The organism is Micromonospora sp. NPDC051196, from assembly GCF_040682415.1.
Taxonomy (GTDB): domain Bacteria; phylum Actinomycetota; class Actinomycetes; order Mycobacteriales; family Micromonosporaceae; genus Micromonospora.
In genome coordinates, this window is the sequence record NZ_JBFBAY010000010.1 from 135,973 (window position 1) to 192,622 (window position 56,650).

Annotated in this window: 57 protein-coding genes, 1 tRNA gene and 1 riboswitch (1 of these 59 cut by a window edge); of the genes, 16 read left to right on the forward strand and 42 right to left on the reverse strand. The window is 70.6% G+C overall.

Annotated features, from left to right (window positions below):
* Positions 1-246 precede the first annotated feature (246 nt).
* The 4 genes from AB0M35_RS20035 to AB0M35_RS20050 are packed head-to-tail and all read left to right on the forward strand — an operon-like array spanning position 247 to position 4,407.
* On the forward strand, positions 247-1,662 hold the full coding sequence (locus tag AB0M35_RS20035; protein ID WP_363747053.1) for a cytochrome ubiquinol oxidase subunit I: 1,416 nt from the start codon (positions 247-249) through the stop codon (positions 1,660-1,662).
* Positions 1,663-1,676: 14 nt separating this feature from the next.
* Positions 1,677-2,675, forward strand: a complete 999-nt coding sequence (gene cydB, locus AB0M35_RS20040) for a cytochrome d ubiquinol oxidase subunit II (RefSeq protein ID WP_363747054.1) — start codon at positions 1,677-1,679, stop codon at positions 2,673-2,675.
* Between the two features lie 47 nt (positions 2,676-2,722).
* Positions 2,723-3,208 (forward strand): OsmC family protein, encoded by a 486-nt coding sequence (locus tag AB0M35_RS20045; RefSeq protein ID WP_363747055.1) that lies wholly within the window; start codon positions 2,723-2,725, stop codon positions 3,206-3,208.
* A gap of 23 nt (positions 3,209-3,231) precedes the next feature.
* On the forward strand, positions 3,232-4,407 hold the full coding sequence (locus AB0M35_RS20050; protein WP_363747056.1) for a GNAT family N-acetyltransferase: 1,176 nt from the start codon (positions 3,232-3,234) through the stop codon (positions 4,405-4,407).
* A gap of 51 nt (positions 4,408-4,458) precedes the next feature.
* Here AB0M35_RS20050 and AB0M35_RS20055 read toward each other — a convergent pair whose 3' ends face one another.
* Positions 4,459-5,157: a hypothetical protein gene (locus tag AB0M35_RS20055; protein WP_363747057.1), complete on the reverse strand. Its 699-nt coding sequence runs from the start codon at positions 5,155-5,157 to the stop codon at positions 4,459-4,461.
* A 71-nt stretch (positions 5,158-5,228) separates the two neighbouring features.
* Positions 5,229-5,690 (reverse strand): peroxiredoxin, encoded by a 462-nt coding sequence (locus AB0M35_RS20060; protein ID WP_363747058.1) that lies wholly within the window; start codon positions 5,688-5,690, stop codon positions 5,229-5,231.
* A gap of 118 nt (positions 5,691-5,808) precedes the next feature.
* Between AB0M35_RS20060 and AB0M35_RS20065 the strand changes: the two genes are divergently transcribed.
* From AB0M35_RS20065 to AB0M35_RS20080, 4 genes are all read left to right on the forward strand, one after another.
* Entirely contained in the window at positions 5,809-6,537 is a 729-nt protein-coding gene (locus AB0M35_RS20065) for an SDR family oxidoreductase (RefSeq protein ID WP_363747059.1), read from the forward strand.
* 188 nt (positions 6,538-6,725) lie between these two features.
* On the forward strand, positions 6,726-7,253 hold the full coding sequence (locus AB0M35_RS20070) for a SigE family RNA polymerase sigma factor (protein ID WP_363747060.1): 528 nt from the start codon (positions 6,726-6,728) through the stop codon (positions 7,251-7,253).
* Positions 7,250-8,650, forward strand: a complete 1,401-nt coding sequence (locus tag AB0M35_RS20075; protein ID WP_363747061.1) for a hypothetical protein — start codon at positions 7,250-7,252, stop codon at positions 8,648-8,650. The genes AB0M35_RS20070 and AB0M35_RS20075 overlap by 4 nt, the downstream gene beginning before the upstream one ends.
* A gap of 510 nt (positions 8,651-9,160) precedes the next feature.
* The gene (locus tag AB0M35_RS20080; RefSeq protein WP_363747062.1) at positions 9,161-10,162 is read left to right on the forward strand and encodes a tyrosine-type recombinase/integrase; all 1,002 of its coding nucleotides are present in this window, start codon (positions 9,161-9,163) and stop codon (positions 10,160-10,162) included.
* A 31-nt stretch (positions 10,163-10,193) separates the two neighbouring features.
* Here AB0M35_RS20080 and AB0M35_RS20085 read toward each other — a convergent pair whose 3' ends face one another.
* Positions 10,194-10,946: a hypothetical protein gene (locus AB0M35_RS20085; protein ID WP_363747063.1), complete on the reverse strand. Its 753-nt coding sequence runs from the start codon at positions 10,944-10,946 to the stop codon at positions 10,194-10,196.
* An 88-nt stretch (positions 10,947-11,034) separates the two neighbouring features.
* The gene (locus AB0M35_RS20090) at positions 11,035-11,814 is read right to left on the reverse strand and encodes an endonuclease/exonuclease/phosphatase family protein (RefSeq protein ID WP_363747064.1); all 780 of its coding nucleotides are present in this window, start codon (positions 11,812-11,814) and stop codon (positions 11,035-11,037) included.
* A 169-nt stretch (positions 11,815-11,983) separates the two neighbouring features.
* On the opposite strand from AB0M35_RS20090, the gene AB0M35_RS20095 reads away from it, so the two are divergent.
* The 3 genes from AB0M35_RS20095 to AB0M35_RS20105 are packed head-to-tail and all read left to right on the forward strand — an operon-like array spanning position 11,984 to position 14,196.
* Complete coding sequence (locus tag AB0M35_RS20095; RefSeq protein ID WP_363747065.1) at positions 11,984-12,772, forward strand: TSUP family transporter; 789 nt, start codon at positions 11,984-11,986, stop codon at positions 12,770-12,772.
* A 33-nt stretch (positions 12,773-12,805) separates the two neighbouring features.
* Positions 12,806-13,582: a GNAT family N-acetyltransferase gene (locus AB0M35_RS20100; RefSeq protein ID WP_363747066.1), complete on the forward strand. Its 777-nt coding sequence runs from the start codon at positions 12,806-12,808 to the stop codon at positions 13,580-13,582.
* A gap of 47 nt (positions 13,583-13,629) precedes the next feature.
* Complete coding sequence (locus AB0M35_RS20105; protein ID WP_363747067.1) at positions 13,630-14,196, forward strand: GNAT family N-acetyltransferase; 567 nt, start codon at positions 13,630-13,632, stop codon at positions 14,194-14,196.
* Here the strand turns inward: AB0M35_RS20105 and def are convergent.
* Positions 14,182-14,685, reverse strand: a complete 504-nt coding sequence (gene def, locus AB0M35_RS20110) for a peptide deformylase (RefSeq protein WP_363747068.1) — start codon at positions 14,683-14,685, stop codon at positions 14,182-14,184. The two genes, AB0M35_RS20105 and def, sit on opposite strands and share 15 nt — an antisense overlap.
* A 49-nt stretch (positions 14,686-14,734) precedes the next feature.
* Entirely contained in the window at positions 14,735-15,943 is a 1,209-nt protein-coding gene (locus AB0M35_RS20115; RefSeq protein WP_363747069.1) for a chorismate-binding protein, read from the reverse strand.
* 96 nt (positions 15,944-16,039) lie between these two features.
* Here AB0M35_RS20115 and AB0M35_RS20120 point away from each other — a divergent pair, with 96 nt between their 5' ends.
* On the forward strand, positions 16,040-16,240 hold the full coding sequence (locus tag AB0M35_RS20120) for a DUF5999 family protein (RefSeq protein WP_131299502.1): 201 nt from the start codon (positions 16,040-16,042) through the stop codon (positions 16,238-16,240).
* A gap of 128 nt (positions 16,241-16,368) precedes the next feature.
* Here the strand turns inward: AB0M35_RS20120 and gcvP are convergent, their stop codons facing one another.
* From gcvP to AB0M35_RS20185, 13 genes are all read right to left on the reverse strand, one after another.
* Positions 16,369-19,191, reverse strand: coding sequence for an aminomethyl-transferring glycine dehydrogenase (gcvP, locus tag AB0M35_RS20125; RefSeq protein WP_363747070.1), 2,823 nt, complete (start codon positions 19,189-19,191; stop codon positions 16,369-16,371).
* A 79-nt stretch (positions 19,192-19,270) separates the two neighbouring features.
* A riboswitch (glycine riboswitch) is annotated at positions 19,271-19,370 on the reverse strand.
* 103 nt (positions 19,371-19,473) lie between these two features.
* Positions 19,474-20,358, reverse strand: coding sequence for an NAD-dependent protein deacetylase (locus AB0M35_RS20130; protein WP_363747071.1), 885 nt, complete (start codon positions 20,356-20,358; stop codon positions 19,474-19,476).
* A 67-nt stretch (positions 20,359-20,425) separates the two neighbouring features.
* Positions 20,426-21,022 (reverse strand): MerR family transcriptional regulator, encoded by a 597-nt coding sequence (locus AB0M35_RS20135; RefSeq protein WP_363747072.1) that lies wholly within the window; start codon positions 21,020-21,022, stop codon positions 20,426-20,428.
* Positions 21,023-21,231: 209 nt separating this feature from the next.
* Positions 21,232-21,696: a bifunctional nuclease family protein gene (locus AB0M35_RS20140; protein ID WP_363747073.1), complete on the reverse strand. Its 465-nt coding sequence runs from the start codon at positions 21,694-21,696 to the stop codon at positions 21,232-21,234.
* A 175-nt stretch (positions 21,697-21,871) separates the two neighbouring features.
* Positions 21,872-22,567 (reverse strand): MerR family transcriptional regulator, encoded by a 696-nt coding sequence (locus AB0M35_RS20145; RefSeq protein WP_363747191.1) that lies wholly within the window; start codon positions 22,565-22,567, stop codon positions 21,872-21,874.
* A gap of 50 nt (positions 22,568-22,617) precedes the next feature.
* Complete coding sequence (locus AB0M35_RS20150) at positions 22,618-23,070, reverse strand: FHA domain-containing protein (protein WP_013733916.1); 453 nt, start codon at positions 23,068-23,070, stop codon at positions 22,618-22,620.
* Positions 23,071-23,287: 217 nt separating this feature from the next.
* Positions 23,288-23,668 (reverse strand): glycine cleavage system protein GcvH, encoded by a 381-nt coding sequence (gene gcvH, locus AB0M35_RS20155; protein WP_363747074.1) that lies wholly within the window; start codon positions 23,666-23,668, stop codon positions 23,288-23,290.
* 50 nt (positions 23,669-23,718) lie between these two features.
* A complete protein-coding gene (locus tag AB0M35_RS20160) occupies positions 23,719-24,642 on the reverse strand; it encodes a DUF881 domain-containing protein (protein ID WP_363747075.1) in 924 nt (307 codons plus the stop codon).
* A gap of 9 nt (positions 24,643-24,651) precedes the next feature.
* Positions 24,652-24,984 (reverse strand): small basic family protein, encoded by a 333-nt coding sequence (locus tag AB0M35_RS20165; RefSeq protein ID WP_013733919.1) that lies wholly within the window; start codon positions 24,982-24,984, stop codon positions 24,652-24,654.
* Complete coding sequence (locus tag AB0M35_RS20170; RefSeq protein WP_363747076.1) at positions 24,981-25,907, reverse strand: DUF881 domain-containing protein; 927 nt, start codon at positions 25,905-25,907, stop codon at positions 24,981-24,983. The genes AB0M35_RS20165 and AB0M35_RS20170 overlap by 4 nt, the downstream gene beginning before the upstream one ends.
* A complete protein-coding gene (locus AB0M35_RS20175) occupies positions 25,904-26,530 on the reverse strand; it encodes a CDP-alcohol phosphatidyltransferase family protein (RefSeq protein ID WP_363747077.1) in 627 nt (208 codons plus the stop codon). Before AB0M35_RS20175 ends, AB0M35_RS20170 begins: the two co-directional genes overlap by 4 nt.
* 318 nt (positions 26,531-26,848) lie before the next feature.
* Positions 26,849-28,027, reverse strand: a complete 1,179-nt coding sequence (locus tag AB0M35_RS20180) for a PP2C family protein-serine/threonine phosphatase (protein WP_363747078.1) — start codon at positions 28,025-28,027, stop codon at positions 26,849-26,851.
* A gap of 63 nt (positions 28,028-28,090) precedes the next feature.
* Positions 28,091-28,837, reverse strand: a complete 747-nt coding sequence (locus AB0M35_RS20185) for an SAM-dependent methyltransferase (protein WP_363747079.1) — start codon at positions 28,835-28,837, stop codon at positions 28,091-28,093.
* Between the two features lie 137 nt (positions 28,838-28,974).
* Here AB0M35_RS20185 and AB0M35_RS20190 point away from each other — a divergent pair, with 137 nt between their 5' ends.
* From AB0M35_RS20190 to AB0M35_RS20200, 3 genes are all read left to right on the forward strand, one after another.
* On the forward strand, positions 28,975-29,853 hold the full coding sequence (locus AB0M35_RS20190) for a universal stress protein (protein ID WP_363747192.1): 879 nt from the start codon (positions 28,975-28,977) through the stop codon (positions 29,851-29,853).
* A 78-nt stretch (positions 29,854-29,931) separates the two neighbouring features.
* Positions 29,932-30,144, forward strand: coding sequence for a phosphatidylethanolamine-binding protein (locus AB0M35_RS20195; protein ID WP_363747080.1), 213 nt, complete (start codon positions 29,932-29,934; stop codon positions 30,142-30,144).
* Complete coding sequence (locus AB0M35_RS20200; protein WP_363747081.1) at positions 30,141-30,614, forward strand: hypothetical protein; 474 nt, start codon at positions 30,141-30,143, stop codon at positions 30,612-30,614. Before AB0M35_RS20195 ends, AB0M35_RS20200 begins: the two co-directional genes overlap by 4 nt.
* On the opposite strand, the gene AB0M35_RS20205 is transcribed toward AB0M35_RS20200, so the two are convergent.
* Positions 30,611-30,814, reverse strand: a complete 204-nt coding sequence (locus AB0M35_RS20205) for a hypothetical protein (RefSeq protein ID WP_363747082.1) — start codon at positions 30,812-30,814, stop codon at positions 30,611-30,613. The two genes, AB0M35_RS20200 and AB0M35_RS20205, sit on opposite strands and share 4 nt — an antisense overlap.
* A 140-nt stretch (positions 30,815-30,954) precedes the next feature.
* Between AB0M35_RS20205 and AB0M35_RS20210 the strand changes: the two genes are divergently transcribed.
* Complete coding sequence (locus tag AB0M35_RS20210) at positions 30,955-31,602, forward strand: hypothetical protein (protein ID WP_363747083.1); 648 nt, start codon at positions 30,955-30,957, stop codon at positions 31,600-31,602.
* 34 nt (positions 31,603-31,636) lie between these two features.
* On the opposite strand, the gene AB0M35_RS20215 is transcribed toward AB0M35_RS20210, so the two are convergent.
* The 22 genes from AB0M35_RS20215 to AB0M35_RS20320 form a co-directional block, all read right to left on the reverse strand.
* Positions 31,637-31,822, reverse strand: coding sequence for a hypothetical protein (locus tag AB0M35_RS20215; protein ID WP_363747195.1), 186 nt, complete (start codon positions 31,820-31,822; stop codon positions 31,637-31,639).
* Positions 31,823-31,896: 74 nt separating this feature from the next.
* Positions 31,897-32,094: a hypothetical protein gene (locus tag AB0M35_RS20220; protein ID WP_363747084.1), complete on the reverse strand. Its 198-nt coding sequence runs from the start codon at positions 32,092-32,094 to the stop codon at positions 31,897-31,899.
* A 63-nt stretch (positions 32,095-32,157) separates the two neighbouring features.
* Positions 32,158-33,933 carry a selenocysteine-specific translation elongation factor gene (gene selB / locus AB0M35_RS20225; RefSeq protein ID WP_363747085.1) on the reverse strand — a complete coding sequence of 592 codons (1,776 nt, stop codon included), beginning with the start codon at positions 33,931-33,933 and terminating at the stop codon, positions 32,158-32,160.
* Between the two features lie 2 nt (positions 33,934-33,935).
* Positions 33,936-35,240: an L-seryl-tRNA(Sec) selenium transferase gene (gene selA / locus AB0M35_RS20230; protein WP_363747086.1), complete on the reverse strand. Its 1,305-nt coding sequence runs from the start codon at positions 35,238-35,240 to the stop codon at positions 33,936-33,938.
* 22 nt (positions 35,241-35,262) lie between these two features.
* Positions 35,263-35,358: transfer RNA gene (locus tag AB0M35_RS20235), tRNA-Sec, on the reverse strand.
* A 93-nt stretch (positions 35,359-35,451) separates the two neighbouring features.
* Positions 35,452-36,471, reverse strand: coding sequence for an NrfD/PsrC family molybdoenzyme membrane anchor subunit (gene nrfD, locus AB0M35_RS20240; protein WP_363747087.1), 1,020 nt, complete (start codon positions 36,469-36,471; stop codon positions 35,452-35,454).
* Positions 36,468-37,385, reverse strand: a complete 918-nt coding sequence (locus tag AB0M35_RS20245) for a 4Fe-4S dicluster domain-containing protein (protein ID WP_363747088.1) — start codon at positions 37,383-37,385, stop codon at positions 36,468-36,470. Before AB0M35_RS20245 ends, nrfD begins: the two co-directional genes overlap by 4 nt.
* Positions 37,385-40,669 carry a formate dehydrogenase gene (gene fdh, locus AB0M35_RS20250; RefSeq protein WP_363747089.1) on the reverse strand — a complete coding sequence of 1,095 codons (3,285 nt, stop codon included), beginning with the start codon at positions 40,667-40,669 and terminating at the stop codon, positions 37,385-37,387. Before fdh ends, AB0M35_RS20245 begins: the two co-directional genes overlap by 1 nt.
* A 501-nt stretch (positions 40,670-41,170) precedes the next feature.
* Positions 41,171-41,758 (reverse strand): hypothetical protein, encoded by a 588-nt coding sequence (locus AB0M35_RS20255; RefSeq protein WP_363747090.1) that lies wholly within the window; start codon positions 41,756-41,758, stop codon positions 41,171-41,173.
* 646 nt (positions 41,759-42,404) lie between these two features.
* Entirely contained in the window at positions 42,405-42,677 is a 273-nt protein-coding gene (locus tag AB0M35_RS20260; RefSeq protein ID WP_363747091.1) for a hypothetical protein, read from the reverse strand.
* Between the two features lie 11 nt (positions 42,678-42,688).
* Positions 42,689-45,889 (reverse strand): DUF6519 domain-containing protein, encoded by a 3,201-nt coding sequence (locus AB0M35_RS20265; RefSeq protein WP_363747092.1) that lies wholly within the window; start codon positions 45,887-45,889, stop codon positions 42,689-42,691.
* 26 nt (positions 45,890-45,915) lie between these two features.
* A complete protein-coding gene (locus AB0M35_RS20270) occupies positions 45,916-47,832 on the reverse strand; it encodes a hypothetical protein (protein WP_363747093.1) in 1,917 nt (638 codons plus the stop codon).
* Complete coding sequence (locus tag AB0M35_RS20275) at positions 47,829-50,318, reverse strand: putative baseplate assembly protein (RefSeq protein ID WP_363747094.1); 2,490 nt, start codon at positions 50,316-50,318, stop codon at positions 47,829-47,831. The genes AB0M35_RS20270 and AB0M35_RS20275 overlap by 4 nt, the downstream gene beginning before the upstream one ends.
* Positions 50,315-52,933: a baseplate J/gp47 family protein gene (locus AB0M35_RS20280; RefSeq protein WP_363747095.1), complete on the reverse strand. Its 2,619-nt coding sequence runs from the start codon at positions 52,931-52,933 to the stop codon at positions 50,315-50,317. The genes AB0M35_RS20275 and AB0M35_RS20280 overlap by 4 nt, the downstream gene beginning before the upstream one ends.
* A complete protein-coding gene (locus AB0M35_RS20285) occupies positions 52,930-53,295 on the reverse strand; it encodes a GPW/gp25 family protein (protein WP_363747096.1) in 366 nt (121 codons plus the stop codon). Before AB0M35_RS20285 ends, AB0M35_RS20280 begins: the two co-directional genes overlap by 4 nt.
* Positions 53,292-53,606 (reverse strand): hypothetical protein, encoded by a 315-nt coding sequence (locus AB0M35_RS20290; RefSeq protein WP_363747097.1) that lies wholly within the window; start codon positions 53,604-53,606, stop codon positions 53,292-53,294. The genes AB0M35_RS20285 and AB0M35_RS20290 overlap by 4 nt, the downstream gene beginning before the upstream one ends.
* A 2-nt stretch (positions 53,607-53,608) precedes the next feature.
* Positions 53,609-54,145, reverse strand: a complete 537-nt coding sequence (locus tag AB0M35_RS20295) for a phage baseplate assembly protein V (protein ID WP_363747098.1) — start codon at positions 54,143-54,145, stop codon at positions 53,609-53,611.
* Position 54,146: 1 nt separating this feature from the next.
* The gene (locus AB0M35_RS20300) at positions 54,147-55,277 is read right to left on the reverse strand and encodes a hypothetical protein (RefSeq protein WP_363747099.1); all 1,131 of its coding nucleotides are present in this window, start codon (positions 55,275-55,277) and stop codon (positions 54,147-54,149) included.
* A complete protein-coding gene (locus AB0M35_RS20305; protein WP_363747100.1) occupies positions 55,270-55,620 on the reverse strand; it encodes a LysM domain-containing protein in 351 nt (116 codons plus the stop codon). Before AB0M35_RS20305 ends, AB0M35_RS20300 begins: the two co-directional genes overlap by 8 nt.
* Positions 55,617-56,273 (reverse strand): hypothetical protein, encoded by a 657-nt coding sequence (locus tag AB0M35_RS20310; protein ID WP_363747101.1) that lies wholly within the window; start codon positions 56,271-56,273, stop codon positions 55,617-55,619. The genes AB0M35_RS20305 and AB0M35_RS20310 overlap by 4 nt, the downstream gene beginning before the upstream one ends.
* Positions 56,270-56,551, reverse strand: coding sequence for a hypothetical protein (locus tag AB0M35_RS20315; protein WP_363747102.1), 282 nt, complete (start codon positions 56,549-56,551; stop codon positions 56,270-56,272). The genes AB0M35_RS20310 and AB0M35_RS20315 overlap by 4 nt, the downstream gene beginning before the upstream one ends.
* On the reverse strand, positions 56,548-56,650 hold the final stretch of the coding sequence (locus AB0M35_RS20320; protein WP_363747103.1) for an ATP-binding protein. Its footprint extends 1,673 nt past the window's final position; 103 of the gene's 1,776 nt are visible here — the last part of the coding sequence; its start codon lies off the right edge, out of view; the stop codon is at positions 56,548-56,550. Before AB0M35_RS20320 ends, AB0M35_RS20315 begins: the two co-directional genes overlap by 4 nt.

Genomic DNA, 56,650 nt, shown 5'->3' on the forward strand with positions numbered 1-56,650 from the left:
CATCCCGCTGGCCCTGGTGACCTACACGGTCATCGGCAAGGGCGGCGGGGTGATGAGCCTGTCCTTCCTGACCGAGGACGGGTCGCCGCCACGGCCCTACCGGGTGGGTCACCGGCGGGCCGTCCGGCAGAGGTGAGCAGGGTCATTGGTCCCGGGCCCGTTCGGGCCCCTCGACTCTGCATTTCTCTGTACGACGAGCGGTAGTATCTACTACGTCTTGTAGTATAAGCAGCCTGGGGGTCGCAGGTGGACGCGTTGGACGTCGCCCGCTGGCAGTTCGGTGTCACCACCGTCTACCACTTTCTCTTCGTACCACTGACCATCGGTCTGTCCGTCCTGGTCGCCATCCTGCAGACCCTCTGGCACCGAACCGGCAACGAGAAATACCTCAAACTCACCAAGTTCTTCGGCAAGCTGTTCCTGATCAATTTCGCGATGGGTGTGGTCACCGGCATCGTGCAGGAATTCCAGTTCGGCATGAACTGGAGCGACTACTCCCGCTTCGTCGGCGACATCTTCGGCGCCCCCCTGGCCATCGAGGCCCTGGTCGCCTTCTTCCTCGAATCCACCTTCATCGGCCTGTGGATCTTCGGCTGGGACCGCCTGCCCAAACGCCTGCACCTGGCCAGCATCTGGGCCGCCGCCATCGGCACCAACCTGTCGGCCTACTTCATCCTCGCGGCCAACTCGTTCATGCAGAACCCGGTCGGCTACCGCTTCAACCCCGAAACCGGACGCGCCGAACTGACCGACTTCGTCGCCGTCCTCACCAACAAGGTCGCCCTGATCACCTTCCCGCACACCATCGCGGGCTCCTTCCTGGTCGCCGGAAGCCTGCTGGTCTCCGTCGCCCTGTGGCACCTGATCCGCAACCGCGACAGCGCCGACACACCGGCCTACCGCTTCGCCGCGAAATTCGGCTCCTGGGTCACCCTCGTCTCCGCCGTCGTCGTCTCCATCACCGGCGACATCCAAGGCAAGATCATGACCCAGGTGCAGCCCATGAAAATGGCCGCCGCCGAAGGCCTCTACACCACCGAAAGCCCCGCCTCGTTCTCCGTACTCACCATCGGCAGCCTCGACGGCAGCCGCGAACTGTTCGCCATCAAGATCCCCTACCTGCTGTCGTACCTCGGCACCGGCGACCCCAACGGCACCGTGCAGGGCATCAACGACCTCCAGGCCCTCTACACCGCCCAGTACGGCGCCGGCAGCTACACCCCGATCATCCCGGTCACCTACTGGAGCTTCCGCTTCATGATCGCCTTCGGGCTCGCCGCCGCCGCCATCGCACTCCTGGTGCTCTGGACCCACCGCAAGGGCCGCACCACCCCCAACAGCAAATGGCTGCTGCGCGCCGGCCTCGCCATGCCCATCCTGCCCCTGCTGGCCAACTCCTTCGGCTGGATCTTCACCGAAATGGGCCGCCAACCCTGGATCGTCTTCGGCGAAATGCTCACCCGCGACGGCGTCTCCCGCAGCGTCTCCCTCACCGAAGTCCTCACCAGCTTCACCGCCTTCACCCTCATCTACGCCACCCTCGCCGTCATCGAGGTCAAACTCCTGCTGCGCTACGCCAAGGCCGGCGTACCCGACGTCACCCCCGACCCCGAACCCGACGACACCGACGACACCGAGCGCCCGCTCGCCTTCGCCTACTGACCCGGAGCCCCATCGTGGAACTGACCACCATCTGGTTTCTCCTCGTCGCCGTGCTGTTCACCGGCTACTTCATCCTCGAGGGCTTCGACTTCGGCGTCGGCATGCTGCTACCCGTACTCGGCCGCGACGACCGCGAACGCCGCGTCATGATCAACACAATCGGGCCGGTCTGGGACGGCAACGAGGTCTGGCTGATCACCGCCGGCGGCGCCATGTTCGCCGCCTTCCCCGAGTGGTACGCCACCCTCTTCTCCGGCTTCTACCTGCCCCTGCTGCTCATCCTGCTGGCCCTCATCGCCCGCGGCGTCGCCTTCGAATACCGCCACAAGCGCCCCGAAGCCTCCTGGAAACGACGCTGGGACGCCGCCATCTTCTTCGGCTCCCTCATCCCCGCCATCGCATGGGGCGTCGCCTTCGCCAACATCCTGCGCGGCGTACCCCTGACCGCCGACCACGAATACGCCGGCGGACTGCTCAACCTGCTCAACCCGTACGCCCTGCTCGGCGGCGCCACCACCGCGGCCCTGTTCCTCACCCACGGCGCCGTGTTCATCGCCCTCAAAACCGTCGGCGACATCCGCGAACGCGCCGCCACCCTCGCCGTACGCCTCGGCATCGGCACCGCCGTGCTCGCCGTGGCCTTCCTCAGCTGGACCCTGACCATCCGCTCCAGCACCGCCGCCGTCGTCTTCGCCGTCGGCGCGGCACTGGCCCTGCTCGGTGGTCTCGCCGCCGCCAAGGTACGCCGCGAAGGCTGGGCCTTCACCGGCACCGCCGTGGCCATCGCCCTGGCCGTGGCCACCCTGTTCGCCGCACTGTTCCCCAACGTGATGCCCTCCACGCTGGACCCCGCCGGCACGCTGACCGCCGTCAACGCCGCCTCCACCCCCTACACCCTGAAGATCATGACCTGGGTGGCGGTCATCTTCACCCCGATCGTGCTCGCCTACCAGGGCTGGACCTACTGGGTGTTCCGCAAGCGCATCGGCGTCGCCCACATCCCACAACACTGACCGACCCATCGGGCCGGGGGACCACCACCCCGGCCCGATCCGGCACCATGACCACCATGCCCCGCCTACACACCCACACCTACGCCACCACCGTCACCTGGACCGGCAACCTCGGCACCGGCACCAGCGGCTACCGCGACTACCGCCGCGACCACGACATCACCGCCGACGGCCACCCGGTCATCCCCGGCAGCTCCGACCCCACCTTCCGCGGCGACCCCACCCGCTGGAACCCCGAAGAACTCCTCCTCACCGCCCTGTCCCAATGCCACATGCTCGCCTACCTGCACCTCTGCGCCGACAACGGCATCGTCGTCACCGACTACGTCGACCACGCCACCGGCACCATGACCACCGACAACACCGGCAACGGCCACTTCACCGAAGTCGTCCTGCACCCCCAGGTCACCGTCGCCGACCCCGACACCACCGACGCCGCCACCGCCCTGCACGACGACGCCCACCACGTCTGCTTCATCGCCAACTCGGTCAACTTCCCCGTCCGCCACCAACCGACCACCCGCACCACCTGACCGGACCTCACTATCGTCAGGCCGTGCAGCCCACCATCCGCGAACTCACCACCGACGACCTACCCGCCACCTGGCAGCTGGGCCGACTCACCTTCGGCTCCGACCCACAACCACCCCCACACCCCAGCACCCCACCCGCCGGCCGCACCAGCTACGGCGCCTTCGACCCGGTCGGCAACCTCCTCGGCAAAGCCGTCGACCTGCACGACGACCAATGGTGGACCGGCCGGACCGTACCCGCCGCCAGCGTCGCCGGAGTCGCCATCACCCCCGAAGGCCGCGGCACCGGCATCGCCCGAGCCCTGCTACGCGCCCTGCTGCACGGCGCCCACGAACGCGGCGCCGCCATCAGCACCCTCTTCGCCACCACCACCGGCCCCTACCGCGCCCTCGGCTGGGACGTCACCGGACAACTACGCACCCTCGACCTGCCCACCACCGCACTGCCCCGACACCAACGACCACCACACCTCACCGTGCGCGCCGGCACCCCCGCCGACCTGCCCGCCACCACCGACCTGTACCAACGCGTCGCCCACCACCGCAACGGCCTGCTCACCCGCACCCACCCCCGATTCACCACCGGCGACGAACTGCCCTACGACGGGCTCACCCTCGTCGAACACGACAACACCCTGGTCGGCTACGCCGGCTGGACCCGCGGCCGCGGCTACGGCCCCGACGCCGTCCTGACCATCGAGGACATCCTCGCCACCACCGCCGACGCCGCCCGCGCCCTCATCGGCGTACTCGCCAGCTGGCACAGCGTCACCCCCACCGTGCGGATCACCCCACTGCCCGGCGACGCCATCAGCGCCCAACTGCCCCTCGAACTCGCCCGCCAACACGAACACGACACCTGGATGCACCGCCCCGTCGACATCGTCCGCGCCGTCGAAACCCGAGGCTGGCCCGCCCACACCCGCGGACAGATCACCTTCACCCTCACCGACGACCTCGCCGACTGGAACACCGGCACCTGGCACCTCACCGTCGCCGACGGCCACGCCCACCTGCACCGCACCACCACCCAGGCCGACCTGCACCTGACCGTCCGCGGCTTCGCCCGCCTCTACACCGCCACCGCCACCGCCCGCACCCTCGCCGAAGCCGGCCTCCTGCACCACAACACACCCGACCCCAGCGCCCTGGACCTACTCGCCGCCGGCCCACCCGCCCAAGCCCTCGACTACTTCTAAGCACAGCAGGGCCCGGGGCGGAAGCCCCGGGCCCTGCTGTGACCTTGCCGATCAGCCCGCCTCGCGCAACTCCGCCAGCCGCGCCTCGATCTCCGCCAACTCCGCCCGCAGCTTCTCCGCCTGCCGCTCGGCCTCCGACCGCTCAGCCGCCAGGATCTGCTCCACCGCCTCGTGCACCCCCGGCACATCCACCAACGCCACCATCCGCAGCGCCTCCGCCGGCTTCACCACGTACGGCTTCGCCAACGCCTTCGCACCCTGCTGCGCCGCCACCGTCCACTCACCCTCGGCGTACGCCAACGTCACCGTCAAACCCGCCGGACCCTTCGGCTTCGCCGCCTTCACCGCCCGCCGCGCCGGCTTCGTCTCCACCGCCTCCACCTTCGACTCCTCCTGCACCTTCGGCTCCTCCCGACGCGGCTGCGGCACCCGATCCAACACGAACTCCGGCTCCGCCACCACCGGCTCGACCGGCACCGCCTCCACCTTCGGCTCCGCCGGCCGACGACCCGCACCACGCGGCGCCACCGCCACGTCAGCGGGGGAGAAGGGCAACTCGTCACGCCCGAACCGCACCACCACGAACTCGTCGGACACCGAAGGATCGGTCAACTCGACCACCTGACCCAACTGCCCGGCAATCTGACCCGCCGCCGCCGTGAACACCACCTTCGGCTTACGACCCGCGGCCAACGCCTCCCGGATGCCACGTACCTCGTCATCGGACAAACCCTGGTCAGCGGCACCCATCACACGACCTCTCCCTCGTACACGTGTTCAACCGCCTGCCTTGATACCAGCCGCCGCCGACAACCCGAAGATCAGCCCCCCAACGCCCGCAACGCCCGATCCGCGTGCTCGTTCATGCCCAGCTCACTGTGCACCACCTCGACCACCCGCCGATCCGTACCGATCACGAACGTCATCCGCCGCGTACTCAACGGCCCCAACGGCAACCACCGCCGCACCCCGAAACGCTCCGCCACCACACCGTCCGGATCCGACAACAACGGAAAGTCGAACCCGTGCCGACGCGAGAACTCCGCCTGCCGCGCCACCGAATCCCGACTGATCCCGACCCGCTGCGCGCCCACCGCAGCGAACTCCGCCGCCAAGTCCCGAAAATGACAACTCTCCGCCGTACACCCCCGCGTCATCGCCGCCGGATAGAAGAACAACACCACCGGACCGGACGCCAGGAACTCCGACAACCGCCGCACCCGACCCGTCTCGTCCGGCAACTCGAAGTCCTCGACCAGATCACCGACACCCACACCCGCCACCGGAACTCCTCACTCGACACCAGCAAACCCGCCGTGTGCTGGACCACACCACGCTGCCCACCGCACCGACCGTCACGGTAACGTCGCCGCCACCGGCCGGGACAGGGGGAGAGGACCAATGACACCCGTCACCGTCATCACCGGCGGCAGCCGAGGCATCGGCGCCGCCACCGCCCGCCGCCTCGCCGCAGCCGGCCACCACCTCGCCCTCGGCTACCGCAGCGACCACACCACCGCCGACACCGTCGTCACCGAACTACGCGCCACCGGCGTACGCGCCATCGCCGTACCCGCCGACACCCGCGACCCCGACCAGGTCACCGCCCTGTTCGACGCCGCCGCCGAACTCGGCCCCATCACCGGACTGGTCAACAACGCCGGCATCACCAGCCCGATCGGCCCCTTCACCGACCTGCGCCCGGCCGACCTGCGCGAAGTCATCGACGTCAACCTCGTCGGCTACATCCTCTGCGCCCAACAGGCTGCCCGCAGAATGACCGACGGTGCCGCCATCGTCAACATCTCCTCCGTCGCCGCCACCCTCGGCAGCCCAGGGGAGTACGTCCACTACGCCGCCGTCAAAGCCGCCACCGACGCCCTCACCATCGGCCTGGCCAAGGAACTCGCCCCACAGGGCATCCGGGTCAACGCCGTCGCCCCCGGCATCATCCGCACCGACATCCACGCCCTGTCCGGCCAACCCGACCGACCCGACCGCGCCGCCGCCCGCATCCCACTGGGCCGCCCCGGCGAACCCGACGAGGTCGCCGCCGCCATCACCTGGCTACTGAGCCCCGACGCCTCCTACACCACCGGCGCCATCCTCCGAGTCGGCGGCGGCCTCTGACATGAACGTCCGTATCGATGGCAGCCTGATGCAGCACCAGGATCACGGCGCCTGAGCGGCAACGGTCAACTCCACGCCGACCAGGGGACAGCCGACGAGAATCTCGCCGCCACCGCTCAACCTGCCCCGTAGCAGGAAGCGTCTACCTCCCATGCGCGCAAGAGCACGGTGGACGATATGGGCCACCCATGCCGGATGACGATGAGGAACGATTCCGCGAGTTCGTATTGCAACAGTGGGGGCCGTTGACCCGAACGGCCTATCTACTCACCGGTGACCGGGGCGTCGCCGAAGACCTGGTGCAGTCCGCGCTGGAGAAGACCCACCGGCGGTGGGGCCGCATTCTCCGCAAGGACGCGCCCGGGGTCTACGTCCGTCGGGTAATGGTCAACACCGCGGTGTCGTGGCGACGGCGCCGCCGAACAGTCGAGGTACCGCTACTCGACGCCGACGCCGTCGCTTCCCCCGACGACTATCACCGGGCGGAGAACCGGCATCAGTTGCTGCAGGCGCTGCGACGCCTCCCGCCGCGGATGCGGGCCGTGCTCGTCCTCCGGTACTTCGAGGACCTGAGTGAGGCGGACATCGCCCGAGTGCTCGGCTGCTCGACCGGAACGGTCAAGAGCCAGGCATCACGCGGGCTCGCTCGACTGCGCGCCGACCTGGAGCCGCCGTCCACGATCATCGAGACCAGCCTGCAGGAGGACCCAGCATGACCGCAGACGTGGAAACCGAGCTCCGCGACGCCCTCCGCGCCGAGGCTGACACAGTGGCCGTGATGGCGGATCCATGGCCACGTTTCAGGCGACGGGAGGCAGGCCACCGGAGCGTGCGCCGCATCCGCGCCGGTGCGATCGCCGGGTTCCTGGCCGCCGCCGTCGGATTTCAGACCAACCTGATTCCCCTCCCCGGATGGTTCCCCGGCATCGCCGTCGCCTCGTCGCCGTCACCGCTCGCGGACGGACCCGCCCGGGGCGGCCTCGCTGCCGACCACAACTGGATGGACGGCCTACGCAGGCAGCCCATCGACCTGCAGGATCCGGAGGGATGGTGGAGGATTACCGACCGCGACGCGATCCGGATCGTGTACGCCGACGACATACCCGGCCGCCGGATCGCGCTGGTCTTCGTCCCTCTGCGCCTAGGCATCATCACCGACTCGACGCTTGTCTGGTTCAGTGGCCCGCCCGGGGCCGAGCCGGAACAGATGCAACAGGCCGGCAACGAACCCGCCGACACGGCAGTGGCAACCTGGATGCAAAGCGACGCGGAGAACGGGGGTGCCGCGGTGGTCATCGGCCCCGCGGGTTCCACCGTGACGATCAGCGGGTTCTCCGGCTACTCGCCGAAGGGCGTAGTGGAGAGCCACCAGCTTTCCTCCTCGGTCGGTACGGGTATCGGTGTCACCTCGCTGCCACCCACCACTCTTGTCGGAGGGCCCGCGCTCGCTGCTCGGGTCACCAGCGGTGACACCGTCATCTACGAAGGCCCCGTACATGGCGGATGGAGCGGATCAGACGACAGTCAAGAGCCGACCGACGAGATGCTCACCGCCGCCATCCGCGACACCCGAGGACCCGTCATGGACCGAGCCATCCTGGCGCGGTTCGTCGGTCACGCGTTGCGGGACAGCCGGCTGTCCGTCCACGATGTCACGATCCGCGTGCGCTGGTGCGGCAAGATCAACGACAGGCCCGCCGCGCTGTTCACGATTCAACCCACGAACGGTGGCGTCATTGCCTACGCCATCCACGGCGACACCACCGGCTGGCGAACCGACCTGCGGCTGCTGCTGCCCGCCGACGGCGCCGAACAACGCCCCATCGCCTGGAGGATGCGCGCCGAGGGTGGGGACACCCGGACCGACCGCGTCAACGTGGTAGCCCCACCGGGAGCAGCCACCATAGTCGTCACAGTCGTGGAGGGCACGCCGACCCCGGTCACCCTCGACACATCCGGCTTCGGCACCACCACCGTCCCGCCGGACAAGCCCGCGATCGTCACCGCCCACGCCGCCGAGGGGACCACGCTCATGAGCACACCCGTTCCAGCCTTCGAAACCAACAGCGGCGGCCTACCCGGCGCCTCCACGAATACCCGAATCACCGGATAGCGACCACGCGCACCGGGTGGGTCCGGTCCGGCAAGGGCCGAACCCACCCGCGGAACGCCCGCCTCCCAGCGTCGAGACATCATTCGATAATTGACATTATGTAAAGCTGACCGGGAGCGGGGCCTCCCGGCAGGCGAGCGGCCCTCCCTGCCCGCTCGTAGCGCTTCTTGATGCGCCTCACCGAAGGACTGCAACGTCCGACTGCCGGCCGCCGCGACGGGTGACGCCCTGACGCGCACCCGACTCGCACAGGTGCGCATGATCCGCGACCGGCGCCCTGGCGGCACGCGGCCGGGTGCCGTCACCTTACGCACAGGTCCGCCCACCATCCCTGCCCCGGACCACGTGGACCACGGCTCGACGGCAGCGATGACGATCAAGTACGCCTGATCAGCAGCGAGGTTGTGTCGCGGCTTGCGCCTGGGTTAGGTCGTCGAAGTTGATTGTTGTGATCTTGAGGTGCTCCCCCGAGGTTGGCGGGCAACCCGAAAAAGGTGCATAATATGCCTTATGCATGACAAAACGGGTGGGATGGTCATCGAGCTGATCGAGGAGTTTCTGACTGCGCGGGCCACCCGTAAACCCTCTCCGCACACTCAGGCGGCGTACCGGCGGGATCTGACCGCGGTGGCAGCGCTCGCCGCGGAGTTGGCGGCCCCTCCCCTCCCCCTCGCTGATCTTCGGATCGGCGCGCTCTCCCCCGGGCTGCTGCGCACGGCGTTCGCGCGATTCGCCGTCGACCGGGCCGCTGCCTCGGTCGGGCGGGCCTGGTCCACCTGGAACGGCTTCTTCACGTTCCTGGTGGCCGAGCAGGTGGTGCCGGGCAATCCGATGCCGGCGGTGGGTCGCCCTCGGACCCCGCTCCCCCAGCCGAAGCCGTTGCGCGGTGAGGACACTCCGGAGCAGCTGCTGGCCTCGGCTGCGCGGGGCGAGGGGCGGCAGCGTGATCCGTGGCCGGAACGCGATGTGGCGGTGCTGGCGTTGGCGCTGTGCGCGGGGTTGCGGTTGTCGGAGCTGCTGGCGCTGCGGGTCGGTTCGCTGGGCGGTCGGCCGGGTGAGCGTCGGGTGGAGGTGGCCGGCAAGGGCGGGCGGCCTCGGGTGTTGCCGGTGGAGCCGGGTCTGGACGCGGTGCTGGCGGCTTATCTGGACAGTCGGGTGCGCCGGTTCGGTACGCGTACGGTGCGCCCGGATTCGCCGTTGCTGGTGGACCGGCGGGGTGAGCCGCTACGCCGGGGTGGGTTGCAGTATCTGGTGGAGTCCTGTTATCGGCGGGCGGGGATCGGTGACCGGGTGCCGCGTGGGGCGCGTCTGCATGCGTTGCGGCACACGTTCGCGACCCGGTTGGCCGAGGACGGTGCGGGGGCGGCGGAGATCATGCGGTTGTTGGGGCATGCGTCGTTGGCGTCGTCGCAGACGTACATCGAGGTCACGGCGGGCCAGCAGCGGGAGGCGGTACGGGCGAACCGTACGAACCGGGCTCTGGTGGGGTTGGTACGGCCGCGGACCGGTTGAGTGCAGCCGGCGTGCCGCAGCGGATGCGGGTCTACTGGCGGGTGAGGACGGTGGCCTCGGGTGCTCCGGGTGCTATGAGGGTGAGTTTGTTGCCGAGCAGGTTGAGTTTGCCGTCGAAGGAGGTGCGGAAGAGTCCGCAGTCCATTTCCAGGACGTATTCGGATCGGGCTGGGGAGGTGACGCGTCCGGGGCAGGACCAGTTCCGGTCGGTGATGGCGAAGGTGCCGTCGGGGCGGATGGTGAGGCTGCCGTTGTCGGGGGGTTCTCCGACCCAGGTGCCGGCGAGTTTGTTGAGTCGGGCGCCTTCGGTGAGGCCGACCTGGGGTAGGACGAGGGTGACCAGCACGGTGCCGCTGATGGTCAACAGGATGGCCGCGACGGCGGCGATGAGGATGACGGTGCCGGTTGTCGAGTGCGGAGTCCGTGCCGGTGGGTGGTCGCGGTCGGTGGTCGCCGTGTCGGGTGCGGGTGGGGTGTGGGTCGGGCGGTAGGGGTGCGGCAGGTTGTGGGTGAGTTGGTCGACGAGGTGTTGTAGTTCGGCGGCGAACTGCTGGTCGGCTTCGGCTTCGGCGGTCACGGCCTGGGTGGCGTCCCTGCGGGCGGCGGGGGCCGTGGGTTGGTTCTCCAGTTCCCTGAGCAGGCGGGCGCCGATGACGGAGGTGTTGAGTTTGCGGGCGATGCTGCGGTAGAGGTGGTCGACGGTGGTGTCGGTGAGGTTGCCGGTGCCGATGATCCGGTCTGCCACGGCTGCCACGGCTGTGTGAACGGCCTGGGCCAGTTCCATGCGTCCTCACCCCGCTGTCGAGTCTCGGCTAGATTGCCAACTGTCGATGACTAGATGTGGCGTAGTCAAGACCGGTGTCGATGGATGGTCAGCCGAGGTCGATCAGCAGGGGCCGGTGGTCGGAGATGGTCGACAGTGGGGTGCGTACTGCGGTGACCGGTGGTAGTCGGGTGAAGCCGCGCCGGTCGGCGAGGGCGTGGTCGAGTTGGACGCGGGGGGCTCCGGCCGGGTAGGTGGGTCGGCGGCCGAGCAGGTGCCAGCCGGTGGTGAGGCGGGTGGCCCAGGCGGGCAGGTTGAGGTCGCCGAGCAGGATCCGTGGGGCGGGCAGGGTGCGTAGGGCGCGGATGACCTGGCGGAGTTGGCGGATGTTCCAGCCGGGGACGAAGGACAGGTGGGTGGCGGCGACGGTGAGCGGGCCGTGTGGGGTGTCGAGGACGGCGGCGAGGACGACACGGGGTTCGTCGCGTAGCAGGATGAGTCCGCCGCCGGGGCCGGGTGCGTAGACCGGGGAGCGTACGGGGGCGGGGCGTAGTCGGGTGACCTGCCAGGTGGTGACGGGGTGGCGGGAGATCAGGCCGACGCCGTAGCAGGGTTCGCCGTGGCCGTCGTCGTCGTGGGTGAGCGGGCGGAAGGCTTCGCCGGGGGTGCCGACCACGGCGGCGGCGAAGCGGTGTTCGGGGGCGTGGAGGGCTTGGGCGGCGATGGCGGTGAGGTCCAGGTTGCCGCTGCGGGACTGGTCGCGGTCGACTTCCTGGAGGGCGAGTACGTCGGCGTCGAGGGCGGTTACGGCGGCGGCGAGGCGGTTCGGGTCGACCAGTCCGTCGGTCAGTGATCGTCCGTGCAGCAGGTTGAACGTGGCCAGGCGCACGGTGTCACCTTAGCGACGGTGGTGGCACAGTTTCGGAAATGCTGAGGGGCCTGTTCTGTTCGATGCTGGTTTTCGTGGCGGTGGGGGCGCTGGGGATCTGGGTGCGCAGGCTGCGGGGGCGGTGAGGCTGGCCACAGACGCCCACGTCAGAGGGGGTGCGGTGGGCAGAATGCGGCGCGTGGAGCTTGATCCGTTGACCGTTGCGACCCTGCTGACGGCTGCCGCGTTGGCCGGTTGGGTGGATGCGGTGGTCGGTGGTGGTGGTTTGTTGTTGTTGCCGGCGTTGCTGGTGGCCGCGCCGGGTATTCCGCCGGCGACCGCGTTGGGGACGAACAAGTTGGCGGCGATCGCGGGTACGGCGACGGCGGCGGTGACGTTCGCCCGCCGTACGAAGATCGATTGGGCGGTGGCGGGGCCGGCGTCTGCGTTGGCGTTGGTGTGCGCGGGTGTGGGTGCGGCGTTGGCTGGTGCGGTGCCGCCGTCGGCGTATCGGCCGGTGGTGTTGGTGGTGCTGTTGTCGGTGGCGTTGTTCGTGCTGTTGCGGCCGCGGTTGGGGGTGTTGTCGGTGCCGCAGCGGCGTACCCGGAAGCGGATCGTGGTGGCGGTGCTGGTGGCGGGGGTGGGTATCGCCGCCTATGACGGGTTGATCGGTCCGGGTACCGGCACGTTTCTGGTGTTGGCGTTCACCACGCTGGTGGGGGCGGATTTTCTGCACGGTTCGGCGATGGCGAAGGTGGTGAACGCGGGTACGAACGCGGGGGCGTTGGTGGTGTTCGCGGTGACCGGGAATGTGTGGTGGCTGCTGGGTGCGGCGATGGCGGTGTGCAATATCGCGGGGGCGATGGTGGGGGCGCGGATGGCGTTGCGTCGGGGTGCCGGGTTCGTGCGGGTGGTGTTGCTGGTGGTGGTGTTGGCGTTGGTGGCGAAGCTGGGGTACGACCAGTGGCTGGCCGGCTGACGGTGGGTGTCTGTGTCGTGTGAGGATCGGCGGATGCCGGTGCGCGCGGAACACGATCGGGCCGTGTTGGCGGGGTTGTTGGGTCGGGATCCGTTGCTGCACGCCTACGAGTTGGGTGACCTGGACGAGTTCTTCTGGCCGTACACGTCGTGGTTTCGGCGGGGTGAGGCGGTGGCGTTGCTGTACCACGGGGCGCGGCCACCGACGTTGCTGGCGTTGGCGCGGCCGGAGGGGGTCGCGGAGTTGGCCGGACTGCTGGGTGAGTTGGCACCGGTGTTGCCGGCCCGGTTGTGGGCGCACCTGTCTCCTGGTGTGGAGGCGGCGTTGGGTGGTGTGTTCCGGGTGGTGTCGGCGGGTGCGCATCTGAAGATGGCGTTGACGCAGCCGGGCCGGTTGGCGGCGGTGGCCCCGGTTGGGGAGATTCTGGGCCGTGCGGAGTTGCCGGCGCTGCGCGAGTTGTACGCGGTGGCGTATCCGGGTAACTGGTTCGATGCCCGGATGGTGGACACCGGCAGGTATGTGGGTGTGTGGGCCGGTGGTGCGTTGGTTGCGGTGGCGGGGGTGCACGTGTATTCGCCGGCCTACGGGGTGGCGGCGTTGGGCAATGTGACCACTCATCCGGCGTGGCGTGGTCGCGGGTTGGCTGCGGCGGCGGTGGCCCGGCTGTGTGGGTTGTTGTGCGCCGAGGTGGAGCATGTGACGTTGAACGTGAAGGCGGACAACGGTGCGGCGGTGCGGTTGTACGAGCGGTTGGGTTTCCGTCGGGTGGGTGAGTACGGGGAGTTCGACCTGTGCGCTGTGGGCTGTTGAGGGGTTTGCGGTCGCGTGGGTGGGCTGGTGGTCGGCAGAATGCGCGGATGACTCAGGCGACGTTGTGTACGGCCCGGCTGGTGTTGGTGCCGCTGGCCGATGAGCATCTGGCCGGTGAGGTCGAGTTGGACGCGGATGCGGAGGTGATGCGTTTCCTGGGCCCGGTGCGGTCGGCTGAACAGGTGCGTCAGGTGCATCGGCGGCGGTTGGCGGTGGCCGGGCAGGTGCCGGGGTTGGGGTTCTGGGCCGGTCTGGTCGAGGGTGAGTTCGTCGGTTGGTGGCTGCTGGAGCCGCCGCAGCGTGCCGATCAGGGGCCGGTGGTGGGGCAGGCGGAGTTGGGTTACCGGTTGGCGCGCCGGTGGTGGCGGCGGGGGTTGGCCAGCGAGGGGGCCCGGGAGTTGATTCGGTACGGGTTCGCCGGTCTGGGGTTGCGGCGGATTTTCGCCGAGACGATGGCGGTGAACGTGGCGTCGCGGGCGACGATGGCGGCGGTGGGGATGCGTTATGTGCGAACGTTCCACCAGTCGTGGCCGGATCCGTTGCCGGGGTCGGAGCAGGGTGAGGTGGAGTACGAGATCACCCGGCGGCAGTGGTCGGGGTCAGCGGCGGGGTGAGTCGTAGCGTCCGGCGCGGATCTCCCGCAGGGCGCGGCGGCGTACGTCGCCGCGCAGGGTGTCGACGTAGAGGCGGCCGTGGAGGTGGTCGGTTTCGTGTTGCAGGGCGCGGGCGAGGAAGCCGCTGCCGGCGATGGTGAGTGGTTCGCCGTGTTGGTCGAAGCCGTGGGCGGTGGCGTGCAGGGCGCGGGGGGTCGGGAAGTAGAGGCCGGGGATGGACAGGCAGCCTTCGTCGTCGTTTTGTAGTTCGTCGGACAGTTCGAGGGTGGGGTTGATCATGTGGCCGCGGTGGCCGTCGGCGTCGTAGACGAAGACCTGGGCGTTGACGCCGATCTGCGGTGCGGCGACGCCGGCGCGGCCGGGTCTGCCGAGCAGGGTGTCCATCAGGTCGGTGACCAGGGCGCGTAGTTCGGCGTCGAAGCTGGTGATCGGTTCGCTGGGGGTGCGCAGCACCGGGTCGCCGATGATTCGGATGTCCCGCATGGTCATGTCGGCAAGGCTAGTCGGTGACCGGTGGGTGGTGGGTGGGTGGCGGCGATCATCGGAGGGCGGCGCGTACGGGGCCGGTTTTGGCTGCTGCTTCGGCGACTTCGGCTTCGGGGTCGCTGTCCCAGGTGATGCCGCCGCCGGCCCAGACGTGGACGGATTCGCGGTCGACGGCGGCGGTGCGGATGGTCAGGCCCAGGTCGATGTGTCCGGGGCTGACCCAGCCGAGGCCGCCCATGCTGGCGCCTCGGCCGACGGGTTCCAGGGCGGCGATGTGGTGCAGGGCGGCCAGTTTCGGGGCGCCGGTGACGGAGCCGCCGGGGCAGACGGCGCGCAGCAGGTCGGCCAGGCCGAGGCCGTCGGCGATGTCGGCGCGGACGGTGGATTCGGCCTGCCACAGGTCGCACCAGCGGCGTACGGCGAACAGGTCGTCGACGCGGACGCTGCCGGTGGCGGCGATGCGGGCCAGGTCGTTGCGTTCCAGGTCGACGATCATGATGTGTTCGGCGCGTTCCTTGGCGGAGGTGAGCAGGTCGGTGCGGCCGGCGGTGGTGGCGGGGCGGGTGCCTTTGATGGGGCGGGTGGTGAGGGTGCCGTCGCGGACTTCGATGAGGGTTTCCGGGCTGGCGCAGCCGATGGCCCAGCCGGGGCCGGTCAGTACTCCGCCGTAGCGGGCGCCGGGTAGCCGGCCGAGGCGGGCCAGGGCGGGTAGGGGGTCGCCGGCGTACGGGGCGGCGGCGTGGCCGACGAGGTTCACCTGGTACACCTCGCCGTGGCCGATGGCGTGGCGGACGGCCTCGACGGCGGTGGCGTGTTGGTGTGGGGTCCAGCTTTCGGTCCAGGGTCCCCGCCACCAGCCGGCTGTCGGGGGTGTGGGTGGGGGTGTGTCGGTGTGGGCGTAGATGACGACGGCGAGGTCGGGCAGGTCGGCGGGGCTGGGCGGGCCGGGGGTGCCGCCGGCCATCAGGGTGCCGGCGGTGGCGGAGACGTAGAGGGCGGCGCCGCAGACGCCGTCGGGGTCGTGGGTGGGTGCGGGGCGGGCGAGGTCGTGCAGGTGCAGGCCGTGGGCGGTGAGGAATTCTTCGGCCTGTGCGGCGGGGTCGCCGCCGTCGGTGGGGCGCCATTGCCAGCGGGCGCGTTCGGTGAGCCGGCCGCGACAGGTGGTGGGGACGGCCGGCGGATCGACCACCATTTGTGGGAGCGCTTCCACGACGTCCGGGCGATTGGTGCTCATCCGTTCAGTGGATTTCCCATGCACCACGCGGACATCTGCTCGATGCCGCGCGCTTCCGCTTGGTACTGTGCGTCACTGGTCATGTGAACCATGACACAGTGCCCCCACAGTCCGGAGAACCCGATGTGCCAGCACCAACCCACCTGCCCCTCCGCCGAAGCCACCGACCGGGAAGCCGCCAAGGCCATCGCCTGTTTTCCTGAGCAGGGCTGGAGCCTGCTCTGCAACGGCGTCATCGTCTTCGAGGACACCGGCGAACTGCTGCCCGACGGCAGCAGCATCGCACCTCACCGCGGACCCGCCCGACACGCCCTCGCCGCCTGAAACGACCACGATCAGTCACGACCTTTCCCGCGTCGTCCCAGGCTAGTCCCCCGCCGCAGCGCCGGTCGCACCCAGGTCGGCGTACCGCCGGGGCGGCCACTACCGCCGCCCCGGGCACGTCCTGCGGCTCAGTCCTCGTACGCCTGCGGTGACGGACACGAGCACACCAGATTCCGGTCGCCGTAGCCGCCGTCGACCCGCCGCACCGGCGGCCAGTACTTCGCTACCCGGTCCACCCCGGCCGGATAGCCGCCCACCGACCGCGGATACGCGTGCGGCCACTGGTCACCGGAGACCATCGCCGCGGTATGCGGCGCGTTCACCAGCGGATTGTCGTCGGCCGGCCACTGCCCTGCCGCGACAGCGTCGATCTCCGCCCGGATGGCGATCATCGCGTCGCAGAACCGGTCCAGCTCGGCCAGGTCCTCACTCTCCGTCGGCTCCACCATCAACGTTCCCGCCACCGGGAACGACATCGTCGGCGCGTGGAACCCGTAGTCGATCAGCCGCTTGGCCACGTCGTCGACACTCACCCCGGTCGCCTTCGTCAACGGCCGCAGATCCAGGATGCACTCGTGGGCCACCAGGCCCTTGTTGCCCGCGTACAGCACCGGGAAGTGCCCACGCAGCCGCGCCGCCACATAGTTGGCCGCCAACACCGCCACCCCGGTCGCCCGGGCCAGCCCGTGCGCACCCATCATCCGCAGATACACCCACGGGATCGGCAGGATCCCCGCCGACCCGTACCGGGCCGCCGAGATCGCCGGCCGACCCTCGACCGGCTCCCCCACCGGATCACCGGGCAGGAACGGCGCCAGATGCGCCCGCACCGCCACCGGACCCACCCCCGGCCCACCACCACCGTGCGGAATGCAGAACGTCTTGTGCAGGTTCAGGTGCGACACGTCCGCCCCGAACCGGCCCGGCTTGGCGAACCCGACCAGCGCGTTGAGGTTCGCCCCGTCGACATACACCTGGCCACCGGCGTCGTGGACCTTCGCACACAGCGACGCGATGCCCGTCTCGTACACCCCGTGCGTCGACGGATACGTCACCATGATCGCCGCCAGGGCGTCGGCATGCGCCTCGATCTTCGCGTCCAGGTCGACCAGGTCGACGTTGCCGCCGGCGTCACAGCCGACCACCACCACCCGCATCCCCGCCATCACCGCGCTCGCCGCGTTGGTGCCGTGCGCCGACGCCGGAATCAGACACACGTTGCGGTGCGCCTGGCCACGGCTGCGGTGATAGGCGCGGATCGCCAACAGGCCCGCCAACTCCCCCTGCGAACCGGCGTTGGGCTGCACACTGACCGCGTCGTAGCCGGTCACCTCCGCCAACCAGCCCTCCAACTGGTCGATCATCTTGCGGTAACCGGCGGTCTGGTCGGCCGGTGCGAACGGGTGCAGATGCGCGAACTGCGCCCAGCTGACCGGCTCCATCTCGGTGGTCGCGTTGAGTTTCATGGTGCACGAACCCAACGGGATCATGCCCCGGTCCAGGGCGTAGTCCAGGTCGGCCAGCCGCCGCAGGTACCGCAGCATCGCCGTCTCCGAATGATGGCTGCGGAACACCGGATGGGTCAGGAAATCCGACGTACGCACCAACCCCGCCGGCAACGCCTCGGGCACCTGCCCCTCGACACCCGGCACCCCGAACGCCGCCCACACCTGCGCCAGATGCGCGTCGGTGGTGGTCTCGTCGCAGGAGATCCCCACCCGGTCGGCGTCGACCAGCCGCAGGTTCACCCCCCGCCGGGCCGCCGCCGCGACCACCTGCGCCGCCCCACCCGGCACCGTCGCGGTGACCGTGTCGAAGAACCCCACCTCAGGCACCGACACCCCGCCGGCCCGCAACCCCGCCGCCAGCCGCGCCGCCATCGCATGCGTACGCGCCGCGATGCGCCGCAACCCGTCCGGGCCGTGGTAGACGGCGTACATGCTGGCCATCACCGCCAGCAGCACCTGCGCGGTGCAGATGTTACTGGTCGCCTTCTCCCGACGGATGTGCTGCTCACGGGTCTGCAACGCCAACCGGTACGCCGCATCACCGGCGGCGTCCCGGGAAACCCCGACCAGCCGGCCCGGCAGCATCCGCTCCAGACCCGACCGGACCGCCAGATAACCGGCATGCGGCCCACCGAAGCCCATCGGCACACCGAACCGTTGAGTGGTGCCGGCGGCGATGTCCACGCCGATCTCCCCCGGCGCCCGCAACACCGTCAACGCCAGCAGGTCCGCCGCGACGGTCACCAACGCCCCGACGGCATGCGCGGCCTCGACCAGCGGCGCATGATCCCGCACCACCCCCGAGGCACCCGGATACTGCAGGTGCAGGCCGAAGAACTCCGCCGGCAACTCGTCGCGGTCCACGTCGACGACCCGCACCTCGATACCGAGCGGCTCCGCCCGGCCGGTGATCACCGCGATGGTCTGCGGCAGGGTGTCGGAGTCGACCACATACACCGCACTGGCGCTCTTCGACGCCCGCCGCGCCAAGGTCATCGCCTCGGCCGCCGCCGTACCCTCGTCCAGCATCGACGCGTTGGCGGTCGCCAGGCCGGTCAGATCCGACACCATCGTCTGGAAGTTCAGCAACGCCTCCAACCGGCCCTGACTGATCTCCGGCTGGTACGGCGTGTACGCGGTGTACCAGGCCGGGTTCTCCAGCACGTTACGGCGGATCACCGCCGGGGTGTGCGTACCGTGATAACCCAACCCGATCATCGACACGGCGACGGTGTTGTCGGCGGCCAGGGCCCGCAACTCGGCCAGGGCGTCGTGCTCGCCGGCCGGCTCCGGCAGATCCAACCGGCCGTGCCAGCGGATCACCTCCGGAATCGCCGCGTCCATCAACTCGTCGATCGACGCGTACCCGACGGTCTCCAACATCCGGCGCTCGTCGTCCGGGCCGGGACCGATGTGACGGTCGGCGAACAGTTCTGCGGTCATGGGCGGCGCTCCCGCGGGGGTGGGGGTCGACAGGTCGGCCCTCCCCCTCTGTCACACCACACGGGCGCTCCACAGTGCCTGTCCCGACGCGGTCCTTTTGCCTGAGAGGTTCCGGGGAGGATTTGCCCCTTCGGCGCCGACCCGGCTGCTGCCAGGGCGGTCTCTCCCACGTGGGTGCTACCGGCACGATCAACGCTACCAGCGCCCCCGCCGGCCCACACCGAACCCCCAGGCGTCGCCTGGCACACGGGCGGCGTTACCGGCCATCCGGCCGCGCCGAGGTCAACTGTCGGCGGCGTGCACCACCGCATCCGACACGGTCGGCCTCGACCCCACACCCAACAGCCGGTCAGCCAGGGCCGGCAACACCCGCCCCAACGGCGCATCCACCCGCACCCCGGCGTAACCGTCACCCCGGGTCGGCCCCTGGTTGACGATCACCACCGGCAGCCCCTGCTGCGCGGCACGCAGCACGAACCGCCGCCCCGACAACACCGTCAACGAAGACCCCAACACCAGCAGCAGACGCGCCCGCTCCACCATCGCGAAACACCGCCGCACCCGCTGTGCCGGCACCGTCTCACCGAAGAACACCACATCAGGTTTGAGGAGCCCACCACAGGCCAGACAGTCGACGGTACGGAACCCGGCCACCTCGGCGGCACCCAACTCCACGTCACCGTCCGGGTTGATCGCCGCCGCCCGCCCGGCGAACCCCGGGTTCACCGCACGCAGCCGCCCATCCAGATCCAACCGACTCGTACGCTGCCCACACCCCAGGCAAACCACCTGGTCGAGACGGCCGTGCAACTCCACCACGTCCCGGCTGCCCGCCGCCGTGTGCAGACCGTCGACATTCTGCGTGATGATCGCCGAAACCAGGCCGGCGTGCTCCAGGCGGGCCACCGCCCGATGCCCGGCGTTCGGCGCCGCCCCGGCGATCAGCCGCCACCCGAGATGGCTACGCGCCCAGTACCTGCGGCGGGCCTGCGCATCCCCCACGAACATCTGATAGGTCATCGGTGAGTGCCGGCGGGCCGCACCAGTGGACCCCCGATAGTCGGGAATCCCCGACTCGGTGGACAACCCCGCCCCGCTGAGCACCACCACGTCACCACCGGCCATCAGACGCGCGACCGGCTCGATCACATCCTGCACCCGACCCATGCTGCCTCAGCCGACAGCAACCGCCCACCCGCCGCACCCCGGACAGCGGCACCGACCAGCGGAAACCTCAACCAGCCCGGCGCCGGGCCCGCCGCGCCGCCAACTCGTCGCCCACCAGCTCCCCCGCCGCAGGCTCCTGGGCCGGCTGATCCACCACCCCGGCCGCCGGCTCCGCCGGAAGATGCGACAACGACCCCTGGATCTCCTTGAACGCACCACCGATCGCGATGCCGAACACCCCTTGGCCACCCTGCAACAGGTCGACCACCTCCTCCGGAGACCGACACTCGTACACCGTCGTTCCGTCAGAGATCAGAGTGATGCCGGCCAGATCCTCCACCCCACGCGACCGCAACGCCTCGATCGCCTTACGGATGTTCTGCAACGACACCCCGGCGTCCAACAGCCGCTTCACGACCTTCAACACCACCAGGTCGCGGAACGAGTACAACCGCTGCGTACCCGAACCCGACGCGTCCCGCACACTCGGCACCACCAGCGCCGTACGCGCCCAGTAGTCCAACTGCCGGTAGCTGATGCCCACCGCGTGGCACGCCGTCACACCCCGGTACCCCACCGCACCGTCACTGTCAGTTGCCGACCCGGGCGTCCCACCCGACTCGTCCCACCCCGTAACCGGATCGGAATCTCGCGGCTCGTGCATCCGGACAACCTCCCCGTCAGTGCGGTGACACGTCGTTCCGAGACGTGCACCCCTCGACACGGGCAACCCTATAGCGACCGTCCAGGGTTACCACGGAGAAACCATCGCGACACGCCGCGCATCGACAGCGACGAGCATCACCATCACCGACAGTCACCATCAGTGTGGAGCTGCGACAACCAGCCCACCACACCCACAGACCACCAGCTCTAGCCGGCGAAATCCTCCGGACGAACCTGCTCCAGGAACTCCCGGAACTTCTCCACCTCGTCCTCCTGCTCGTCGGGAATCACGATCCCCGCCTCACTGAGGACCTGCTCGGCACAACGAATCGGCGCACCGACCCGCAACGCCAAAGCGATCGAATCACTGGGCCGCGCCGAAACCCGCACCCCGTCACCGATCAACAGATCAGCGAAGAACACGTTCTCCTTCAGCTCAGTGATCTCCACCGCCCGCAACGGCGCCTTCAACGCCGTCAACACATCCCGCAGAAGATCGTGGGTCAACGGCCGGGCCGGCTTGACACCCTGCTGCTCGTAAGCGATCGCCGTCGCCTCGACCGCGCCGATCCAGATCGGCAGATAGCGGTCCCCCTCGACCTCCCTGAGCAGGACGATCGGCTGGTTACTGGGCAGCTCCACCCGAACCCCGACCACGCTCAGCTCGCGCACCGCCGCCTCCGTGTCGTTGTCACCTACGCCGCACCGCGCCCTTCCCTGCACGGTACACGGACCGCGACACGGCCGTCCCATGCGCTTCCCGCACCAACAACCGCGCCAGAAGAGGGGTTACCCCCGCAAGCCTACGCCACGCCCCGGCCAGCCGATCCGGCCACACACGGCCACCTCAGCGCCCCAACGTCGAACGCAAACCCACCCGCACCAGCGCCGCATGCAACTGCTGGGACAACGCCACCAACTCCCGCGCCGTCTCCGCCGCCCGCGCCCGCGCCGCCGGATCACTCTGCCGCACCAACGGCGTCACCAACTGCGCGAACAAACCGACCTCCCGATCCGCCGCCGTCCGATAACCCCGCAGATGCCGCGGCTGGAACCCGTACGCCGAAAGCCCCGCCACCGCCCGCGCAATGATCAACGCATCGCCGTCGTACCAACCCGGCGGATCCGACACCACCAGCCCGAGCCGCTCCAACTCCCCCAACGTCGACTCGTCGATCCCGCTGCGCGACACCAACTCCGACCGGTCAAGCCGCAACTGACCCGACTCGTGGCCGGCGCCCCGCCCCGGCACCTCACCATCAGGACCCACCGCCACCAACGCCGGCCGGGACCGCTCCGGCACCTCGCCCGTAGCCTCCCACCCCGCCAACTGCTCACGAATCACCCGCAACGGCAGATACTGATCCCGCTGCGCGGTCAACACGAACCGCAACCGCGCAACATCATCCCAGCCGTACTTCCGGTAACCCGCCGCCGTCCGCTGCGGCTCCACCAGGCCCTCAGCCTCAAGAAACCGCAACTTCGAAATGGTCACGTCGGGAAAATCCACCCGCAGCTGGGCCAGCACCTCGCCGATACTCATCAACGGCTGGGCGCGACCCGCCCCGGACGGCGTCGAGGCCGCAGGCTCGTTCACCCCCGGCCGGCCTCGCCCTCAGGGCGCGGACCGGCGATGAACACCACCCGGAACTTGCCGATCTGCACCTCGTCACCGTTGGTCAACGTCGCCGCCTCGACCCGCTCCCGGTTCACATACGTGCCGTTGAGGCTGCCCACATCCCGCACCGTGAACGTCCCACCATCACGGTGGAACTCCGCATGCCGACGCGACACCGTCACATCGTCGAGGAAAATGTCACTGTCCGGGTGCCGCCCACTGGTCGTCACATCATGATCCAGCAGGAACCGGGCACCAGCGTTCGGACCCCGACGGACCACCAGCAGCGCCATCCCCGGCGGCAGCGAACCCGACATCCGGCTCGGCACCACATCGGTGTCCGGCCCCTCCAACGCTTCTTCGAGCGAACCGAGATTGAGCGTCGACGTGACGTCGAGCGGGGGGAACTCGTCGCCTGGGCGAGTCATTGGACCACCTCACGGATCTGTTTCGGTCGGCGTCGGGAGACGGCGGGTCTGGCCGCCGGGCGTACATCCACCCGGCGGCTGGCTCTCCGTGCCCCGAAAGGCTGTCCGCGACGCTCAACAAATGGGTTCTCGGTCGACTGGGCGAGCCTAGCCAGCGCCGAAAAACAGGGCAACCGGACGCGCGGCACAGAAACCGACCCGCCGGCACAGCAAACGCTCAGCTCTCCGTCAACTCGCGATACGCGTCCGCGGTGAGCAGCCCGTCGACCGCCGCCGGATCCGCCGCAGTGATCTCCACCAACCAACCCGACCCGTACGGATCCGTGTTGATCACCTCCGGGGTGTCGGCCAACAACTCGTTGCGCGCCGACACCGTCCCGGCGACCGGGGCGTACAACTCCGACACACTCTTGGTCGACTCGATCTCACCCAACGACTCACCGGCCGCAACCGCCGTCCCGGCCTCCGGCAACTGCACGTACACGATGTCGCCGAGAGCATCCTGCGCGAAATGGGTGATGCCGACCCGCACGGCCCCGCCGTCAGCGACCGACACCCACTCGTGCTCAGCGGTGTAACGCAGATCCTCAGGAATCACCAGCGTCCTCATCCATCGCGACACCGGACCCACCGATGCCGGCCCACCGGCTAACCGACCGGACGGGCGTGTTCCAGCGTTCTGGGCACGTGCAGCGCCGAAACCTCGGCAACCTCACGATCCTCAACGATCACGTTACCGCCGTCCTGCGCCACCGACGCCACCACCCCACCAGGAATGTTCAACCCCGTACGCATCGTCGCCGGATCACCGATCACCGTGATCGTGAACGGACCCGCCAACGGCCGCCCATCCACGATCAACGACCCGTTCTCCCCGTCCAGGAAATACGTCGACGCGACGATCCGCACCGACGCCCGGTCACCACCGGAGATCTGCATCGCCTCCGCACCCGCGCCCCGCAACTCCTGCACCGCGTCCAACACCCGGATCGCCGAGATCGGCTTCGCACCCGCCTGGAACCGCACCGCAAGACCCGGACCCCGCGCCGGCAACGTACCCGCCAGGATCCCCAGCTCATCCGCCCGCCGGGTCGCCTCCTCCAACGCCGCCTGACGCCCCTGCTCACCCGAACGCAACTGCCGCTGACTCTCCTCCAACCCCGAGATGTCCTGCCGCAACCGGATGTCCCGAGCCTCCAGGTCGTACAGAATCCGGACCAGGTCCTCCTGACGAGCCGCCGTCAACGACGAATCCGTCGACGTGGTCTTCAACTGCACCGCCAGCGTGAACCCCAGCAACACCAGCAACACACTGATCATCACCGTCGCCGACCCGAACCGTCGCCAACCCGCCGCCGCTACCGCCACCGCAGTCGACCTCGCCGCCGACGGATCCGCATCCTCAGCCGGCGCATCATCCTCCACCGGCTGCCCCTGCGGCGACAACGGACTCAGCTCATCCGGATCCGGCGCCTGCGGCCGCGGATCCGGCTCACCCGCCGGACCACCCGGCCGAACCGGACCCGCCGGCTGCGGCCAACCCGTACCCGTCTCGGTGTGCTCGTCACTCACGCCACAAACCTACGCCCGGAACAGGTGCCGGCGGATCGCCGCCACGTTACCGAAGATGCGCACACCCAACACGACCACCACACCGGTGGACAACTGCCCACCCACACCCAACTGGTCACCCAGATACACGATCAACGCGGCCACCAGCACATTCGAGATGAACGACACCACGAACTGCTTGTCATCGAAGATGCGGTCCAACTTCGCCCGGACCCCACCGAACACCGCGTCCAGCGCCGCCACCACCGCGATCGGCAGGTACGGCTGCAACGCCGCCGGCACCGTGGGATCCAACCACAGACCGAGCACCACACCGGCCAGCAGAGCCAGCACCGCGATCATCGACCACCTCCGGAGGGACTGGGGGACGTACCCGCGCCGGGCGACCCGTCATCACCCGACGGCGACGCACTCGGACTCACCGCAGGCTCCGCGTAGCGTAGCCGCGGCTCCGGCGCCGCCGGCAAAGTGAGGTCATCGGCGTCGCGCACCTCGAACGACAACCCGGTGTCCTGCGCAACCTTGCGCATCGTCAACGCACTACGACTGGACTCGTACCGCTTACGCATCGACCCCGGACCGATCGCCGACACCTCGTACGGCCCGGTCACCGGCCGGAAGTCCACCAGGATCGCCTGACCCGCGTTACGAATCGTCGACGTCGCCGTCAACCGCTGCCCATTGATCGCGATCGCCTCCGCCCCGGCACCCCACAGATCATTGGCCACCCCCTGCAGGTCGCTGTAGAGCACCTGCGACGGGCCGACGTCGGCCCCGCCAAGGGAAGCCTGATTACTCGGCCCGTCCGCCAGACGGACCACCACACCGTCACCACGCACCCGCCCGAGACCCGTACTGGCCTCCAGGTTGCGCAACCGCGCCGCCTGCGAACCGCCCAGCGCCGCCTCTCGCTGCCGGCTCACCTCCTCGCGCAACTGCTCAGCCCGCGCCGACAACACGTCCGTGTCGGCCTGCCGCTGCTTGATCTGCGCAACCAGCCCGGAGCGGGCCTGCGCACGGCCCGGCTCCTCGGCCGTGGTCTGCCGGTACGCCACCGCGCAGAGGAAACCGAGCAGCACGATCAGCACCAGGCTGACCGGCCCTACCGTCCAGCCGGGTCGAGCCTTGCGCCCACTGCTCGCCCGCGCGGCCGCCGCATCGGCGTAACCCGGGTCCAGCGGATTACGGAACAGCTCGGTGAGGAAGTCCGGGGTGAAGGTCCGCACGCCGCGCCGACCCTCGTCGTCACCCGCGCGCTCGCTCATGCCTCTCCCCGGCCATGTACCGCCCGCACCAGCTGGCGCGCCTGGATCACGTAGAACGCCCCGGCCACCCAGTAGAGCACCAGCCCCCACCACGCCAGGGCCCAGCCCACCGGTCCGGCGACCGTGGTGGTGGCCGACACGGTCGCGGCCAGCAACAGAATCGGGAAGGCCGCGAGCAGGAGGAACGTGGCGGTCTTACCGACGTAGTGCACCGGTGGCGGGCCGTAGCCGTAGCGGCGCAGCACCAGCAGCGACACGAGCAGCAGCAACTCCCGCGCCAGCAGGGCGGCGGTGAACTGCCAGGGCACCACTTCCCGGGCGGTGAAGGCGATCAGAACGGCGAGGATGTACAGCCGGTCGGCGAGCGGGTCGAGCAGCTCGCCGAGGCGACTGACCTGGCGCAGCCGGCGGGCGATCCAACCGTCGACCCAGTCGCTGGTGCCACCGACGGTCAGCACCACGACCGCGGCCACGTCCGCGCGGGCGACGAGGAACAGGTAGAGGAACACCGGTACGCCGGCCAACCGCGCGAAGCTGATCATGTTCGGCACGGTCAGTACGCGTTGGTCTCCACCGGTGTCGGCGGCCTGAAGTTGCTCCGTTCGAGCGGGCCGACGCGACACCGAACCTCCTTCGCGGCACGCCCGGTCGCCGCGGACCGCTGGTCCGCCGGCAGTCGTACCTGCTGTCCTGCCGGCTGGCGCCGGCGCCCCCTGCGATCCCGATCCGGGATCTCCCCTGGCCCTGCCGTCCGCCGTCGATGATCGCGGATCGGCTGAATGCGCTGCCACTATATCGGGCCCCGGTGCGGCTCCCGCTGCGCAGCGGCCGCGTGCTCGGTGCCTCGTGTCGTTGTGACGGTGGTCACCACGCGTACGGCATCCTAGGATGAATGGTCGGCGGGTCGTCGAGGCGGGCAGCGGCAAACCGGCCCCGCCCCGTCAGCCGCTCGCCCGGTCAACGACACCGTGCCAGTCCAGGCACACCACCACCGCGTCGTCCCGCAGGTCGGCGTCGGCGTGGAAGGCCTGCAACTCGCGCATGACCGTACCGACCGCCTCGCTCGGCGGCTGCAGACGAGTGGCGCGCATCGACCGGGCCATCGCCCGCTGCCCGTACGTCTCCCGGCCGCTCGGGTCGGCGCCCCACACCCCGTCGGAGACGACGAACAGTCGGTCCCCCGGATCCAGGTCGAACTGCTGGAGGTCGTAGCGGGTCTCGGCGAACATGCCCAACGGCAGTTGCTGCTCCAGCGCCAACCGGGTGACCGAGCCGCCACGCAACCGCATCAGGTGCGGGGAGCCGGCGTCGACCGCCTGCACCCGACCGGTCACACAATCCAGTTCGAGCAGCACCGTGGCCACGTGCCGATGCCCGCGATGCTGGTAGTAGACCGTGTCGGAGGCGAGTTCGGCCTGTTCCACCAGTCCCCCGCCGGAGCGGCGGGCGTTGCGCATCGCGTTGACCGTCACCGCGGTCAGCAACGCCGCGGCGAGCCCGATGTTGTCGCCGTTGAGCACGGTCACGGTGAGCCGGTTGTCGTCCAGCGACCAGTCGAAATGGTCACCGCTGACCGTGTACGCCGGTTCGAGCTGCCCGGCCAGGTGAAACGCGTCGTGGCTGATGCTGCGCCCCGGCAGCAACTCCCACTGCAACTCGGCCGCCATGCTCAGCCGCTCCCGGCGGCGGGCCCGCCGATACCGGTCGGTCTCCCGGTCGGCGGCGCGCAGGGCCATGGCCACCTCACCGGCGATGTCCGCCGCCCCGGCGGCGACCTCCTCCGACGGCTCCTGCGGCAACTCGACCACCAGCACACCCAGGCGTTCACCCCACACCGTCAGCGGCAGGTAGAGCCGGCAACTGCCCTGGGCGTCACTGCCCCGTACCGGCTGCTGACTGCTGAAGCACCGCTGGACCAGGCTCTGCACGGCCTGACCCGCGACCTGCGGCTGTCGTGAGTCCAGCACCGGCCACAGACCGTTTATCCGGTAGTCGGCGACGAAGACGGCAGTCCCCGACGCGCCCAGCACGGACCGGATGGCCCGGTCAGCGGCCTCCACCACCCGGTCGGGCGGCGCCTCGCGCAGGGCGCGGGAAACCCCCGTGAGCGCATCCGCCATGACCATCCTCCGAAAAATACTTGCCCTGGGGCAAGCATCATACGGAGGCGGGGTAGCCCACGGTCACCCGGCCGACCGCACCGCCACCGCACCGTAGAAGGCGTCGGGCACCTGCTCCGGCGCACCGTCCGGCCGCCAGTGCGGCACCGCGACGATCCCCTCCGGAGTGGGCGTCCACCGCCCCAACAGCGGCGCGAACGCCGCAGGCGTACGCATCCGGAACGCCGGGCCCATCATGGCCAGCGCCTGCGGATGACCGGCCAGCTCCTCGGTGTCGAAGTCGATCGCCAGGTGACTGCCCGCCGCCGTCGCCACGTACAGCTCGTCGAGTGTGCGGGCGAGCGTGTCGTCGTCGAGGAAGGCGGCCAGACCGAGGAACACCACACCCACCGGGCGTCGGCCCCAGCCCGGCACGAAGCGGTGCAGTAACGCCGGATCGATCGTGCCGATGTCGGTGGCGTCACCGAAGCCGTAGCCCGCCCGGTCACTGCCGGCCAGCAGGCGCTGCCCGAGGCGGATGGTGACCGGATCCACATCGGTGTAGAGGACGGTCGCCTCGGTGGCGACCTCGTGCACGTTGCCCATCGTCGGTACACCGCCACCGAAGACCAGGAAACTGTCCACACCGGTCGCGGCGATCGCGCGTACCGCCCGGCCGAGGAAGGCCCGCAACGCCCGGAAAACCGGCGCACACGGCCCGTACGCCTGCTCGAAGGCCCGAGCCGCGGCGACGTCGACCGGGTAGTGATGCTCCCCGCCGAGCCAGAAGTCGATCATCCGTGCCGTACTCGGCTGGTCGGGCTCCACCATCGACGACGCTCCCTCCCCCGGCGGTCGGGGTCAGCGTACCGACATCGGGCCCCTGGCCGGTATCGCCCCGCTGACCAGCGGCGGCCCGCGATACTGACCGAAACCGGTCGCGATGCCAGGTGCAGACGGGGGTGACGGTGGACTCGGTCGAGGCGGCGGTGGTGGTCGGCGTGGACGGTTCCGAGTCCGCGCACGCCGCGGTACGGCTCGCCGCGGCCGAGGCGGCGCGCTGGCACCGACCGCTACGCGTGGTGCACGCCTTCATCTGGCCGTCGCTGCACACCCCGGTCACCCCGGGCACCGACGGCCCGGCCGGCGGCGGGCTGCGCGGCCAGGCGAAACGGCTCGTCACGGCCGCGGTCGACGAGGCGCAGGCCACCGCACCGCACCTGCGGGTCACCGGTGAGATCATCGACGGCGCGCCGACCGGAGTCCTGCTCGACGCGGCCACCGGCGCCGCGCTGCTGGTGCTCGGCGACCGTGGACTGGGTGGGTTCACCGCGCTGGTGGTCGGCTCGGTCGCGGTGACCGTCGCCGCGCACGCGCGGTGTCCGGTACTGGTGGCCCGGGGTACCGTCCGCCCGGACGGGCCGATCGTGGTCGGCGTGGACGGCTCCGAGTTGTCCCGCCGGGCCGTGGAGTTCGCGGTACGGACCGCGGCGCTGCGCGGCGCCACGGTGGTGGCCACCCACGCCTACCGGCACCCCGTCTCCACCGGTCCCGGCGACATGCAACCCCTGGTGTACGACGAGTCGCAGCTACAGGCCGAGGAGGAGCGGGCACTCGCCGAGTCCGTCACCGGGCTGACCGAGCGGTACCCGGACGTACCGATCCGCCGCGAGTCGGTACACGGGCGCGCCCCGAAGGTGCTCACCGAGGCGTCGCGCGCGGCGCAACTGTTGGTGGTGGGGGGTCAGGGGCGCGGCGAGCTGACCGGATTGCTGCTGGGGTCGGTGAGCCGGTCGATGCTGCACCACAGCCACTGTCCGGTCGCGGTCGTCCGCGCCCCCGGCTGAGCCACCGGCGGGGTTGGCCCCGGTCCAGGCGGGTAGACGGGGCGCGTACGCCACCGGCGACCACCAGAGGAGACAGTGATGCCTGGACCGAGGCCCGGCAGTAACGCCTACGACAAGCAACGCGCCCGCCTCCGCAACACCATCGACAACTCCGGTCGGGGCAACGCGGACGAACGGGCCGACGAGGCCGCCAACCGGATCCTGCAGGGCGACCGGGGTCAGCGCGGTATCGCCCGAGGCGAGCGCACCTACGGCCCGAAGGGCAACCGTGAACCAGGTGACCCGAAGTGAAGGTCGCCGCGTTGGCCGACGGGCTGATCGCCGGAGCGGTCGGCAGCACGGCCCTCAACGTCGCCACCTACCTGGACATGGTGGTGCGGGCCCGCCCGGCCAGCCAGAGCCCGCAGGAGAGCGCCGGGCGGGTGGCCGACGTGACGCACCTGGACCTGGGATCGGCAGATCGGGCGGCCAACCGCCGCTCCGGTCTCGGCGCGCTGATGGGTTACGGGCTCGGTGTGGCCGCCGCCGTCGGCTTCGCGGCCTTGACCCGGGGCCGGCGGCAGCCGGTCCTGCGGGCCGCCGCGCTGCTCGGTGGCGGGGCGATGACGCTGTCCGACGGGTCGTTGACCCTGCTCGGCGTCACCGACCCGCGCACCTGGCGGCGCACCGACTGGCTCGCCGACCTGCTCCCGCACATCGCGTACGGGCTGACGGCCGCAGCCACCTGGAACCGGCTGCGGCCGTCGACGACCGGAGGTTAGTCCCGGTCGCTCTCGTCCTCGGCCACCGGCTGCCCGGTCGGCCCGTACGGCGACACCTGTCCACGGGGAACCGGGCGCCCGGCATCCGCCCGGGAGGTGCCACGGTTACGCGGATGGCCGGCCGGGCCAGGTCCCTTGTTGTCCTGGCTCGTGCCGCCCAGGGCGTTGCGACGGAACTCCTGCTGCTGCGGGTTCGTCACGGTCGTCTCCCTTCGCGAGGGTGGCGGGACGCGGCAGTCGACCACGTCCACGAGCCGGCTTACCCGCCGCCGTCGGCGCCATTCCGCACCGGGCACCTCGACCCGGGACTGCTCACCCGCACAGCGGGTACTGCACGACGATGGGTGACCAACGGGCTGTCGCGCGGGCCCTGCTGACCCGCCGCACGTACGCCGAGGAGGCGGGGATCTCCCTCGCCGACCGGCCCGCACCGCTGTACCAGTTGCTGGTGCTGGTGACGCTGCTCAGTACCCGGATCAGGGCGCAGGTGGCGGTGGCCGCCGCCCGGGAACTGTTCGCCGCCGGATACCGCACCGCGGCGGCGATGGAGGCGGCGAGCTGGCAGCAGCGCGTCGACGCGCTCGGCCGCGGCCACTACCGCCGCTACGACGAGCGGACCGCGACGATGCTCGGCACCGGCGCCCGACTCTGCCTGGATCGCTGGCACGGCGACCTGCGCCGGCTGCACCGGCAGGCGGGCGGCGAGCAGGACCAGCTGCGCCGGCTGCTGATCGAGTTCCCCGGGATCGGCCCCACCGGTGCGGACATCTTCCTGCGCGAGGTGCAGACGGTCTGGCCGGAGCTGCGACCGTACGCCGACCGGCGCGCGGTCGCCGGGGCGAGGCGACTCGGTCTGCCCGCCGCCCCGGACCGGCTGGCCGGGCTGGTCGACGAGGTCGAGTTCGGCCGGCTGGCCTCGGCGCTGGTGCGGGTGGCCCTCGGCGAGGAGTCGGCGGGACAGATCAGCCGCAGCGTCGCCACCGGCTGAACGGCGAGTCGCGCGGTCCACCCCGGGGCGGCTGTCATTTGGCCGCGTCGCCGCCGGGCTTGGTCAGATGCCACACCAGCAGCGACGCGAGCAACGCCAGCACCACCAGCCCGCCGGAGAGCCCGCCGCCTTCCTCCGGGGACCGGCCGGTGGTGCCGAAGTAGATCACCGCCAGGCCGGCCAGCACGGCGACCAGCTTGCGGATACCTCGGTCCTTCACAGCTCGCACCATACGATTGCAAGCCGAGATGTTTCCGGCATACGGTGGCAGATCCCTCGACCGGGCGAAGGACGTCAGTCGGACTCCAGGTCGTCAAGCGAGATCTTGTGGCTCATCAGCCAGCGGGCCAGCGCCGACATGCCGAACAACCACAGCGGCGCCGACTCGGTGGTGCCGTTGGTGGCGAAGATGGCGAACCGCAGATCCGGAGCCCGGTACGCCTCGATGCGCCACCGGTGCTGCCGGTCCCGCCAGACCGCGCTCGGGTCCATCCCGTCACGGTAAGCGCTGAAACGGCCCGCCCGTCGAGGGATGCCACCAACCGGGCTCGACCGTCACGGGCTCGCCTCACCCCGTGGCAGCAGCACCATGCGGGTGTCGTCCGGCAACCGGCGGGTACTGCCCTGCCGGTCCAGCAACTCCAACAGCGGCACCGCCACCCGGCGGGTGGTGTCCAGGGCCTGCCGGGCCGAGCTGAGCGTGAACGGTTGAGGCAACGCAGCCAGCACCCGCACGGCCTGCTGCGGTGCACCCGAGGGCAGCAGCACGTTGCCGGTGAGCCGCAGCAGCACACCGGCGCGCACCGCGGCGCCGATCTCCCGCGTACCCAACCCGACGGCGGCGAGCCGGTCGGCTTCGGGGGCGCGGAACGGTCGGGCCGTCAACTCCTCGCCCAGCAGGGCCAACGCGCGGGCCACCGGCTCGGGCAACGCATCGGCGTCGGCCCGGCCGACCCGCCCGGCGACCAACCGCAGCGGCGGCCGCACCAACGCCTCCACCAGAGCCCGGTCCGGCAGGTCGAGACGCTGACGCAACACCTCCACCGGTGCCCCCGGCTCCAGCGGATGCGTCCGGGCGTGCTCGGCGACCGCGTCGACCAGCCGACCGCCCAGCTGTCGCCAGTGCTCCGGATCGGCCAACCAGTCCCCGCACACCGGTGACACGCTCACCGGAACACCTGCCCGACGCAGGTCATCGGCGCGCACCAGGCCCCGACGGCGCAACTCGCCAGCCAGGTCCGCCCGCCCGTCCATGCTCGCCAGGACCGCCGCGCGGGCCGCCGCGGCACCACGGCGGCGCAGCGGCGGCGGGGCGACGTCCAGCACGGTGACCCCACCGGCCACGTGGTGCCGACCGGGATCACGCAGCAACGCCCGGTCACCGACGAGCAACGGCAACGGCCGGACCAGCCGCAGCCGGACCGTGTCCGGCCCCAAGGGGCGTACCCGTACCGGCAGCGCCGCCGAACCGACGTGCAGGGTCAGACTCGCCGGCAGGTCGGCCGCCGGATCGCCGACCAGCTGCACGTCGACCAGATCGGTCATACCGAACCGGCCCGCAGTGAGCAGGGCGTCGCCACGGGCGATCCGATCGCGGGCGATGCCACGCAGGTTGACCGCCACCCGGGCGACCGGGCCCACCTGCTGGCACGGCTGACCGAGGCGGTGCAGACCTCGCACCCGGACCGGTTCGCCACTGCTGGCCAGCACCAGTTCGGTGCCGACCCGCAGCTGCCCGGCACCGAGGGTGCCGGTGACCACGGTGCCGCTGCCGCGCACGGTGAAGCTGCGGTCGACCCACAGCCGTACCGCACCCTCGGTCGAGGGGGTCGGCAGTCGGGCGGCCAGCCGGTCCAGCGCGGCCCGCAACTCGGGCAGCCCGGCACCGGTGACGGCGCTGACCGCGACCGCTTCCACACCACGCAGCGAGGTCGCCGCCAGCTGGGCGCGGGCCTGTCGCAGGACAGGCCCCGGGTCGGCCAGGTCCGCGCGGGTCACCACCAGCAGCCCGTACGCGACCCCGAGCGCGTCCAACGCGGCCAGATGCTCGGCCGACTGCGGCATCCACCCCTCGTCGGCGGCGACCACCACCACGGCGGCGGGTACCGGCCCGACGCCGGCGAGCATGTTCGGCACGAACCGTTCGTGCCCGGGCACGTCGACGAACGCGACGGTGACACCGGAGGGCAGCGTCGTCCAGGCGAATCCGAGGTCGATGGTCATGCCCCGGCGACGCTCCTCGGCCCACCGGTCGGGCTCCATCCCGGTCAACGCCCGCACCAGCGTGGACTTGCCGTGGTCGACGTGCCCGGCGGTGGCCACCACCAGCATGCTCAGTCGTCTCCGGGCACGGCCAGCACGGCAGCGCGTACGGCGTCGTCGGCGTGCTGCGGCACGCAACGCAGATCCAGCAGCAGTCGCCCGTGCGCGACGCGGCCGAGCACCGGTGGCTCGCCGGTGCGCAGCGGACGGGCGTAGCGCTCCGGCAGGCTCAACGCCCACGAGTCCAGTTCCACCCCGGGGGCACCACCACCGCCGACGACCGCCACGGACGGCACCACCTCCACCTTGTGGCCGTCGGCGGCGAGCACGTCCCGCAGCCGCTCGGTCCGCTCCCGCAAACCCGCCGGGTCGGTGTGCAACGCGCAGCGGGTGGGTGTGGCCGGATCACCGAGCGTGGCCGCCAGCGCGGCCATGGTCAGTTTGTCCACCCGCAACGCCCGGGCCAGCGGATGGCGGCGCAACTGCTCGACGAGCCCGGCGCGACCGAGCAGCAGCCCGGCCTGCGGACCGCCGAGCAGTTTGTCGCCGCTCGCGGTGACCAGCGCCGCACCGGCCCGCAAGGTGCTCGCCGCGTCCGGCTCGTCGGGCAGCGACGGTTCCGGCGTGAGCAGCCCGGAGCCGATGTCGACGACGACCGGCACACCGAGCCCGGCCAACGGCCGTACCGGCACGGCCGAGGTGAAGCCACTGACCTGGAAGTTGGACGGGTGCACCTTGAGCACGAACCCGGTGTCCGGGCCGATCGCCGCCGCGTAGTCGGCCAGGGTGGTCCGGTTGGTGGTACCGACCTCCCGCAGCCGGGCCCCGGTGCTGACGATCAGGTCGGGCAGCCGGAACCCGTCGCCGATCTCCACCAGTTCACCTCGGCTGACCACGATCTCCGCGTCGGCGGCCAACGCGGTGGCGGCCAGGAGCAGCGCGGCGGCACCGTTGTTGACCACGTGCACCGCCTCGGCCTGCGGCACGGCGGCGGCGAGAGCGTCCAGCGCGTCACGTCCACGGCGGGCCCGCCGCCCGGTGTCCAGGTCCAGTTCGACGTCGGTGTGCCCGGCGGCGGCCACCACCGCGGCCACCGCCGCGTCGGACAGCGCGGCGCGCCCCAGGTTGGTGTGCAGCAGCACCCCGGTGGCGTTGAGCACGGCCCGCGGCGCGGCCGGCGGCAACGCGGCCAGCGCCGCGTCGCGTACCTGATCGGGGGCGATCTCCCCACGGCGGGCCCGGTCCTGGGCCTGCCGGACGGCGGCCTTGACCCGGTCCCGGCCCAGCTTGACGGCGGCAGCGGCCAGCCGTGGCTCGGCCAACAGCGCATCGGTACGCGGCACCCGGCGCCGCGGGTCGGCGCGACCGTCGCCCATCGGGTCATCTCCTCGCTAGCATTGGCGGAGACGGACGGGAATCGAACCCGCCTGGCCCGGGTCCCGGACCACACCGGTTTTGAAGACCGGGAGGGGCACCAGCCACCTGAACGCCTCCACCGAGCATTTGATCACAGCACGGTGGAGGCGACACCGGGAGGTGGCCGAACGCCACCGGTCCGGGCGCGACCTGAGCCGTCGGGGGACGCTCCTACCGCTGCGGTGTCTCGCCGGCGCGTCGCCGCTCAAGGCGCTCGCGCTGCGGCAGCACCGTGTACCGGGGATCGCGGGCGGAGGCGACACCGGCGCGGAAGACCCCGAACCGGGTGGCCACCGACGCGGCCAGCAACGCCGCACCGGAGAGCACGGCCACGCTCCGGTTCCGCCCGGCCAGCACCGCACCGGCCACCCCGGCGGCGGTCAACGCCCGTCCGGCCCGCAACAGCCAGCCGGCCCGACCGGTCCGGTACGGCTCGCTGAGCAGCCCGAGACGGCTCTCCAGCTGATGTGCGCCGTACAACTCCAAGGCGGCACCGACCACCGCCATCCGCCGCGCCGGGCCCGCCTGGGCCGGCGGCACAGCGATCAAACCCACCCCGGCGCCGCTGGCCAACGCGCTGCCGGCGAAGACCAACGGCAGATGGGGGTACGCCTCATGCCACGACGGTACGGCGGTGTCGGCCAGCAGCACCCCCGTGTACGTGCCCAGGGCCGGCGCGGTCGCCGCCGCCGCCAGCCCGGCGACCCGCCCCACCGGCGGCAACACCCGACGGGCCAGCCCCAGCGGACCCCGCCGCGGCAACAGGGGTGCCACCTCGGCGATGGCGGCCAGCCCGGCGGCCGGACCGTAGGCGGCGAGGATCCAGGTGCCCACCGACATCGGGGAGGTCGGCTTGGCCACCCGCAGCATGTGATGGAACCGCTCCGGTCGACCCAGGTCCTTGACCAGCAGCCCAGTGCTGGCGGTGACCGCGGCCAGGGCGGCGACCCGACCGGCCCGCCGCACCGCCGGACGGCCGGTCAGCTGCCCACCGGCGGCCAGCAACGACGAACCGGCGGCCAGGCCACCGGTGAACAGGTAGGCGGCGATCTCCCAGGTCCACACCGGCGGTTTGAGGATCGGCCGACCGTAGTACGAGGTGAACTCGGCCGGCGGGACCGTCAATCCGGCGTCTCGGCGGTCCCGGAAGCGGCGGAACCGCTCGCCCACCGGCGGTCGCTGACTGCTCACCGTTTCCCTCCGAGGAACGCGACGACCGCACCCGCCGCCATGGCCAACGCGGCCACCCCCGCCCGTTTCCACATATTCGGCAGGTCGCGGGTGGGGACCTGCGGATCCGGTGGCAGACCGTACACCTCGGGCTCGTCGAGCAGGAGGAAGAAAGCGCCGTCACCGCCGACCCCGTCGTCCGGGTCGTGGCCGTAGAGCCGGGCCTCGGGCACCCCCCGCTCGTGCAGCGTGGCGACCCGGGTGGCGGCCCGCTCCCGCAACTCGTCGAGGGGACCGTACTGGATCGACTCGGTGGGGCAGGCCTGCGCGCAGGCCGGCGTCAGGCCCGCACCGATCCGGTCGTAACACAGGGTGCACTTCCAGACCCGGCCGTCGTCGACCCGCCGGTCGATGACCCCGTACGGGCAGGCCGACACGCAGTAGCCGCAGCCGTTGCAGATGTCCTCCTGCACCACCACCGTGCCGAACTCGGTGCGGAACAACGCCCCCGTCGGGCAGACGTCCAGGCAGCCCGCTTGGGTGCAGTGCTTGCACACGTCCGACATCATCAGCCAGCGGAAGTCGCTGCGCCCCTCGGCGGAACCGGTACGCCCCGGCGGCCCGGGTTCCGGCATCCCGAGGAACTGGCTGCCCGCGCTGCTGGCCTCCGGATCGCCGGCGGGCCGGGGTTGTTCGATGAACGCGACATGCCGCCACGAATTCGCGGTCAACGCCCCGGTGTTGTCGTACGACATGCCGAGCAGGTCAAGCCCGGACGTGGGAACCCCGTTCCACTCCTTGCAGGCCACCTCGCACGCCTTGCAGCCGATGCAGACGCTGGTGTCGGTGAAGAAGCCCATCCGCGGCGGCGCGTCGACCCAACCGGCACCCGTCGCCGGGTCCCGCCGCTCGGACCGGTCGTCCCCGTCCACCATCACCGGTCCCCCTCTGCCTCGCCGGGCCGCTCGACCGGCACGTCGACGGTGAGCGCCGACGGTACGCTGCCCGCCACGATGCCGGCCCGGGTGCGGTAATCGTCCACCAGCTCAAGCAACGCCGGCCCGGTGGGTCGGCGGCCCGGGCGCACGTCACACGTACCGATCTTGCTTTCCTGGATCAGCACGTTCGGGTCCAGGGTGATGCCGAACAGGTCGTTGGCCGAGTCGCCGGTGACCAACCCCTCGAACCCGAAGTGGTACGGCAACCACAGCTGGTGGATCACCCGACCGTCCACCCGCAACGGCACCAGCCGGTCGGTGACCAGCACCTTCGCCTCGATCACCGCGCGGGCGCTGACCAGGTGCGCCCAACCCAGGTGGGTCAACCCGGCCAACTCCGCCAACTCCGGCGAAACCTCGACGAACATCTCCGGTTGCAGTTCCGCCAACGGCGCCACCGTACGACTCATCCCGCCGGCGGTGTGATGCTCGGTCAACCGGCTGACCGTGAACACGTACGGGAACACCTGGCTGTGTTCCTGCGGCGGACTCGGATTGATCGAGTTCACCGGATGCCGGTACGTCTTGCGGGTCGGGTTGCCCTGCTGACCGTAGAACGAATTACGCACCGGTGACTCGGCCGGCTCGTAGTGTGTGGGCAGCGGCCCGTCCAACACGCCACTGGGCGCGAACAGCCAGCCCTTGCCGTCGGACTGCATCACGAACGGGTCGTCACCGGCCAACGCCGCCGGACCCGAGGCGCCTTCCGGCGGCCGGTACGACGGTGCCTTCGTCACCTCGAAGTCCGGCACGTCGTGGCCGGTCCACCGGCCCGCCGCCTCGTCCCACCACACGTAGCGTTTGCGTTCGCTCCACGGCCGGCCCTGCGGGTCCGCGGAGGCCCGGTTGTAGAGCATGCGCCGGTTCGCCGGCCACGCCCAACCCCACTCGGCGGCCACCCAGTCCTGCTCGTGGCCGGGCCGACGACGCGCCGCCTGGTTCACCCCGTCGGCGTACACCCCGGCGTAGATCCAGCAGCCGACGGCGGTCGTACCGTCGTCGCGGGCCTCGGCGAAGCTGGCGAGCGGGCGGCCGGTGGCCACGTCGTACCCGTTGATCTCCCGCAGCACCGCCTCGGCGTCCGGCTCGGCGTGCGGACCGTGCGTGGGATAGTCCCAGGCCAGGTCCAGCAGCGCCCGGTCGCGCGGCAGCGGCGACCCGGCCAACTTCTCCCGCAGCTTGCGCCCCAGGTGATAGAAGAACCACAACTCCGAGCGGGCGTCGCCGGGCGGGTCCACGGCCTTCTCCCGCCACTGCAACAACCGCTGGGTCTGGGTGAAGGTGCCCTCCTTCTCCACATGCGAGGCGGCGGGCAGGAAGAAGACCTCGGTCCGACACTCCTGCGGCACGATCTCACCGGTGGCCACCTCAGGGCCGCGCTGCCAGAACGTCGCGCTCTCGATCATGAACAGGTCCCGGACCACCAGCCAGTCCAGGTTCGCCATGCCGAGCCGCTGCGCCCGACCGTGCGCCGAGCCGACCGCCGGATTCTGGCCGAGCAGGAAGTACCCCCTGATCTTCCCGTCGATCATGTCGAGGACCTGCTGGTAGGTGCCGTGGTCACCGGTCAGCCGGGGCAGGTAGTCGTAGCAGAAGTCGTTGTCCGGGGTGGCCGCATCCCCCCAGTACGCCTTGAGCAGGCTCGCCGCGTACGCCCGCGCGTTGCCCCAGAAACCCTTCTGGCCGGGATGGCGGATGGCGTCCACCCAGTCGTCGAAGGTCGGATGCTGCGCGTGGTGCGGCATCGGCAGATAGCCGGGCAGCAGGTTGAACAGGGTGGGGATGTCGGTGGAACCCTGGATGCTGGCATGCCCACGCAACGCCAACACCCCACCACCGGGGCGACCCACGTTACCCAGCAACAACTGGATGATCGCGCCGGTACGGATGTACTGCACCCCGACGCTGTGCTGCGTCCAGCCCACCGAGTAGATCAGGCAACCGGTCCGTTCCCGGCCCGAGTTCTGCGTCCAGGCGCGGGCCAACTCCAGGAACTTCTCCTGCGGCAGACCACAGACCCGCTCCACCATTTCCGGGGTGTAGCGGGCGAAGTGCCGCTTGAGGATCTGGTAGACGCAGCGCGGATGCTGCAGCGTCTCGTCCCGCTCGACCTGCCCGGAGATCGGCGCGCCGTGCGACTCGTGCCGCAGCCCGGCGGCGGTCTCCCGGTCCATCGCCGTGTGACCGCTGCCCGAATCCCGCTCGTGCCCGGCGTACTGCCAGCTGTCCTGCACGTAGGCACCGGTCGCCGGATCGAACCCGGAGAACAGACCGTCGGCGTCCTCGGCGTCGACGTAGTCGTCGCTGACGATCGTCGCCGCGTTGGTGTACGCCAACACGTACTCCCGGAAGTCCAACTCGTTGGTCAGGATGTAGTTGACCACCCCGCCGAGCAGCGCGATGTCGGTGCCCGCCCGGATCGGCAGGTACGTGTCAGCCGACGCGCTGGTCCGGGTGAACCGGGGATCGACATGGAACACCTTCGCCCCACGCTTACGCGCCTCCATCACCCACTGGAAGCCCACCGGGTGGGCCTCGGCCATGTTCGACCCCTGGATGACGATGACGTCAGCGTTCGCCACGTCCTGTTGGAAAACCGTCGCGCCGCCGCGACCGAAGCTGGCCCCCAGACCGGGGACGGTGGCGGAGTGTCAAATACGCGCCTGGTTCTCGATCTGGAGTGCCCCCATCGCGGTGAACAACTTCTTGATGAGGTAGTTCTCCTCGTTGTCCAGCGTCGCCCCGCCGAGGCTGGAGATGCCCAACGTACGGTTCAGCGGGCGACCCTCGGCGTCGACGTCCTCCCAGGTCTCGGCACGCGCCGCGAGAATCCGGTCGGCGATCATGTCCAGCGCCGTGTCGAGGTCCAGGTCCTCCCACTCGGTGGCGTACGGCCTGCGGTAGCGCACCGTCGTCTGCCGCAGCGGACTGGTCACCAGACTCTTGCTCGCCGAACCCTTCGGGCAGAGCCGACCACGGGAGATGGGGCTGTCCGGGTCGCCCTCGATCTGGGTCACCTGGTTGTCGGAGACGTAGACCCGCTGACCACAACCGACCGCACAGTACGGGCAGACGGAGCGGGCCACCCGGTCGGCGTCCTCGGTGCGGGCGGTGAGCCCGGCCGAACGGGCGGACTGCGCCGCCGCGCCCCGACCCAGCGGATCGGTGCCAGTGAGCTGCCGGTAGACCGGCCAGCCCAGCAACACGTCCCGCAGACCCACGCTCGTCACCTCCGTCCCTGACCTTAGGGCAGCCGAACGCGGACGGACACCCGGCCCGGCAGAACCGGGAAACACCACACCGCCCCCGGCCCGTTGTCGGGACCGGGGGCGGCGCGTGGGTGTCGGTGTGCAGGTCGCCTCTCGGCGAGTGGCGCGACGCGGCTCCAGCCGGACGGTATTCCGCGAAGGCAAATTAGGTGAGGCCCGGGGACACTGGATCACACCGACGCTCGGTACAACCGACCCACGCCCCTCCTTGTTCCCACTCGCCGCCCTCTCACTCCCCCTTCCGGTTGGGGGTGTAAGGAAGGGGCCCTTGTTAACGCCTGCGGTAGAGGAAGGGCCCCTTCTTAACGGTCGCTGAAGGGCTGGCGGGTGCCCTCGATCGGAGCGATCTCGGGTGCTCGTTGTCGGGTTCATGCGCTGTTGGCCGGCACCCGGGTTGCGGGTGCCGGCCAACAGCCTTCTCTTCTTGCTCCCCCTGTGGAGGAATGTCTGCGGTCAGCTGTTCCAGTACTTGGTGACCAGGTCGGCGGCCTGCTGCTCCCACTGGGCGTAGTGGTCCGGGTAGGCCGACACCTGGACGGTCTGGGCGGCCTTGGTCAGCGGCATGTCCTGCCAACCGTCAACCTGCTTCAAACCCTTCAGGAACGCGGTGGTGGAGTACTCCGGGTCGGTGATCTGCTCGACCGTGCCCCAACCACTGGACGGACGCTGCTGGAACAGACCCTGCGAGTCGTGGTCGTTACGGTCACCGAGGTGACCCAGGTTCTCCAGCTTCGACTCCTGCAACGCGGTGGCGATGGACACGACGGCGGCACGCTCGTCCATACCGGCCTTCTTCGTCGCCGCGATGATCGCCTTCGTGTTCGCCACCTGCTCATCGTTCAGATCGATGCGCGACTGGGCACCCTGCACACCATGCGGGATCAACTTGCTCGTGTCCGGCTTACCAGCCTGCACGGCCACAGGGCCCGCCTTCACCGGCGCGGCGTCGGCCTGGGCGGCCACGGGGCCGGCGAACACGCCACCGGCGAAAGCCAGACCAGCAATACCCAGAACACTCTTACGCAGCAGCTTCGAGTTCATGACCAAGCTCCATTCGGGGGTAGACACACACCACCAAAAGGGGGGAAAACGAACACAGGTGTGTGTGCAAACGCCGTCAGGCGCCACAAGGACAAAGGGGGAAGATCACCGGCTGGCCTGCAAGGCCGGGGGGCCTTCGCGGCGCCGGGACCATGTACAACGACCGACCACCCACCATCATTCCCGGGGGATCTGGTCGGCTCGGACCCTGAGGCTCAGAGCCCTGGCCCCTATCGGCCCGGGCGTCTGGGTCCGGGACCATGGGGGCCACACCTCAAGGGATAAGCCGCCCTGCTCGGTCCGTCAGTCGATACAACGCCCCGACCCCCTCACGGATTCCGCCACCGGCTGACCGACCGAACCCCAGAACCGGACATCCGGGCGATCAGCGGACAGGCGAACCGAGCCGTCGCAACATGGCTGACCGGCGCCGTACCGCCGAAACGGCGGGGTGCGCGACGGTGGGAAACCGCCATTCCGGCGCAACGCAGTCGATCACCGCGGGTACGGTCCGGGGTGAATGAAGCGGACAGATCTGGCTTCGGGGAAGCTACGCGAAGTCCTCCGTCCGGCCGAAGCGGGGGTCACCCTGACCGCAGGCGAGCACCGCACCCGTCACGACCGGCTTGGCGTACCTCGTCGACGGTCAGATCGTCGCGCCGGGATGCAGCTTGGACAGCTTGTCCCGGCTCGCGTCCCAGCGTTCGTGGGCTTCGGTCAGTGCCTTCTGCCAGGACGCGGCCTGCTTGGTCTGCTCGGCCAGGGCCTCATTCACCTCGGCGAGGTGCGCCGAGAAGTCCTTGTCGGCGTCGGCGACCTTGCGGACGTCCGTGGCCGACAGGACCTTGCCAAGGTCGGCGCGGGCAGCGGCCGCCACCCGCAGGTCGTGGGCGACCACCTCGATTGTCTTTCGCGGCATCGTCGGTCTCCTCAGACGATCGGATTGAGGGGGGCCCACGGCGCCTGCAGCGGCGACCCGTTGACCTGTATGCCGCCGGTGGTCAGGTTGCCGACGACGGCGGCGGCGTCCGCTTCGCCAGTCGAGTCCTTGCCGACCGTGACCGTCATCGACGGGTAACCGCCCTGGACACGGTTGCCGTGCACCGCCGCGGTCGCCCCGGTCAGCCGGACGACGATCTGCTTGGCGTCGCCCGGCTGGGCGCAGCGGTTGCCGCTCACCAGCACGTCCCCCGAGGTCTGTACGACGACGGCCACGTCGTCGGCCCCGCCGTGCAGCGTGTTGCCGGTCAGCTCGACGTGGCCCTGCATGTCCTCCTGCAGATAGGCGAAGTTGCCGGCGAACGACACTCGCCCGGAGGCCGAGTCCATCACGCGCACTCCCCCGGCCGCCTGATTCACATCGTTGACCATGGCCAGCGCGGTCCAGCCGGACCGGGCGACCGGTGCCGGGGCGCCGCTGAGCACGATGTTCTCGGCGACGAGCGCGGTGCCCTGCCAGCCGCCGCAGATGATGCCGTAGGCGTTACTGACGGCCGCCTTCGGGCTGCCCACCCGGTTGACGGTGTTGCCGGAGATGCGGACCTCGCAGTTGGTGGCGGCCATGATGCCGTAGAGGCGCCTACCCCGGCCCGCGTCGGCCTCGTCGGCGGCGAGCCCGTCGACGGTGTTGCCGACAACGGCGCCGTCCGCGGCACCGATGACGGCGATGCCGATCGTCATGCCCGCCTGGCTGAACAGTCCGGCTGCCAGGCGGGACGACGCGGCCGAGGTTGTGGGCCCGCCCGCGATGGCGGGGCCGAGCGCGATGGTTTCCTCGTCGGCGGCGGCTGCCGTACGCCGTCGGCCCGCCGTGGCCCGGGCGGCGGCGAAGTTGCCCTCATCGACCGGGTGCAGGTCCAGGACCTGGTTGTTGTCGACGGCGATGTGGCCACTGACGGTGCGGCCGGTCGACTGTACGAGGATGCCTGCCGCGCACTCCCGCACGACGTTCTGCTTCACGATCGCGCTACGCAACGGCGCCACCACGACAATGCCGGCGTTGCCGAATTCGCTGACCTTGTTGGCCAGCACGTGCAACACACCGTCCAGGGTGTCCGGGGGGCCGGTGTCGGCCTCGATGCCCGGGTGGCCGGTACGACGGTCGGTGCAGATGACGGTGTTGTCGCAGATCCGGGCGCGGCTGCCGGTCAGGATGCCGCCGCCGCGCACCTCCATGATGTTGCCGCTGATCACGAGGTCGCCGTCGAGTTCGGCGACGTCCTGCAGGATCAGGCCGGTCGCGGTGATCGCCCGATCGGCGCAGTCGCTGAAGGTGTTGCCGGTGATCGCGGCCAGCCCGTCGTGCTGGATGACCCGCTCCGCGGAGGCCGCGAAGTCGATGCCGCGCAGGTCGGTGCCGAAGAGGTTGTCCCGGATCGACAGACCGTAGGTGAGCAGACCCGACTCCCTGCCGCCGACTGCGGCCAGGGCTTCGATGCCGGTCAGCGACTGGAACAGGCAGCCGGTGATGGACAGGAAGCGGTTCCGCCCGGCCAGACCGATGCCGGCGCCCTTGCGCTGGACCAGCCGCAGGTGCTCGATCCGGATCAGAGTGTTCGCGCCGGTCAGCGTGATGGCGGGCTGCTCGGCCTGACCGGCGACCGAGAAGTCGGACAGGACCACGTCCTGGCAGTACGCGAGGTCGATGCCGACGTCGCGGGCCAGCAGCCGGCTGTCGGCGCCCGCCCCGACCAGCCGCAGCGAACGGGCCTCGTGCAGCTTGATCGGCTCGTCGAGCGGGTAGTCGCCCGGACAGAGCCGGACGGTGCCGCCGCCGCGCTGGCGGATCTTCTCGATGGCGTCCTGGACGGTCAGCGAGCCGTCCGCGTGCGACTGCGGCGTCACGCAGATCTCGCAGTCGCAGCTGTCACCGGTCGCGACCGGCCAGTCGGGCCGGCAGTCGGACTGGACGCTGCCGGGCATCGTGACCAGCGCGAGCCTGGCGAAGTGCTGGTGAACACCCAGCGGCGGGGCGGCGACCAGCTGCTCCAGCGACTCCTCGGGGGTGGGTGCGGTGGCCCGGGCCGCGAACACCCAGTGGTCGCCGGGGCGCGGCTTGCCGGTGCCGGTGAAGCTGAACGAGACGGTGATGCCGTGTTCCAGCGCGACCGCCGATCCGTCCGTCGGGACGGTGAGAAGCGGCGAGTCCCATTTGCGTACGCGCAGGTGGTGTGTGGACGGTACGAGGTCGCCGGGCAGCGCGCCGGCGAACGTGATCGTCGAGGTCGCGGCGTCGACGGTGACCTGGCGTAGCTCCCCGGGAAGGTGGTTGAGCTCGCGGCGGTCGTCGGTGATCTCGACCCAGTCGTTGTCCTTGATCCGCAGCACGTCGTCGCGGCCGAGGGTGTCCAGGCGCAGCTCGGTGGCGGTGACGAAGGTGGCGGCGCTGGCCACGGTCGCGTTGTCACGCGACCAGAGGAACTGCGTCGGCGAGTACAGCTCGACTCGGTACAGCTGGTTCTCGGGCCCGCGGTAGCCCTTGCCGGGTGGGATCTCGCAAGGGTCGTCGGCCGGGTCGACGTCGACGGTGCCGGTGGTCAGCCGGGCCGATGACGGGGCGGTCAGCTCGTTCCAGGACGGGATGTCCGACCCGCAGGACACGTCGGTGCCGACGCCCTTGAGCAGGCGTACCTGCCAGGCGATCTGGGTGCGGATCGAGGTGTCGACGCCGATCGCGCTCTCGATCAGGTCCGGGGTGTTCAGGTGGGTGCGTTCGCGCTCCCACACCTGCAGGTAGGCCAGGTGTGTCCCGCTGGTGGGCAGCTTCTCCGGGGTGGGCCAGTAGGGCTGCCTGTCGTAGGCGACCGCTCCGGTCCCGTTCGGCTCGGCCAGGACCGGGTCGAAGGCCGGGGTGTCGCCGTGGTTCTCGACGAGGATGCCGTCGACGTACATCCGCCCGGCACCGATGGAGAGCGCGCCGCCGGCAACGGAGATCGCGAACGCCTGGGGGGTCAGCCGCGAGACGATCGTCGGTGCTGGCGCCAGGTCGGCCACCTGGGCCCGCCGACGCCGGTCGGTGATCGCGTGTTCCTCGTTGAGCTCGGCGTCCACCACCAGTCGGCCCTGCTCGAAGCCGACGCCGCTGTAGTCACGCTGCGGATCGAACCGCACCCTGCTGAGGTCAGCACCCATGTTGGACAGTCCTTGAGCTCGCTGTGTCAACTCGCATAGAAGATGCCCGCTTCGAGGCCGAAGCGGAGGTACTCGTCGAGGCGGGCCAGTAGGTTCGCCTCGCGTTGCGGTGCGAACAGGTGGTTGCCGACACCCATCTCGCTCCCGTTGTCCGCGCCGCGACGGATCTCGTCGGCGGTCGTGACGCGCAGCTGGCAGTAGCCGGGGTCGGCGAAACGCAGGGAGGTGAAGTCGGGTGAGGGCTGGGACACGCAGCGGTACTTCTGCGGGGTCAGCGAGTCCTCGGTGAGGTAGCTGAACCGTACGCAGCCCTCCTGACGGCGTTGCGCGCTGACGGTGCCGAGCACGATCGAGTTGGAGATGTCCACCCGGACGGCGTCGACCGTACCGATCACGGTGCTCTCGTCGAGCTTCAGCGTCCCCACCGCCAGCGCCGTGCCGGCCGGGGCCTCGACGACACTGTCGCGGACGGCGACGGTGGCGCCTTCGACGGCCGTGATCGGGCCGGTCACGCACCGCTCGATCTCGACCGCAGCGAACGGGTGCTCGATGATCAGGCTGGCCGCCGTCGGGCTGCCGGGCCCGTTGTCCGGGGTCCGGGTCAGCCCCGGCACCAGCGTGCAGTGCTTCAGGATCACCTTGCGTACGGCGATGTCGCCGGCGTCCTTGAGCACCAGCGGCCCGCCGCTGATCATGAGCCCGTCCAGCACCACTGTGCCGTCCCTGCCGGGCTTGAGTTCGATCGGGCCGGCGGCGGCCAGCAGCGGCCGGTGCCGGTCGGCGGCACGCAGGACCACGGTCTTCGCGTCGTCGGTGCGCAGCACCGGGGTCTGGGCGTAGCGCCCGTTGTCCTCGATCTCGACGGTGCCACCGCTGGTGACCTGGTCGAGCGCCGTCTGCAGGTCGGGGTCGGCGACCACAGGGCCGTCGGTGGCGTACGGCGACCGGGCGTAGCCGCCACCGATCCGCATCGCGGTCCCGTAGTGGTACGTGGCGACGGCTCGGACGAGCCCGGTGACCGGTTCCGGGAAGTAGACCCGGCCGAGGACGGGGTCGATCGCGATCTCGCCCGATCCGGGCGCGGGCGCGTGGGCCCAGTCGCCGGGCACGTCGGACAGGTCGCAGAAGCGCACCTTGCCCGGTGTGGCGGCGCCGAGCAGCCCGACCAGCAGGCTGCGGTCCTTGCCGTAGTAGGTGTCGGCGTGGGCCTTCAGCCAGCGGCGGGTCAACGGCAGCGGGACGTCGAGCTGGGTGGCGAGGTGAGTGATCTCGTCCTCGGTACGCGGTGCGCCGTACAGCTGCGAGTCGATGCCGAGGGGATGGAACCGGAAGCGGCGCTGCGAGCCGGTGTCGGGCACGAGCGGGCTGCGGGTCAGCTCGACGGCCTCGACGCGCCAGAGGAAGATGCCGACGTTGTGGATGTTGTACCGCCCGGCGCGGGTGGTGATCCGCCGTACCTCGGCGGTGTGGGCGTGGTCGTCGAACGGCGTGCCGATCCACTCCAGCAGGGCGGGGTGCCGCAGATCCGGGGTGCCACCCTTGCCGGGCCGGACGTGGTTCATGTACTGGGTGACGGTCAGCCGTTCGAAGAACTCGACGGCGCGGGCCTTCCAGCCGGTGACGTCGAAGGCGAGCTGCTCGAGCATGGCGGCGGTGCCCTTGCGGCGCCGGTAGGCGATGGTGTTGGCGACCTCGGCGCGTGGTGAGCCGAACGGACCGGCCAGCGGCCGGTAGCCGATGAGGTCGCCGAGGTAGGGCACGGCCCACGCGGCGGCGGTCTCGACGAACTGGTCGTCGTGGAACTGGTCGAGGCTCTCCTCGAGCACGTCGATCTGCCCGGCGATGACCTCGATGAGCTGTGCGAGCTGGCCCGCGTCGCGGGTGCGGTACACCCGGGGCATCAGGTCGTAGAGCCGGGCGACGGTTTCGGGACGGGCGCTCATAGGGGCATCTCCGTGAGCCAGGTCAGCGGATCGGCGGTGAGCAGCAGCAGTTCGGCGCCGTGCACCTGCGACTGCGCCGCCTGGGGGCCGGCGGCGAGCAGCCGGTGCTGGTGGGACTGCGCCGTGCCGAGGTGGAGCAGGTCGAGGTCGACGGCGGCGACGCCGGCGGCCCGGTGCGCGGCGGCGATGATCTCGGACTGCGGCACGGGGCGGGCGAAGTCACGCGCGGCGAAGCCGAAGGAGTCAGTGAGGGTGGCGGCGACTGCGCGCAGCACCTGACTCAGCTCGTACGCGGGGTCGCGGCGCACCTTCATCCGCAGCTGGAAGGGCACCTGCCGGTGGGGTACGACGACGACGACGGGCACCAGCGGGTCGCCGTAGCCGTGCAGCGCGTTGACCAGCCTCGCCCGGACCTGCTGCGGGACGGGGGCACCGCCGGGGCCGGCGACGGTCACCACGATGGTGCGCACGTGGCGTACGGGCAGCACGGCCGCGTGGGCCTTGGCGATGCCGGGGAACGTACGGGAGAAGTCCGCGTAGTCCGTCAGGGACACCGCGCGCCCGAGGGTGGTGGTCGACAGGGGGATGCCGACGCGGGCGTGGTCGGTGGTGTCGGGGTCGGCGCCGCCGACCGCAGGCGCCGGGTTGGTCACCCCGGTCACGCCCAACGGCGGGGCGCCGAGCTGGGTGAGCGCGCCCGCCGGCAGGTTGCCTGCGATGCCGGTTCCCCTGCGGTAGCGGGCGCGTACGTTGTGCTGGCCGGTCGGCACCCGTGCGCCGTGCACCCCGTCGCCGAAGCCGGCTTCGACCCTTCCGGTCGGGGTGTCGGCGGTGATGTAGACGCGTTCGCCGGGCCGGGCCGGGTACAGGCTGGCGGTCTCGGTCCACAGGACGTCGTTGACGCGCAGCTCCAGGGTGGAGCAGGCGCCGGTCGGGTTGTCGGCCTGCACGTAGGTCAGCGGCGCGTGGGTGAGCTCGAACCGCTGGAACGCCTGGGCCGCCTGTCCGTCGCCGAGCAGTTGGTGCACGGTCTCGCCGTGGGTCGCCGCGGCCACGTTCCCGAAGATCAGCACGGTGTCGCGGGCGTGTGGGTGGGCCAGCTGCTGGTGGAAGGTCAGCACGGTGTCCGGTCCGGACCTGCTGGCCGACCGCAGCGTCACGGTTTCGGTCTGCTCGCCCGTGACGAGCAGCCGGCGGCCGGGTTCGAGATCGGTGACGTCGCCGCCGACGGTGACCTGGCTGCCGGACACCGGCGAGGTGTCGGGCTCATCGGCGAGGGTGAGCTGCTCGCTGCCGGCGTACACGGTGCTCTGCCGCACCTTGCCGAAGAACGAGAGGTACTGGCTGTAGGAGCCGTCGAGCTTGACCCGGGTGACTTTCCCGGAGATCGCGAACTCGGCCCGGGACAGCTCGGCGGCGGATGCGACGGTGAAGTGCCGATGCACGGCGCCGTCGCTGAGCACCAGGTGGCTGCCACCCAGGTCCGGGTGGGAGCCGTCGACGTCGATCCGCATGTACCAGGGCTGCGACGGGTAGTCGGCCGGGTCGCCCCAACCGCCGGCGGGCTTGGGCTGGATCCAGTAGGCGGGCCAGTCTGCGCAGTCCTGACAGCCGTAGCTGATCTTGAACTCGTTCGCCATGGACTTCCACAGCGGCGCGTTCCAGCCGAAGACGCTGAGCTTCTTGCGCAGCACGTACGCCGTCAGCGGACCCGCCACGGCCAGCGGTCCCGACCAGGTGACCAGGGTCCGGTCGAGCGTGTCCTGGCGTACGGCGCGGGCGACCGGGCGCACCTCGAACCCGGCTGCGCCGTGGAACAGCAGCAGATCGCCGGGCTTGAGGTTGGCGGCCAGGCCCTGGACGTACAGCGACGTGCGGCCGCTGCCGAGGACCGGCTTGCGCGTCCGCAGCGGGCGCAGCACGTTCCACCGCGGACTGGCCTTGATCGACTCGATCGTCTCGAAGACCTGCTGCTGCTCGCCCGGGCCGGGCACGCTGCGCACCGGGGTGCCGGCGGGAATCGGCACCGACTCGGGCTGCCGCACCCGATGGAACGGCGAGGTCGCGCCCGCCACGGCGGCCGGCGGCGGCGGCTCGACGTGGAACGCGAGGTCGGTGGCGGCGGCGACGCCGGGACGCAGCCGGTAGCCGACCAGCCTGCCCAGCTCCGTCAGCGACTGCCGCTCGGTGGCGGTACGCAGGTAGGACTCCTGTGCGAGCCGCTCGGTGTAGAACGTCAGCACGTCGGCGACGGCGGCGACGCCGTCGAGCAGCGCCATGGTGAAGTCCTCGTCGGCGCGGGTGGTCAGTGCCGCCAGCGCCGGACGACCGGCGGAGGTGAGCCCGTCCTGCAGGCTGGCCCTGAACTGCGCGTAGCCCCCGGGACGGTAGGCGATCTGCGGCAGCGCGGGGCGGTTGAACACCTCGGCCGGGGTGTGGGGCGCGACACCCTGACAGCACCCGCAGGCGCACTGTCTGCTGCTCATCGCCCGCCCCCGAGGGTCAGTTCCAGCACACCGTGCTCCGGGAAGTTCGGGTTGTTGTCCAGGCGGGCGATCTCCAGCCGGCTCATCGGCAGGACGCCGCCGGCCACGCCGCTCACGCCCGGGTCGTGCTGGCGGCGGAATGTGTGCACCTGCACCGAGGTCACGCCGGGCACCGCCTGCGCCGCGGCGTACACCGGGCTCAGGTACACCGGCTGGGCGAAGGTGAGCCGGTCGGCATGGAACAGAGCGGTCAGCGCCTTGAGCAGCTCCCGGCGTACGGCCGAACGGGCGTGGTCCGGCCCGACGCACACGTGCACGCCCAGCTCGATGGGCACGAACCGGGGTGCGTCCAACTCAAGGTCATAACCGGCCAGCCGGTACCGTTCGAGCCGCGCCCGCTGCTGCTGCTCGAACGCCGCATCGACGGGCCGACCGCCGACCCGGTCCACCGTCAGGAACACGGTGTGCCAGCTGCCGGTCCAACGCCAGGTCGCGGCGGCCCGCTGCACCTGCTCGTCACGGACCGCGACCTGCTCCCAGTCGGCGGGGGTCACCGCCCGCTCCTGCACCAGGTATGCCTGTGGCGCGTCGCGGCGGACCTCGTCGCCGCTCTCCGGTTCGTGCCCGCCGGCGGCGGGCAGCGGGTTGGTCACCGCCGTCACCGAGGCGGTCGTCGCGAGATGCACCAGGGCGCCCGCGCCGACATTGCCCGCCACCCCGTTGCCGACCCGGTACGTCGCGGTGAAGGACAGCCCCGGGGTGGGGTTGTTCAGCCGCAGGTACGTGCTGCCGTCGTGTTCCGCCTCGACGGCGAACGTCTCGGCGTCGTCGGCGCTGGCGAGCAGGTCCCAGTGTGGCTGCCAGGTGTGCGTGCCGTCGTCGAGGGTGATCTGCGGCCGGGCGCCGCGCGGCGTCGCCGCGGTCACGGCCGCCGCGGCGACGGGGCGGTCGAGAACGGACAGGGTGTCCGCGTCGGCACGTACCCGCACCACGGTCACCCCGTCGCTGACCGACCACTCGTCGTGCGCGCCGCGTACCGTCACCGGGGCCTGCTGGAACGTCACCCCGTGGCTGATCAGCCAGTCCTTCACCGTCGTGGTGAAGGTGCGGGCGGCCAGGTCGGTGGCGACCCCGGCGTCGAGATCGGTGGTGACCCGCACCCGGGGGCTGATGTCGACCCGATGCGTCAGCGGCCGGTGGCGCAGCTTCGGCCGGAACCGGGCCGGCACCGCCTTGCGCTGCCCGGTGCCGCACTGCTCGGTGTCGCCGGCGTACACCAGATGCGGCTGCGGGACTTCGCCGAGCTGCTCGGTGGTGCTGCGGCCGTGGTCGGCCACCACGATGTTGCCCCACGCGACACTGACCGGGTCCGGGCCGGCGGCCTTGGCACTGACGCACACCGGGAACGGCAGCCGGTCGGCCGGGTCCCAGGCGATCTCGGTGACCGCGACGGGGTCGCCGTTTGGCGTCGGCAGGAACTGTCCGCCGGACGGGTCACTGGCTGGCTCGACCTTGGTCAGCCGCACCGCGCAGATGTGCGCCGGGTCGGCGTCGGCGGTCTGGCCGTTGCCGGGGCTGCGCACCTCGGCGAGCACGAGGATGTCGCCGGCCTTGAGGTTCGGATGATCACCGGCCAGGGTCGCCGCGATGCTGCCCTCGGGCAGGCAGCACTCGTCGTCGCCCCAGGTGTAGAAGTACAGCTCGTTGTGCGCCTCGTAGAGCACGGACCGGTCGACGGTCTCGAACACCACTGCGCCGGTGCTGACCGCCGCGCGCTCACCGTCGGCGTCGAGCAGCGGCTTGAGCCGATCGACCTTCGAGTAGACCTTCGTGCCCGAGGTCAGGACCACCCCGTTGCCCTCGGCGGTGCAGCGCAGCAGCGCCCGCGCCGAGCAGCCGTCGTGCAGGCGGTAGTCGACCAGGCGGGCGTGGCGGCGCATGGAGATCCTGCTGCGGGCGGTGCCGAGGTAGGCCTCGGTGGCGATGGCGTCCTGCCGGTACGACAGCCGGTCAGCTTCGTAGGCGAGCAGTTCCACCAGCGCGACACCCAGGTCGGCGGGATTGCGCTCGCGCCAGCGCGGCGCGACCAGGCTCAGCCGGTCCAGCAGCATCCGCCGGAAGCTCGCGTAGTCCTTGGCGAGGTAGTCCAGCTGGGGTGCCTGCGCCCGCTGGTCGTTGCAACGGCACCGGTCGCGGCAGTCCCCGGTGGCGTCGCAGTCCACCTTGAAGGTGAACTCGACCTCGTCGAGCACCGGGTCGACGCCGGGTGCCGTCAGGTGCAGGGTGTAGTACGAGAAGTCACCGGTCTGCTCGGTGCGGACCACCAGGACCTGCTGGGGGTCGACCAGCCCGGACACGATGCCCGGGTCCTCCCCCACCGGCAGCGCGGTCGCCGCGACGACCCATTCGACGCCGACGGTGCGGATACGCTCGCCGCCGTCGATGGTGACCTGGTCGGCGGTGATGCCCGAGGCTGCCTTGAGCAGCCGGACGAGCAGCGTACGCTGCCGCGGCCCGGCCGTGGCCACCTCCAGGTACTCGATGCCGTTGAGCTGGCCGGCGGCCTTGACCACGCGCAGCCGCTTGTCCTGGCAGCAGGTGTACCTGGTGTTCATGCCGCCGCCCCCGGGGCGGTGAACTGGTCGGTCCGGCGCTGTCGGGTGCGCCGGATGACGTAGTCGACCGACACTCGCAGCACCCCGTCGTCGCCACTGACCTGCACCGACTCGACCGTGATGAGGTGGCCCAGCCACTGTTGCAGCGAGGCCTGCACGAGAAACTGGGTCGTCGCGGCGAGTTCGAAGCTGCTGGGCTCGAAGGTCAGCGCCAGCAGGCCCGACCCGAAGTCCGGCCGCATCACGCGCTCGCCCGGGCTGGTGAACAGCACCTGCGCGATCATGTCCTTGACGTGGGTGTCGTCGTCCACGGTCCCGGTACGGCCGGTGGCGTCGAAGCGGTACGGGAACCCGACGTTCATGTGGCCACCGCCCGGGGCTGGACCATCACCGGCAGCAGCGGCGAGCCGGTCGAGGCGCACACCGACGCACCGGCCTGCACGGCCACCGGCATGCCCATGACCAGCACTCGGGCCGCGCCGGTGACCCATGTCCCGGTCTGGCAGAACACGCCGCTGGGGGTCAGCGAGCAGCCGGTGACGGCGTACGGCGTACCGACGGTGACGACCGGCTGGCCGTTGACGGTGACCCGCGGGTTCGGGGCGAGCGGGGTGGCGACCCCGGCGTGCGAGCAGAGGATCGCGGCTCCCGCGTGGACGATCGGGCCGGGCATCGTCACACCACCGTCAGTCCGCCGGCGTTGACGTCCACCGGGGTGCCGACGATGCTGACCGCCGGGCCGACCAGGTTGATCATCGCGCCCTTGCCGTTCGTGATGGTGATGCCGGCGTCGGTGACGGCGATCATCGGGACGCCGCGGCAGAAGACCGTCACGCCACCCATGCCGGGGGTGTCGTTGATGACGACGCCGTTGAGCGTCGCGGTCTGCAGGGTGATGCCGGGCACGCCCGGCGGCACGGCCTTGGCCAGCGCGGGTGTCTCGGCGGGGTTGCCCCAGTAGCCGCCGACCCAGATCGGGTGGTCGGGGTTGCCCTGCTCGAACTCGATCCAGACGCCCGCGCCGATGAGCGGCAGCGCGAACGTACCGTTGTTGATGCCGGAGATGGGCACGCACGGCATCGCCCAGGAGGTGGGCACGACGTGCGAGACGTCGGGCACGATCACCTGCAGGCGGCCGATCTGCATCGGGTCGACGTTGTTGGCGACCGTCGCCCGGTACTTGCCGTAGTACTTCTTCGCCGTTGTCGTCATGTCACACCGGTACCTTCGGAATGGTCGACAGCAGGCCGTTGCGGGCCAGCGTGAATGCCTGCCTGTACTCGCCGCGTCTGATCGTGTGCTCCACGGAGGAGACGTAGTAGAGCCCGTCGAACGCCTCGCCGGCGCCGCGTACGCCGACCAGACCGCGTGATCTGAGCACCCGGCCGTAGCGGGCGACGTCCAACGAGCCCTGCCCGAACACCGAGTCGGAGTGCTGCGAGGCGTACGCCAGGCCGCGCATCAGAGCGACCCACGGCTTGAGCTTCGCGTTCTCGTTCAGGAACTTGACCTTCGGGGGCAGCGGCGGTACGACGCCGAGCGGCGGGTTCCACGGGGTGACGTCCGGGATCGGGATCGGAATCGGAGCCTTGGAGTGCTGCTCCTGGGTCCACACGACCGGCAGTTCCTTGCGCTCCTTGTCGAAGGTGAACGACAGCGCCTCGACGTTGCGGTGCGGGGTGTCCAGGTCGAGGTTGAGCGCGGGCTGCGGCGCACCGACGCGGATCTCCGGACCCCAGTACGCCTTGCTGGTCCCGGGCACCGGGCCGGGATCCAGGTAGAAGACGTGGCCGACCTCCTCGGCGAGCTGCCTGAGGTACGCCAGGTCGGTGCCCTGGTGCCGCGGGATCGATTCGATCGGGAGGGGGACGTCCTCGATCAGGCTGGGGACGGTCACCGGGACGACCCCGAACGCCGCGTACTTGGCCAGCACGGTCAGCACCCGCAGCACCGGCGGCATCGCCGGGTACGGAACGCCGTCGAAGTCGATCCAGTCCATCAGGGCCGACAGGTCCTTACCCTTGACGACCAGCATCGGCTCACCGGACGAGTCGCGGACCTCGTGGTTGGTCATCACGCCGTCCATCAGGACCTCGGCCTGCCCCCGGATCGTCACCACGATCACCACTCGCATGATCGGGATGGTGGCGCCGCCGGTCAGCAGGAACAGCGTGTGCAGTGGCGAGCGCCGCGACAGCTTGAAGGTGATCTCGAATCCACTCTGGGTCTGCCCCGAGCCGCACTGGATGCCGACCGTGTCGACGGCCTCCAGGACCTCGCGCGACACCGGGACCGGCACCGCCGGTCCGATCAGCAGGGACAGCCGCACACCGCCGTCAAGCATCCGGCACCCCCGGCATGCCCTCCTGGGTGGTGATGCGCAGCCGGGCCCCGATCGTCGCGGTCAGTTCGTCGGGGTGCGCGGCGGGGTTGCCGTCGGCGATCCGCCACCACAGCTCCGGGTCGCCCAGGTAACGCGCGGACAGGCTGTCCAGGCGGTCACCTTCGACGACGGCGTGCTCGCCGAGCGTGCCGAGCCGGTCCGGCTGCGGCAGCAGCCTCCTGCCCAGGTACGCGACGCCCTCGTGCACCTTGACCGGCGTGCCGGCGTACCGGCTGTTGGGCGGGAAGCTGTTGGCGGGCACGGCGCCGGCCGCGATCAGTGCCTGCAACGGGTCGTAGGTCACGGCATACCCTCCAGCCCGAGTGCCGACAGTGCACCGGCGCCGGCCATGGCGGCCAGCGACTCCTTGTTCTGCAGGTAGTTCATGAACAGCACGCCGCCCTTGTGGGCGAAGCCGACGTCGTCGACCGACAGCACCCGCAGGCCGAGGCTCACCCTGGCCCGGATCGGGTTCAGCGCCGGGTCGAACGCCTCCTCGGCGACGGACAGCTCGGTCAGCCGCACCGGCAGGATGCGGCTGACCGACCAGACGAACAACGTCAGCGGCGCCTCGGCGGGCAGCACCTCGAGCGTGCCGGAGGCGGCGAGCCGGTCGTTGGCCAGCATCGCCGAGCTCTGCGGGAACGCCATCGCCTCCAGCACGGCCAGCTGCGGGTGGATGCCGTGCTTGACGGCGTGGGGGTGCTGATCGGGGTGTTCCAGCTGGTCGGTGGCGTCCAGCACGGCGTCGAGTTTGAGCGTCTCGACGGCGGCCCCGGTGAGCCGCAGCGCCTGCGACCGGTCGCCGTCGCCGCCGGCGGCTTTGATCTGGAACGTGCGGGTGAGGCTGTCCGGGTTGTACTGCAGCGAGATGACCTTGAGCAGTTTGGCGCTGCTCGGGTCGAGCAGCACGATGCCGCCTTTGACCAGCCGCGGCGATCCGGGAAAGGCGCTCATCGCACGGCTCCGTCCTGGGCGGGCGACCCGGAACGTTCCGGCACGATGCTGTGGAAGGCCGACCGCGCGACGCTCTCGGCCAGGCCGGCACTGCCGACGGGACCGGTGAGCCGCACCGGGGTGCCGTCGAGCGCGGCGGCGGCGCCCGCAGTGAACTCGCCCTGGTACGCGGCGGCGAGCCGGGCGAGGGCACGCTGGAGCGCCTCGCGGAACGCCTGCGGGTCGCCCGGGTCGACGTCGTGCAGGATGACCTCACCGATGGTGACGTTGATGGTCATACCCAGCCCCCGATCTCGGTGTCGGTGAGCGTCTTGTCGAGCTTGGCGTACTCGCGGCGGGTCGCGGCGAGTACGTGTGCCATGCCGACCGGCTCGTTC

Bases quoted from the DNA above. Each gene is read 5' to 3' on its own strand.
- AB0M35_RS20045 (WP_363747055.1), top strand. From the start codon at position 2,723: ATGACCACCATGCCCCGCCTACACACCCACACCTACGCCACCACCGTC.
- AB0M35_RS20055 (WP_363747057.1), bottom strand. From the start codon at position 5,157: ATGGGTGCCGCTGACCAGGGTTTGTCCGATGACGAGGTACGTGGCATC.
- AB0M35_RS20065 (WP_363747059.1), top strand. From the start codon at position 5,809: ATGACACCCGTCACCGTCATCACCGGCGGCAGCCGAGGCATCGGCGCC.
- AB0M35_RS20070 (WP_363747060.1), top strand. From the start codon at position 6,726: ATGCCGGATGACGATGAGGAACGATTCCGCGAGTTCGTATTGCAACAG.
- AB0M35_RS20075 (WP_363747061.1), top strand. From the start codon at position 7,250: ATGACCGCAGACGTGGAAACCGAGCTCCGCGACGCCCTCCGCGCCGAG.
- AB0M35_RS20080 (WP_363747062.1), top strand. From the start codon at position 9,161: ATGCATGACAAAACGGGTGGGATGGTCATCGAGCTGATCGAGGAGTTT.
- AB0M35_RS20085 (WP_363747063.1), bottom strand. From the start codon at position 10,946: ATGGAACTGGCCCAGGCCGTTCACACAGCCGTGGCAGCCGTGGCAGAC.
- AB0M35_RS20095 (WP_363747065.1), top strand. From the start codon at position 11,984: ATGCGGCGCGTGGAGCTTGATCCGTTGACCGTTGCGACCCTGCTGACG.
- AB0M35_RS20100 (WP_363747066.1), top strand. From the start codon at position 12,806: ATGCCGGTGCGCGCGGAACACGATCGGGCCGTGTTGGCGGGGTTGTTG.
- AB0M35_RS20105 (WP_363747067.1), top strand. From the start codon at position 13,630: ATGACTCAGGCGACGTTGTGTACGGCCCGGCTGGTGTTGGTGCCGCTG.
- def (WP_363747068.1), bottom strand. From the start codon at position 14,685: ATGACCATGCGGGACATCCGAATCATCGGCGACCCGGTGCTGCGCACC.
- AB0M35_RS20120 (WP_131299502.1), top strand. From the start codon at position 16,040: ATGTGCCAGCACCAACCCACCTGCCCCTCCGCCGAAGCCACCGACCGG.
- gcvP (WP_363747070.1), bottom strand. From the start codon at position 19,191: ATGACCGCAGAACTGTTCGCCGACCGTCACATCGGTCCCGGCCCGGAC.
- AB0M35_RS20130 (WP_363747071.1), bottom strand. From the start codon at position 20,358: ATGGGTCGGGTGCAGGATGTGATCGAGCCGGTCGCGCGTCTGATGGCC.
- AB0M35_RS20135 (WP_363747072.1), bottom strand. From the start codon at position 21,022: ATGCACGAGCCGCGAGATTCCGATCCGGTTACGGGGTGGGACGAGTCG.
- AB0M35_RS20145 (WP_363747191.1), bottom strand. From the start codon at position 22,567: ATGAGTATCGGCGAGGTGCTGGCCCAGCTGCGGGTGGATTTTCCCGAC.
- AB0M35_RS20150 (WP_013733916.1), bottom strand. From the start codon at position 23,070: ATGACTCGCCCAGGCGACGAGTTCCCCCCGCTCGACGTCACGTCGACG.
- AB0M35_RS20165 (WP_013733919.1), bottom strand. From the start codon at position 24,984: ATGATCGCGGTGCTGGCTCTGCTGGCCGGTGTGGTGCTCGGTCTGTGG.
- AB0M35_RS20170 (WP_363747076.1), bottom strand. From the start codon at position 25,907: ATGAGCGAGCGCGCGGGTGACGACGAGGGTCGGCGCGGCGTGCGGACC.
- AB0M35_RS20180 (WP_363747078.1), bottom strand. From the start codon at position 28,027: ATGGCGGATGCGCTCACGGGGGTTTCCCGCGCCCTGCGCGAGGCGCCG.
- AB0M35_RS20185 (WP_363747079.1), bottom strand. From the start codon at position 28,837: ATGGTGGAGCCCGACCAGCCGAGTACGGCACGGATGATCGACTTCTGG.
- AB0M35_RS20195 (WP_363747080.1), top strand. From the start codon at position 29,932: ATGCCTGGACCGAGGCCCGGCAGTAACGCCTACGACAAGCAACGCGCC.
- AB0M35_RS20210 (WP_363747083.1), top strand. From the start codon at position 30,955: ATGGGTGACCAACGGGCTGTCGCGCGGGCCCTGCTGACCCGCCGCACG.
- AB0M35_RS20220 (WP_363747084.1), bottom strand. From the start codon at position 32,094: ATGGACCCGAGCGCGGTCTGGCGGGACCGGCAGCACCGGTGGCGCATC.
- selB (WP_363747085.1), bottom strand. From the start codon at position 33,933: ATGCTGGTGGTGGCCACCGCCGGGCACGTCGACCACGGCAAGTCCACG.
- selA (WP_363747086.1), bottom strand. From the start codon at position 35,240: ATGGGCGACGGTCGCGCCGACCCGCGGCGCCGGGTGCCGCGTACCGAT.
- AB0M35_RS20245 (WP_363747088.1), bottom strand. From the start codon at position 37,385: ATGGTGGACGGGGACGACCGGTCCGAGCGGCGGGACCCGGCGACGGGT.
- AB0M35_RS20255 (WP_363747090.1), bottom strand. From the start codon at position 41,758: ATGAACTCGAAGCTGCTGCGTAAGAGTGTTCTGGGTATTGCTGGTCTG.
- AB0M35_RS20260 (WP_363747091.1), bottom strand. From the start codon at position 42,677: ATGCCGCGAAAGACAATCGAGGTGGTCGCCCACGACCTGCGGGTGGCG.
- AB0M35_RS20265 (WP_363747092.1), bottom strand. From the start codon at position 45,889: ATGGGTGCTGACCTCAGCAGGGTGCGGTTCGATCCGCAGCGTGACTAC.
- AB0M35_RS20270 (WP_363747093.1), bottom strand. From the start codon at position 47,832: ATGAGCGCCCGTCCCGAAACCGTCGCCCGGCTCTACGACCTGATGCCC.
- AB0M35_RS20275 (WP_363747094.1), bottom strand. From the start codon at position 50,318: ATGAGCAGCAGACAGTGCGCCTGCGGGTGCTGTCAGGGTGTCGCGCCC.
- AB0M35_RS20280 (WP_363747095.1), bottom strand. From the start codon at position 52,933: ATGAACACCAGGTACACCTGCTGCCAGGACAAGCGGCTGCGCGTGGTC.
- AB0M35_RS20285 (WP_363747096.1), bottom strand. From the start codon at position 53,295: ATGAACGTCGGGTTCCCGTACCGCTTCGACGCCACCGGCCGTACCGGG.
- AB0M35_RS20290 (WP_363747097.1), bottom strand. From the start codon at position 53,606: ATGCCCGGCCCGATCGTCCACGCGGGAGCCGCGATCCTCTGCTCGCAC.
- AB0M35_RS20295 (WP_363747098.1), bottom strand. From the start codon at position 54,145: ATGACGACAACGGCGAAGAAGTACTACGGCAAGTACCGGGCGACGGTC.
- AB0M35_RS20300 (WP_363747099.1), bottom strand. From the start codon at position 55,277: ATGCTTGACGGCGGTGTGCGGCTGTCCCTGCTGATCGGACCGGCGGTG.
- AB0M35_RS20310 (WP_363747101.1), bottom strand. From the start codon at position 56,273: ATGAGCGCCTTTCCCGGATCGCCGCGGCTGGTCAAAGGCGGCATCGTG.
- AB0M35_RS20315 (WP_363747102.1), bottom strand. From the start codon at position 56,551: ATGACCATCAACGTCACCATCGGTGAGGTCATCCTGCACGACGTCGAC.